General features: G+C 67.8%; 57 protein-coding genes (1 of these 57 only partly in view). 31 read left to right on the forward strand and 26 right to left on the reverse strand.

Annotated features, from left to right (window positions below):
- Positions 1 to 18: 18 nt before the first annotated feature.
- Together atzF and QMA07_RS14995 are read right to left on the reverse strand one after the other, a co-directional pair.
- A complete protein-coding gene (gene atzF / locus QMA07_RS14990; RefSeq protein WP_290163245.1) occupies positions 19 to 1,740 on the reverse strand; it encodes an allophanate hydrolase in 1,722 nt (573 codons plus the stop codon).
- A complete protein-coding gene (locus tag QMA07_RS14995) occupies positions 1,737 to 2,468 on the reverse strand; it encodes a GntR family transcriptional regulator (RefSeq protein ID WP_290163247.1) in 732 nt (243 codons plus the stop codon). The genes atzF and QMA07_RS14995 overlap by 4 nt, the downstream gene beginning before the upstream one ends.
- A gap of 127 nt (positions 2,469 to 2,595) precedes the next feature.
- Between QMA07_RS14995 and QMA07_RS15000 the strand changes: the two genes are divergently transcribed.
- The 4 genes from QMA07_RS15000 (at position 2,596) to QMA07_RS15015 (ending at position 4,438) form a co-directional block, all read left to right on the forward strand.
- Positions 2,596 to 2,796: a hypothetical protein gene (locus QMA07_RS15000; protein ID WP_290163249.1), complete on the forward strand. Its 201-nt coding sequence runs from the start codon at positions 2,596 to 2,598 to the stop codon at positions 2,794 to 2,796.
- A gap of 30 nt (positions 2,797 to 2,826) precedes the next feature.
- On the forward strand, positions 2,827 to 2,991 hold the full coding sequence (locus QMA07_RS15005) for a hypothetical protein (RefSeq protein WP_290163251.1): 165 nt from the start codon (positions 2,827 to 2,829) through the stop codon (positions 2,989 to 2,991).
- A gap of 5 nt (positions 2,992 to 2,996) precedes the next feature.
- Positions 2,997 to 3,809 carry a GIY-YIG nuclease family protein gene (locus tag QMA07_RS15010; RefSeq protein WP_290163253.1) on the forward strand — a complete coding sequence of 271 codons (813 nt, stop codon included), beginning with the start codon at positions 2,997 to 2,999 and terminating at the stop codon, positions 3,807 to 3,809.
- A gap of 176 nt (positions 3,810 to 3,985) precedes the next feature.
- The gene (locus tag QMA07_RS15015; protein WP_290163255.1) at positions 3,986 to 4,438 is read left to right on the forward strand and encodes a hypothetical protein; all 453 of its coding nucleotides are present in this window, start codon (positions 3,986 to 3,988) and stop codon (positions 4,436 to 4,438) included.
- Positions 4,439 to 4,457: 19 nt separating this feature from the next.
- On the opposite strand, the gene QMA07_RS15020 is transcribed toward QMA07_RS15015, so the two are convergent.
- A complete protein-coding gene (locus tag QMA07_RS15020) occupies positions 4,458 to 5,420 on the reverse strand; it encodes a G5 domain-containing protein (RefSeq protein ID WP_290163258.1) in 963 nt (320 codons plus the stop codon).
- Between the two features lie 160 nt (positions 5,421 to 5,580).
- The gene (locus QMA07_RS15025) at positions 5,581 to 6,534 is read right to left on the reverse strand and encodes a hypothetical protein (RefSeq protein ID WP_290163260.1); all 954 of its coding nucleotides are present in this window, start codon (positions 6,532 to 6,534) and stop codon (positions 5,581 to 5,583) included.
- 91 nt (positions 6,535 to 6,625) lie between these two features.
- Between QMA07_RS15025 and QMA07_RS15030 the strand changes: the two genes are divergently transcribed.
- The gene (locus QMA07_RS15030; protein WP_290163262.1) at positions 6,626 to 7,192 is read left to right on the forward strand and encodes a dihydrofolate reductase family protein; all 567 of its coding nucleotides are present in this window, start codon (positions 6,626 to 6,628) and stop codon (positions 7,190 to 7,192) included.
- A gap of 62 nt (positions 7,193 to 7,254) precedes the next feature.
- Here QMA07_RS15030 and QMA07_RS15035 read toward each other — a convergent pair whose 3' ends face one another.
- A complete protein-coding gene (locus QMA07_RS15035) occupies positions 7,255 to 8,391 on the reverse strand; it encodes an NAD(P)/FAD-dependent oxidoreductase (RefSeq protein WP_290163263.1) in 1,137 nt (378 codons plus the stop codon).
- A gap of 102 nt (positions 8,392 to 8,493) precedes the next feature.
- Between QMA07_RS15035 and QMA07_RS15040 the strand changes: the two genes are divergently transcribed.
- Both QMA07_RS15040 and QMA07_RS15045 read left to right on the forward strand, forming a co-directional pair.
- Positions 8,494 to 9,063, forward strand: coding sequence for a TetR/AcrR family transcriptional regulator (locus tag QMA07_RS15040; protein ID WP_290163265.1), 570 nt, complete (start codon positions 8,494 to 8,496; stop codon positions 9,061 to 9,063).
- 74 nt (positions 9,064 to 9,137) lie between these two features.
- Positions 9,138 to 9,548 (forward strand): DUF1428 family protein, encoded by a 411-nt coding sequence (locus tag QMA07_RS15045; protein WP_290163267.1) that lies wholly within the window; start codon positions 9,138 to 9,140, stop codon positions 9,546 to 9,548.
- 10 nt (positions 9,549 to 9,558) lie between these two features.
- Here QMA07_RS15045 and QMA07_RS15050 read toward each other — a convergent pair whose 3' ends face one another.
- The 7 genes from QMA07_RS15050 to QMA07_RS15080 form a co-directional block, all read right to left on the reverse strand.
- Positions 9,559 to 9,825, reverse strand: coding sequence for a hypothetical protein (locus tag QMA07_RS15050; RefSeq protein WP_290163268.1), 267 nt, complete (start codon positions 9,823 to 9,825; stop codon positions 9,559 to 9,561).
- 96 nt (positions 9,826 to 9,921) lie between these two features.
- Positions 9,922 to 10,815: a metallophosphoesterase gene (locus QMA07_RS15055; protein WP_290163270.1), complete on the reverse strand. Its 894-nt coding sequence runs from the start codon at positions 10,813 to 10,815 to the stop codon at positions 9,922 to 9,924.
- Positions 10,816 to 10,855: 40 nt separating this feature from the next.
- Entirely contained in the window at positions 10,856 to 11,890 is a 1,035-nt protein-coding gene (locus tag QMA07_RS15060; protein ID WP_290163272.1) for a LacI family DNA-binding transcriptional regulator, read from the reverse strand.
- A complete protein-coding gene (locus tag QMA07_RS15065; protein WP_356763284.1) occupies positions 11,887 to 13,680 on the reverse strand; it encodes an iron ABC transporter permease in 1,794 nt (597 codons plus the stop codon). The genes QMA07_RS15060 and QMA07_RS15065 overlap by 4 nt, the downstream gene beginning before the upstream one ends.
- A gap of 79 nt (positions 13,681 to 13,759) precedes the next feature.
- A complete protein-coding gene (locus tag QMA07_RS15070; protein ID WP_290163273.1) occupies positions 13,760 to 14,776 on the reverse strand; it encodes an ABC transporter ATP-binding protein in 1,017 nt (338 codons plus the stop codon).
- A 45-nt stretch (positions 14,777 to 14,821) separates the two neighbouring features.
- Positions 14,822 to 15,898, reverse strand: coding sequence for an extracellular solute-binding protein (locus tag QMA07_RS15075; RefSeq protein WP_290163275.1), 1,077 nt, complete (start codon positions 15,896 to 15,898; stop codon positions 14,822 to 14,824).
- A gap of 823 nt (positions 15,899 to 16,721) precedes the next feature.
- Complete coding sequence (locus QMA07_RS15080; RefSeq protein WP_290163280.1) at positions 16,722 to 18,218, reverse strand: SulP family inorganic anion transporter; 1,497 nt, start codon at positions 18,216 to 18,218, stop codon at positions 16,722 to 16,724.
- Between the two features lie 254 nt (positions 18,219 to 18,472).
- On the opposite strand from QMA07_RS15080, the gene QMA07_RS15085 reads away from it, so the two are divergent.
- From QMA07_RS15085 to panB, 4 genes are read left to right on the forward strand one after another with little or no spacing between them, the layout of a single operon-like run.
- Positions 18,473 to 19,249 (forward strand): Rossmann-like and DUF2520 domain-containing protein, encoded by a 777-nt coding sequence (locus tag QMA07_RS15085; protein WP_290163282.1) that lies wholly within the window; start codon positions 18,473 to 18,475, stop codon positions 19,247 to 19,249.
- A complete protein-coding gene (gene panC / locus QMA07_RS15090) occupies positions 19,246 to 20,193 on the forward strand; it encodes a pantoate--beta-alanine ligase (RefSeq protein WP_290163284.1) in 948 nt (315 codons plus the stop codon). Before QMA07_RS15085 ends, panC begins: the two co-directional genes overlap by 4 nt.
- Positions 20,193 to 20,579 (forward strand): aspartate 1-decarboxylase, encoded by a 387-nt coding sequence (gene panD, locus QMA07_RS15095; protein WP_290163286.1) that lies wholly within the window; start codon positions 20,193 to 20,195, stop codon positions 20,577 to 20,579. Before panC ends, panD begins: the two co-directional genes overlap by 1 nt.
- Complete coding sequence (gene panB / locus QMA07_RS15100; RefSeq protein WP_290163288.1) at positions 20,576 to 21,445, forward strand: 3-methyl-2-oxobutanoate hydroxymethyltransferase; 870 nt, start codon at positions 20,576 to 20,578, stop codon at positions 21,443 to 21,445. Before panD ends, panB begins: the two co-directional genes overlap by 4 nt.
- A gap of 168 nt (positions 21,446 to 21,613) precedes the next feature.
- On the opposite strand, the gene QMA07_RS15105 is transcribed toward panB, so the two are convergent.
- The 4 genes from QMA07_RS15105 to QMA07_RS15120 all read right to left on the reverse strand — a co-directional run bounded on the left by QMA07_RS15105 (position 21,614) and on the right by QMA07_RS15120 (position 23,531).
- Positions 21,614 to 21,817, reverse strand: coding sequence for a helix-turn-helix transcriptional regulator (locus tag QMA07_RS15105; protein ID WP_042540715.1), 204 nt, complete (start codon positions 21,815 to 21,817; stop codon positions 21,614 to 21,616).
- Entirely contained in the window at positions 21,817 to 22,305 is a 489-nt protein-coding gene (locus QMA07_RS15110) for a DUF2975 domain-containing protein (RefSeq protein ID WP_290163292.1), read from the reverse strand. Before QMA07_RS15110 ends, QMA07_RS15105 begins: the two co-directional genes overlap by 1 nt.
- Before the next feature lie 187 nt (positions 22,306 to 22,492).
- On the reverse strand, positions 22,493 to 23,251 hold the full coding sequence (locus tag QMA07_RS15115; RefSeq protein ID WP_290163294.1) for an SDR family oxidoreductase: 759 nt from the start codon (positions 23,249 to 23,251) through the stop codon (positions 22,493 to 22,495).
- Between the two features lies 1 nt (position 23,252).
- Positions 23,253 to 23,531 (reverse strand): helix-turn-helix transcriptional regulator, encoded by a 279-nt coding sequence (locus tag QMA07_RS15120; RefSeq protein ID WP_290163386.1) that lies wholly within the window; start codon positions 23,529 to 23,531, stop codon positions 23,253 to 23,255.
- Positions 23,532 to 23,609: 78 nt separating this feature from the next.
- Between QMA07_RS15120 and map the strand changes: the two genes are divergently transcribed.
- Positions 23,610 to 24,380 (forward strand): type I methionyl aminopeptidase, encoded by a 771-nt coding sequence (gene map / locus QMA07_RS15125; RefSeq protein ID WP_290163296.1) that lies wholly within the window; start codon positions 23,610 to 23,612, stop codon positions 24,378 to 24,380.
- A 3-nt stretch (positions 24,381 to 24,383) separates the two neighbouring features.
- On the opposite strand, the gene QMA07_RS15130 is transcribed toward map, so the two are convergent.
- Positions 24,384 to 25,928 (reverse strand): glycosyltransferase family A protein, encoded by a 1,545-nt coding sequence (locus tag QMA07_RS15130; RefSeq protein ID WP_290163298.1) that lies wholly within the window; start codon positions 25,926 to 25,928, stop codon positions 24,384 to 24,386.
- A gap of 189 nt (positions 25,929 to 26,117) precedes the next feature.
- Between QMA07_RS15130 and QMA07_RS15135 the strand changes: the two genes are divergently transcribed.
- From QMA07_RS15135 to QMA07_RS15145, 3 genes are all read left to right on the forward strand, one after another.
- Entirely contained in the window at positions 26,118 to 26,705 is a 588-nt protein-coding gene (locus QMA07_RS15135; RefSeq protein WP_290163301.1) for a PadR family transcriptional regulator, read from the forward strand.
- A 24-nt stretch (positions 26,706 to 26,729) separates the two neighbouring features.
- On the forward strand, positions 26,730 to 28,421 hold the full coding sequence (locus QMA07_RS15140; protein WP_290163303.1) for an AarF/ABC1/UbiB kinase family protein: 1,692 nt from the start codon (positions 26,730 to 26,732) through the stop codon (positions 28,419 to 28,421).
- A 72-nt stretch (positions 28,422 to 28,493) separates the two neighbouring features.
- The gene (locus QMA07_RS15145) at positions 28,494 to 30,512 is read left to right on the forward strand and encodes a BCCT family transporter (protein WP_290163305.1); all 2,019 of its coding nucleotides are present in this window, start codon (positions 28,494 to 28,496) and stop codon (positions 30,510 to 30,512) included.
- Positions 30,513 to 30,740: 228 nt separating this feature from the next.
- Here QMA07_RS15145 and QMA07_RS15150 read toward each other — a convergent pair whose 3' ends face one another.
- A complete protein-coding gene (locus tag QMA07_RS15150) occupies positions 30,741 to 32,384 on the reverse strand; it encodes an SDR family oxidoreductase (RefSeq protein WP_290163308.1) in 1,644 nt (547 codons plus the stop codon).
- Positions 32,385 to 32,486: 102 nt separating this feature from the next.
- Here QMA07_RS15150 and QMA07_RS15155 point away from each other — a divergent pair, with 102 nt between their 5' ends.
- From QMA07_RS15155 to QMA07_RS15165, 3 genes are all read left to right on the forward strand, one after another.
- On the forward strand, positions 32,487 to 32,735 hold the full coding sequence (locus tag QMA07_RS15155; RefSeq protein ID WP_290163310.1) for a hypothetical protein: 249 nt from the start codon (positions 32,487 to 32,489) through the stop codon (positions 32,733 to 32,735).
- 54 nt (positions 32,736 to 32,789) lie between these two features.
- Entirely contained in the window at positions 32,790 to 32,963 is a 174-nt protein-coding gene (locus QMA07_RS15160) for a CsbD family protein (RefSeq protein WP_290163312.1), read from the forward strand.
- Positions 32,964 to 33,065: 102 nt separating this feature from the next.
- Complete coding sequence (locus QMA07_RS15165; protein ID WP_290163316.1) at positions 33,066 to 34,643, forward strand: MFS transporter; 1,578 nt, start codon at positions 33,066 to 33,068, stop codon at positions 34,641 to 34,643.
- A 46-nt stretch (positions 34,644 to 34,689) separates the two neighbouring features.
- On the opposite strand, the gene QMA07_RS15170 is transcribed toward QMA07_RS15165, so the two are convergent.
- Together QMA07_RS15170 and QMA07_RS15175 are read right to left on the reverse strand one after the other, a co-directional pair.
- Positions 34,690 to 35,247 carry a MarR family transcriptional regulator gene (locus tag QMA07_RS15170; RefSeq protein WP_290163318.1) on the reverse strand — a complete coding sequence of 186 codons (558 nt, stop codon included), beginning with the start codon at positions 35,245 to 35,247 and terminating at the stop codon, positions 34,690 to 34,692.
- Positions 35,247 to 35,465, reverse strand: a complete 219-nt coding sequence (locus QMA07_RS15175; RefSeq protein WP_235558902.1) for a hypothetical protein — start codon at positions 35,463 to 35,465, stop codon at positions 35,247 to 35,249. The genes QMA07_RS15170 and QMA07_RS15175 overlap by 1 nt, the downstream gene beginning before the upstream one ends.
- 159 nt (positions 35,466 to 35,624) lie before the next feature.
- Here QMA07_RS15175 and QMA07_RS15180 point away from each other — a divergent pair, with 159 nt between their 5' ends.
- The 4 genes from QMA07_RS15180 to QMA07_RS15195 all read left to right on the forward strand — a co-directional run bounded on the left by QMA07_RS15180 (position 35,625) and on the right by QMA07_RS15195 (position 38,066).
- Entirely contained in the window at positions 35,625 to 36,074 is a 450-nt protein-coding gene (locus QMA07_RS15180; RefSeq protein WP_290163323.1) for a MarR family winged helix-turn-helix transcriptional regulator, read from the forward strand.
- 70 nt (positions 36,075 to 36,144) lie between these two features.
- Entirely contained in the window at positions 36,145 to 36,474 is a 330-nt protein-coding gene (locus QMA07_RS15185; protein WP_290163326.1) for a hypothetical protein, read from the forward strand.
- A gap of 3 nt (positions 36,475 to 36,477) precedes the next feature.
- The gene (locus QMA07_RS15190) at positions 36,478 to 36,768 is read left to right on the forward strand and encodes a hypothetical protein (protein WP_290163327.1); all 291 of its coding nucleotides are present in this window, start codon (positions 36,478 to 36,480) and stop codon (positions 36,766 to 36,768) included.
- A 74-nt stretch (positions 36,769 to 36,842) separates the two neighbouring features.
- Positions 36,843 to 38,066 carry an MFS transporter gene (locus tag QMA07_RS15195; protein ID WP_290163330.1) on the forward strand — a complete coding sequence of 408 codons (1,224 nt, stop codon included), beginning with the start codon at positions 36,843 to 36,845 and terminating at the stop codon, positions 38,064 to 38,066.
- Between the two features lie 140 nt (positions 38,067 to 38,206).
- On the opposite strand, the gene QMA07_RS15200 is transcribed toward QMA07_RS15195, so the two are convergent.
- Complete coding sequence (locus tag QMA07_RS15200; RefSeq protein WP_290163332.1) at positions 38,207 to 38,959, reverse strand: SDR family NAD(P)-dependent oxidoreductase; 753 nt, start codon at positions 38,957 to 38,959, stop codon at positions 38,207 to 38,209.
- Between the two features lie 70 nt (positions 38,960 to 39,029).
- A complete protein-coding gene (locus QMA07_RS15205; protein WP_290163333.1) occupies positions 39,030 to 40,103 on the reverse strand; it encodes a LacI family DNA-binding transcriptional regulator in 1,074 nt (357 codons plus the stop codon).
- A gap of 196 nt (positions 40,104 to 40,299) precedes the next feature.
- Here QMA07_RS15205 and QMA07_RS15210 point away from each other — a divergent pair, with 196 nt between their 5' ends.
- From QMA07_RS15210 to QMA07_RS15250, 9 genes are all read left to right on the forward strand, one after another.
- Positions 40,300 to 41,682, forward strand: a complete 1,383-nt coding sequence (locus tag QMA07_RS15210) for an extracellular solute-binding protein (RefSeq protein ID WP_290163335.1) — start codon at positions 40,300 to 40,302, stop codon at positions 41,680 to 41,682.
- The gene (locus QMA07_RS15215) at positions 41,682 to 42,620 is read left to right on the forward strand and encodes a sugar ABC transporter permease (protein ID WP_290163337.1); all 939 of its coding nucleotides are present in this window, start codon (positions 41,682 to 41,684) and stop codon (positions 42,618 to 42,620) included. Before QMA07_RS15210 ends, QMA07_RS15215 begins: the two co-directional genes overlap by 1 nt.
- A gap of 8 nt (positions 42,621 to 42,628) precedes the next feature.
- A complete protein-coding gene (locus tag QMA07_RS15220) occupies positions 42,629 to 43,462 on the forward strand; it encodes a carbohydrate ABC transporter permease (protein WP_290163339.1) in 834 nt (277 codons plus the stop codon).
- Positions 43,463 to 43,498: 36 nt separating this feature from the next.
- The gene (locus tag QMA07_RS15225; protein WP_290163341.1) at positions 43,499 to 45,037 is read left to right on the forward strand and encodes a glycoside hydrolase family 32 protein; all 1,539 of its coding nucleotides are present in this window, start codon (positions 43,499 to 43,501) and stop codon (positions 45,035 to 45,037) included.
- A 120-nt stretch (positions 45,038 to 45,157) separates the two neighbouring features.
- Positions 45,158 to 45,370: a heavy metal-associated domain-containing protein gene (locus QMA07_RS15230; protein WP_290163343.1), complete on the forward strand. Its 213-nt coding sequence runs from the start codon at positions 45,158 to 45,160 to the stop codon at positions 45,368 to 45,370.
- On the forward strand, positions 45,367 to 46,329 hold the full coding sequence (locus QMA07_RS15235) for a heavy-metal-associated domain-containing protein (protein ID WP_290163346.1): 963 nt from the start codon (positions 45,367 to 45,369) through the stop codon (positions 46,327 to 46,329). The genes QMA07_RS15230 and QMA07_RS15235 overlap by 4 nt, the downstream gene beginning before the upstream one ends.
- Before the next feature lie 69 nt (positions 46,330 to 46,398).
- Positions 46,399 to 48,666, forward strand: a complete 2,268-nt coding sequence (locus QMA07_RS15240; protein ID WP_290163348.1) for a heavy metal translocating P-type ATPase — start codon at positions 46,399 to 46,401, stop codon at positions 48,664 to 48,666.
- 65 nt (positions 48,667 to 48,731) lie between these two features.
- On the forward strand, positions 48,732 to 50,837 hold the full coding sequence (locus QMA07_RS15245; RefSeq protein ID WP_290163351.1) for a heavy metal translocating P-type ATPase: 2,106 nt from the start codon (positions 48,732 to 48,734) through the stop codon (positions 50,835 to 50,837).
- A gap of 150 nt (positions 50,838 to 50,987) precedes the next feature.
- Positions 50,988 to 51,287, forward strand: a complete 300-nt coding sequence (locus QMA07_RS15250; protein ID WP_290163353.1) for a hypothetical protein — start codon at positions 50,988 to 50,990, stop codon at positions 51,285 to 51,287.
- A 234-nt stretch (positions 51,288 to 51,521) separates the two neighbouring features.
- Here QMA07_RS15250 and QMA07_RS15255 read toward each other — a convergent pair whose 3' ends face one another.
- From QMA07_RS15255 to QMA07_RS15270, 4 genes are all read right to left on the reverse strand, one after another.
- Complete coding sequence (locus tag QMA07_RS15255; protein ID WP_290163355.1) at positions 51,522 to 52,388, reverse strand: sialidase family protein; 867 nt, start codon at positions 52,386 to 52,388, stop codon at positions 51,522 to 51,524.
- Between the two features lie 59 nt (positions 52,389 to 52,447).
- Positions 52,448 to 53,038: a DUF305 domain-containing protein gene (locus tag QMA07_RS15260; protein WP_056279253.1), complete on the reverse strand. Its 591-nt coding sequence runs from the start codon at positions 53,036 to 53,038 to the stop codon at positions 52,448 to 52,450.
- 82 nt (positions 53,039 to 53,120) lie between these two features.
- A complete protein-coding gene (locus QMA07_RS15265; RefSeq protein WP_275093821.1) occupies positions 53,121 to 53,582 on the reverse strand; it encodes a DUF6153 family protein in 462 nt (153 codons plus the stop codon).
- 49 nt (positions 53,583 to 53,631) lie between these two features.
- A protein-coding gene (locus tag QMA07_RS15270; protein WP_290163360.1) for a heavy metal translocating P-type ATPase crosses the window boundary here: on the reverse strand, positions 53,632 to 55,491 show its 3' portion. 261 nt of this gene lie beyond the right edge of the window; the window shows 1,860 of its 2,121 coding nt (coding positions 262–2,121); the start codon falls outside the window, past its right edge; it ends in the stop codon at positions 53,632 to 53,634.

The following is a 55,491-nucleotide window of genomic DNA, read 5'->3' on the forward strand; positions in this document are numbered from 1 at the left end:
AGGGACAGGGGCAGGGGGTCAGGCGTTGGCAGGGACGACGGATGCCGCGCGGTAGGCGCGCCAGCCGCCGAAGGCGGTGATGTCTCGTTCGGTGAGGTCGACGGATGCAGTGAAGCCGAGCACCGACGAGCCGTCGGAGAGCTCGATCTCGCCGAGCGCGAGAGGAGCGGCGATGCTGCGCAGCAGCGTCGACAGTGCGAGCGGCGACAGGCGCCACAGCTCTCCGGGAAGCTCGGCGCCCTCGGTGGTGCGGATGACCGCCGGTCGGTCGACCGCGCCCTCGACCAGCAGCATCCGGAACCTGTCCGAGGTGCGCACCTCGCCGACGAACCGGGCGCCGAGCGCCTGCAGCTGCGGGTTGAGCGGTTCGCCGCTGAGGTGCGCACCGAAGACGGCGACGTCGACGCCGGGGGTGCCGAGCGCGGCGTCCTGCTCCGACTCACCGAGAAGGCGGGCGGCGAGATCGAGCGCGACCTGGTCGTGGAACGTCGGCGTCACGATCGAGACCCCGAAGTGGCCCTCGCCTGCGACTTCACCCGTCGGCACGGCGACGGCGGCCATGTCCATGAGGTTCACGAAGTTCGTGAAGGTGCCGACGGTGCTGTTCACGCCGAGCGGATCGGCCACGACCTCGGCGACGGTCGGGTGGATCGGCGCGGTCGGGATGATCAGGGCATCCGTGCCGTCGAGGGCCTGCCGGGCGAGGAGCGTCGCGGCGGCGACGGCCTGCTGGGCGTCGATCACCGTCGTGCCGTCGATCTCTGCGGCGCCGGCGGCGATCGCGGCGACCGAGGGATCTGCCTCCTCCGGGTGTGCGGCGAGGAAGGCGCCGTACGACCAGGCCCGCTCGCTGACCAGGCCGCCGCCGTAGAGCAGCCGGGCGGTTGCCAGGAACGGAGAGATGTCGATCGTGCGGGTCTCGGCGCCCAGTGCCTCGAAGCGGGCGATCGTCTCGCCGAACGCCCTCAGGGCCGCCCGCGAGAGCGAGGCGAGGTCGGCGCGTCGGGGCACCGCGATCACCGGTCGCGGCGGGGCCGCCTGCGGGGCGTCGAGTGCCCACGGCCTGCTCTTCGGGTCGGTCGTCGACGGACCGGCGACGACCGACATCACCCGCGCGGCGAGGCCGGTGGTGCGGGTGAAGACCGAGACGGTGTCGTATGAGGGAGAGGCGGGGAGCACCCCGTCGAGAGGCAGCAGTCCGAGGGTGGGCTTCACGCCGAGGATGCCGTTGAAAGCGGCCGGAACCCGCCCCGAGCCCGCAGTGTCGGTGCCGAGCGAGAAGTCGACGAGGTCGTGCCCGACGGCAGCGCCGGATCCCGAACTCGATCCGCCGGACACCCGCTGGGGGTCGAGTGCGCTCGTGACGACGCCGTAGGGGCTGCGTGTTCCGACGAGTCCCGTGGCGAACTGATCCATGTTGGTCTTGCCGACGAGGATGGCGCCCGCGTCGAGCAGTCGTGTGACGACGGTCGCGGTCTTCGCCGGAACCCGGGCGAAGGCGGGGTGTGCGGCGGTGGTCGGGATGCCGGCCACGTCGATGTTGTCCTTGACGGCGAACGTCAGACCGGCGAGGGGGAGAGCTGCTCCCTTGGCGACGCGAGCGCGCACGCTCTCGGCATCCGCCTGGATCTCCGCGGCGTTGCGGCGGGTGATCCAGATGCTGGCGGGCGCGGCATCCAGTGCGGTCTCGAGGTCCGCGACGTCGGCGGAGACGGACTCGGAGGAGGAGAGGGAGATCATCGGTGCGGGTCCAATCCGTGGTTCATGTGGGAGATCTGCATGGCGCGGGCCGCGCGGGCCTCGACGATCGACTGCGACTGTCCGACGTGCGTACGCAGGAAGTCGCGGGCTTCGCGGAGGCGCCCGGTGAGCACGAGCTCGAGGATCTCGAGGTGCTCGGAGATGGTCGCGTCGACACGGTCCTGGGTGAGGTAGTCATGCATGCGGATCGGGCGGATGCGGCGGTTCACGCGCTCCAGCGCTCCGACCAGCTCGCGGTTGCCCGCGGCGCCCAGGAGTGCGAGGTGGAAGTGCTCGTCGGCGTCGACGAAACCAGGATCGGGGGTGATGCCGGCCTCGAGCCGGGAGATCCAGAGGTCCTGCTCGGCGGTGAGACGGGCCCGCTCATGCGTGATCGTCGGGTCGGCGATGGCGCGGTCGATGCCCTGCGACTCCAGCAGGATGCGCAGCTCGTAGAGGTCGGTGAACTCTTCGAGCGTGGGCATGTAGCGGTACAGCGCTCCGTCGCGCTTGACGAGGAGGCCGTCTGCTTCGAGCCGCGCCAGCGCGTCGCGCACCGGGGTGCGGGAGAGCTCGAAGCGCTCGGCGACGTTCTCCTCGGTGAAGCGGTGGAAGGGCGAGTACGCCGCGGTCAGCAGCTCGGCCCGCAGCTGCTCATAGACGCGGATGCGGGCGGGACGCCGGCGCTCGGAGCCCGGATCCTGCGATGTGGCCAATGATGTATCCATTGCTGGACATCGTTCGGTATCCATGTTTCGGCGGTGTATCTGGGCCGTACGCCCCGCGTTACGTTCTTCTCACATCCGAGGGAGTGGGTCCGCGGAGCGGCCGAGACGAAAGGCCCCCGCGGCCGACGTGTCGTGTCAGTCGACTTCGTCGTCTTCGCCCAACGACGTCTGGTCCGACGGACCGGTGGCGCTGCTCGACGAGATCAACGTCGACGAGTCGGATGCCGGCGCGATGCGCTTCTACGAACGGCACGGGTTCAGCAACGGTGACCCCGATACTGGTGAGAAGGCGTTCTGGTTCTACAGGTCGCTCGAGGCGGGGGACTAGCCCTGCACACCCGGTGGCTATTCTGACGCCATGGACCCTTTTCTCACTGTCATCCTCCTCTACGTCGGCGGTCTGCTCATCGGCCTGCTGATCCTGTGGCTCGTGATCTACACGGCTGTTCGATCTGCGCTGACGTCGCACCGCCAGGCGTTGGCAGAAGAGGCTCGACCGGCGCGGCCCTACGTCGGGCGCTGATCTCCGTGACCCTGACCCTGGATTCGATCCTCCGTAGCGCGGGGATCGATCCGACCGAGGCTATGGTGATTCGCCACGCCTATGTTCGCGAGCACGAAGACACTGGTCTCGTGGGGATCCACGCGGATTCGACCGACGCGGAGATCCTGTACTACACCGGCCGGCAGAGTGCGAAGCAGCGTGTGTTCCCAGTTGCGCCCCCAAAGGTGTGGGTTGTATTCGTGAGGGAAGGTGGCGATCGCGCGCGGCTCTGGTCGGTCGTAGAGAACCGGCGAGAGATCTCAAATGATGGAGCCGTCCGCACATTCGACCTCTCGGTGTCTGATCAGCTCGCTGACCTGAGGAACCGTCTTGTCATCGGGTGGCGCTCTCCTCGAACCTGGTGGATCAACGGCACCACCGCTGCCAAGTACCCGGTGATGGAGATCGCAGACGCCCAACCGGTTCCGTTCCCTGGATTCGACAGGCTCATTCTCGACTACCCGCAGCTACAAGCTGTCATGCGAGACCACCGGTACGCGTCGTGGCGGACGGCACTGGCATCGGTGATGGGCATCTACCTGATCACCGATACGCGCGATGGGCGCCAATACGTGGGCAAGGCTGACGGCGCAGAGAGCATTCGTCAGCGGTGGAACGTCTACGCGACGAACGGGCACGGCGGCAACGTCGAGCTTCGCACCCTTGACCCTTCGACCTTCCGGTACTCGCTCCTCCGAGTTTTCGATCCGGCTACGCCGGAGAGCAAGATCAACGAGGCGGAGGAGCACTACAAACGGGCGCTCGATTCTCGGACTTGGGGACTAAACAGAAACTGAACACCGCACCACCGTTGGTAGGCGAGTGTGGGCTCTACTTCAGAAGGTGAAACATGGATTGGGATGGAACGTGGCGAGAACCCCCTCAACTGCCGCGGTTGCGAGGCGACGAGGCCTTTCGCGGAATGAGTGGGAGCGTCCTGGATTTCTGGCGCTTCGCAATGTCGGATCTGCGAATGAACAACGCTCGGGGGTACTTCGCCGAGTACCTAGTGGGACGGGCCCTCGGCCTCGAAGTCGCTCGCGTGGAATGGGATGACTTCGATGTTCTATGGGGTGACGTCAAGATCGAGGTGAAGAGTTCTGCCTACTTGCAATCGTGGGCGCAGCGCCGCCCGTCAACGATCTCGTTCGGAGGGCTGCGCGGTCGACGGCTCGACATTGAAGCCGGGTATGTCGGCGAGCAGACGTGCAACGCCGACGTGTACGTGTTCGCATGGAACAGGCAGATTGATCCGGAGAAATACGATCCCCTCGATATCGGTGCGTGGGCTTTTCACGTTCTTCCACGTTCAGTGCTCGAAGAACTGGGCTACAAGTCCGTGGGCTTGGCGGCGCTGTCGCGCTATAGCAAGGAGATCGGATTCCATGATCTCCGTGAAGCGATCGCTGCCGCTGCAGCTCGATGATCCGAAGGACGGTTAGCGACTAGTCGCAGGCGACCCCGTCGCCGTCGCGGTCGAGGTCGTAAATGTCCGAGCCGACGACCTGCACTGGGCCCTGCACATATCCAGGTCCGTCTCCGCTGCCGCCTGCGCAGTCGACATCGCTGGAGATCGGCACGCACGCGCCGGTGTAGTTCGGGTCGCATCCGCCGCCGCCCTGCTGCACGAGCGGCACGGGTGCAGGCACGGGCGCTGGTGCCGGCACGGCAACCGGCGCGGGAGCCTTGCTTCCGATCGCCGTCACCTCGTTGACGGGCTGCACGGAGACCGCCTCGCCGACGACCTCGCGAGATACTTCCACACCATCGACCATGGTCACGCGGTACGTGATCACCTTCACGCCGTTCACGCCGGCGGCGACGAGCGCCGTCGTGCCTTGATCGAGCTGGGGGTCGTCGACGGTGGTCGCAGAGAACGGCACGGGCACCTCTTCGGTCGCCGTCTCGAACGTGGTCGGTGTGGGGGTCGGGCTGGGCGCCAGAGTCGCCGTCGCCACCGCCGCGAAATTCTGCGGTTCGGATGCCGTCGGGGTGCCTCCGCTGTTCGCACTCGCGATGCCGCCGCCCGTCACAAGCAGGGCAGCCATGCCCAGGGCGATCACGCCCGACATCCGCGACCGGAGACCCAGCGCGGGGAGAGGGCGAGCGACCATCACATAGAGGGCGATGCCGACCATCGCCGTGGCGACGAGGAGGATCGCGATCGGCGACAGTCTGGCGAGCACCCCGCCGACCACGAGCGCGCCGACGATGATCGCGGCGGTGCGCCACCCCGTCCGTCGCTTCGCCGCAACAGGTGTCGCGGGCGGGGCTGGTGTGGCCATCTGTGTCGTCGCGGCGGCAGCGGGCGACGGTGACGTGGCATCCGTCCAGCGATGGCCATCCCACCACCGCAGCTGATTCGGATTCTCCGGGTCTGGATGCCAGGAGGCAGGCGGCAGTGACATGAGAGTTCCCCTCGACAGTGAGGCGACGAATCGCCAGCGCCCCCAGAGCGCTGTGACCTGTATATCGGTTGCTGTCTTCGGGCGGCAACTCTCGAATCTGAAACGTGACAAAGCCTGCACGAGGAGCGGGCCGGGCGAGGGCGCCCGCCTCATTCACGCGCTACTTGCGCACCGCTCCGGGCCTGACGAGCACGCCCACGGTCGTGATCGTGCGCTCTACGGAGATTCCAAGGAGCACGGCGAGCGCGAAGAGCGCGAACTCTTCGATCGGCCTCGCAGCGGCATCGTGGATCAGTGGGGCGGACACTTGACCGCTGCCTGAGTAGGTGAAGACCTGAACGCCGTTGTCCCAATCCCATGTTGCGGGTGGCCCTGCCACGACCTGAGCAGCATCGGGGAGATTCAGCATCACGCGGGTGTCGATCACCGGGGCCTGGAGATATCCTTCGCCGACTCCGCCAGACACGTTCGACGGTCGAATGAACGGTGTCAGTACCGACCATCGAGCCCCTTGCTGTGAAACCCACGAGGTGGATCCGTCGTCCCAGACGAATCTCCGTGCCTCGCCGACTCCCAGATGAAAACGACACCCAGCGATTTCCGACCACTGTTCGCAGAACTTGTCGGGCTCGTCTGAGATTCCGCCCGTCCGGATCGTTCCAGGAGGGTCATCGACGGACTCACCAGAGATCCAGTTGGTAGCTGTGATGCGCCCCGACAGCGAAAAGTCGACGTCGACGTTGACGTCGTCGTCGCCGACATTTCGGATGAGCACCGCCTTGAAGGTGGGCTTCTCGGTGAGGGTCAGTGACAAGTGTGCGCCGAGCCCGGGAGAATTGAACATGATCGTTCCGGGGGAAGGCACCGTCGGAGGCCCGGAGAGCAGCCACCATGCAGCTGCGCAAATCACCAACGTCACCGCGCCCCACATGGCGGTGGGAAGCCAGAGAGGCTTTCGACCGGGAGTTGAGGCGGGCTTGCTGCCAATTGAGATCACAAGGCCATGATGCTGTACAGCACCACTGGCGAGGTCGTCTTTGTCAGGGTTTTTCCCATGGTCGCCGCGCATATCGAGGTCCTGAACGCATGCGCCGACCACACTCGCTGTGGCCACCTCGGCCGCGGATAGGTGTCGCCCGACGACGGCCCGACAGTACTCTGAGTCCCACCCGCACCACCCGCACGCATCGAAGGAGATCGGCGAGATGAGACCACTGCGCTACTCGATCAATGTCACGCTCGACGGCTGTGTGCATCACGAGGCGGGGGTCGCTCCCGATGAGGAGCTGATGGGCTTCTGGACTGCCGAGATGGAGCGGGCGGATGCCGTGATCTACGGCCGAACGACCTACGAGATGATGCAGTCGGCCTGGCGTCGCCCGGCATCCGGTCAGTGGCCCGACTGGATGAGCGAGTGGGAGATCCCGTTCGCCGAGGCCATCGACCGCGTGCCGAAGCACGTCGTGTCGAGCACGCTGAGCTCGGTCGGCTGGAACGCCGAGCTCATCCGAGGCGATCTGGCCCAGGCGGTGCAGCAGCTCAAGCAGCAGCCCGGCGAAGGGCTATCCGTTGGCGGGGTGACTCTTCCTCTCGCGCTCGCCGAGTTGGGACTCATCGACGAGTACACATTCGTCGTGCATCCGATCATCGCCGGGCACGGGCCGAGGCTGCTTGACGGACTGAGCGAGCTCACCCGGCTAGAGCTCGTCGACCGCCGTGAGTTCGGTTCGGGAGCGGTCGCGAACCGCTATGGTCCAGTGCCCGCCGCCTGACTGCGGCGATATCTGCCGGCACCGATCCATCCGGCGACCCCCAGCAGCGGTCCGGCGGCTAGCTAAGCCAGTGGGTTGCCGAGAGCCCGGATCGCCCGCACCGGACCGAGCGACTCCTCGATCGCGGGCACGGCCCACTCGTCGACCCGGGCCTGATAGCGGGCCACAGCGGAGTCGATGTCGGGGTGGGCAGTGAGGGCTTCGGCGAGTGCGCCGGCCGAGCGGATGGCGGTCGACCCGGCGCGTCCGCCGGTGGGAGGCATCGCGTGCACTGCATCACCGATCGCGGTGATGCGGCCGGGAGTCCACAGAAAGCGCGGCGCCTTCGGGTCGGCGGCGCGGAACGAGAAAGCGGCAGTGCGGTCGGGATCGGAGTCGCGGATCACTCCCGGCATCCACGGAGTCCAGCGGTCCACGAGGGCGGATGCCGTCGCGACGAGTTCGGCTGAGGATGCCGTCTGCACCGCACCGATGGCGTCGCGCCGGGCGATCAGACCCCACACGAGTGACGGCGGGCCGACGGCATCCGCGAGTTCGGGTGAGATGCCGCGCAGCCCGCGCGACGTCAGCGAGAGGAACATGCCGACGCCGTGGCGGTCAACGGCCAGGGCGGGACCCCGCAGCAGGTAGCGCGGGAACCGGGTGTGCCGGGTCAGCGGTGTCGACCCGGCGATGCCGACCAGGCCGGTGTCCGCGCTTGTCTCAGGGGCGATCGAGCGCAGAGTCGCCGAGCGGGCACCATCGGCCGCGACGACCAGGTCGGCCTCGATGCGCGAGCCGTCCGCGAGAGTGACACTCGCCCCGCTGTCGTGGGCTTCAGCCGAGGTCACGGTCGACGAGAACCGCAGGCGCTCGCCGAGGTCTTCGCTGAGGATCTGCCGCAGCGCGCGACGCTGGCACAGCATCCGGTCTTGTCCCGCCGGCTCTGGCGCCACGACGATCGGTCGCAGGCGCGAGTCGGCGATCGTGAACTGCGAGAACGTCTCAGGGCCGTCGGAGACCGAGCGGATGCGGTCGACCAGTCGCCCCGGAATGTGCCGCTCGATCACGGCGACCGCCTCGGGAGTGAGCGCGATGCGGTAGCCGCCGGTGTCGGCCGGGTTCGCATCGCGGTCGAGCACGATCACCTCGGCGTGGTCGCGCAGTGCCTGGGCGAGCACGAGTCCGCCGAGACCGGCCCCGCTCACCACGATGCGCATGAGTCCAGCTTGGCGGAAGCACGCCGCGAAGTCACCGGTCTCCGGTCGTCGAGCGATGCGCGGAGCCCCGAGGTGGAACGTGGCGACCAGTAGCCTGTCCTAGTGCCCCGTCCCCGAAGTGAAGCCGCGCGCCAGTCTGTGCTCGAGGCGATGCGCGAAGCCGTCATCGCCGGCACCTACGAAGCGGTGACCATCGAGGGACTCGCTGAGACAGCCGCAGTCTCCAAGCAGACGATCTATCGCTGGTGGCCGTCGAAGGCGGCGATCCTCGGCGAGGCACTGCTCGAGGGAGATTTGCCCGGAGCCGACCCCGCCGTCGCGATGAGCGACGACATCCGGGCTGACCTGCACGCCTGGTTCTCGGCGATGTCCGCCGGGCTCGCGAGGCCCGAGGGCGTCGCACTCGCCCGGGCTCTGATCGCGGTGACCGCCACCGACCACGAACTCGGGCTCGCACTAAACGAGCGGCTCGCGGCACCGATCCGCTCGTGGGTCGCCGAGCGGATCGCGCGCGGACAGTCGGCCGGCGAGATCCGGGCCGACGTGGATGCTGACGCCATCGCCGACCAGCTCATCGCCATGGCGTCATATGCGGCGCTCATCGGTCAGCCCTTGAGCGCAGAGCGCGTCGAGGAGACGGTGACGCGGCTGCTGCGAGGCATCGCTCGGTAGGCACGTCTGGCTGGGTGAGGCCGACGGTGGATACCCTTGCGACGGACACTCACCGCTGAGGACTGGAGCAGAGAATGGTCATCGCTGACATCACGGTCGTTCCGGTGCCGACGGAACGCAAGGCCGCATACCTGGACTTCTCGAAGCGGATGGCGGAGGTCTACCGCGACCACGGTGCGATCAGCGTCGTCGACTACTGGCAGTCGAGCGCGTCAGCTGACCCGAGTGACTTCCACGCAGACGGGACGTCATACGAATCGGGCGAGCTCAAGAGCATCGCCGACCTCGCGGGCGCGAGCCCCGGGGAGTCTGTCGTGGTCACGGTGACGACCTGGCCGTCGCTCGAGGTACGCGACCGCGGAACCGCTGCCGTCACGAGCGATCCTCGCGTCCTCGAGACGCTCGACGAAGAGCCGGTATTCGACGGAGGTCGCGTGGTCGGCGACAGCTTCGAGATCGCGATGAGGGTTCAGCAGGAAGAGTGACGGGCGCCGGTTACGGGGTGCAGTAGCCGAGCATCGCGTCGGTCGCTGCGTGCATCTCTGTCGTCGCCGCATCCAGGCCCGTCATGTCGCCGCCGATGGCCTTCTCGCCCTCGGCGGCGAATGCGTCGATGCTCGTCGTCCACGAGTCGCGGAGGGTGACGAACTCCTCGGGCCCGTCGACACCCCGGATGCTCTCGGCGACACTCTTGACCTCGTCGAGCGCTGCCTGCGCGGCCTCGGGAGTCGGCGAGCTCACGCTGGAGATCACACCCGTCACCTGCGCAGTTTGCCCGATCGGAGGCCAATCACCAGGAGCGCTCAAAACGTGCACTGATTGCGGGCGCTTCGTCTCGCTCGGCTTCGCCGGGCTCGCTCAACGAACGAGGGGTCGCTCACGCCAAGAGATCCCCCGCCCAGCGATCCGCCGCCCGGCCTCCTCCGCCGCGACCGGCTCCCCGACATCCGCCCCAACCTCGAGCCCGACAACTGAGTGCACGATGGTCCCGTCGTACACGTGCACGAGGTTGTACCCCTGCGCAGCATCCTGCCCACGCGTAGCTCCAACCGGCTGAGCCAGATCCTGCCCATACGCACTCGATGACGCCGCCGCCACCGGAATCCCCGCGAAGGTCCCGAACGACGGGTGATGCACGTGCCCCGACAGGATCCCCCGCACATCCGACCCTTTCAGCACCGCAGCCAGCGCCGCCTGCTCCCGCAGCTCCACCGTCACCGCAAGATCGAGCACCGTCGGCAGCGGGGGGTGATGGATCAGCAGCAGCGAACCCTCCGGCGCGGGCGTAGCCAGCTCCGCCGCCAACCAAGACAGCTGTTCTTCATCCACCCGCCCCCAGTGCTGCCCGGGAACCGTCGAATCCAACACGATCACCCGCATCCCGCCGAACCAGCGCACCTCGACCACAGCATCCGAAGCGCCGCCCGCAAGCCCCAACTCCGCCCGCATCGCCCCACGCTCGTCGTGGTTCCCCATGGCCCAGACCACGTCACACCCCAGCGCCTCAACCGCCGGCGCCACCACCTCCCGCAACCGCCGATACGACGACGCGTCTCCGCGATCAGCCAGATCCCCCGTGAACAACAGAGCATCAGGGCGAAGCCCCGAAGACACCAACCGACACAACACAGACGACAGGTTCGCATCGGCATCCGCCCCGCTGCCGTACAGCGGCGAACGTTCACCGGGAAGGTGCGTATCGGAGATGTGCACGAAGGTGTGCGATGGGCGAGAGTGCTCGGTGAGGATCATTTCTCTTCCAGTGAGACGACGAACAAGTACAAGACAGAAGTCAGACGGCCGCGGCAGTCGACCCGGGCACGAGGGTTCCGACGAACGGCTGCCGCACGGTCTCGGAAGAATCCGAGTCAGCATCAGAACTCAGCAACCGCTGCATCGTCTCCACAGCCGCGGCCGCGACGGCCTCGACCGGAATGCGCAGAGTCGTCAGCCCCAGCAGATCGGCCCCAGGCAGGATGCCATCGCACCCCGTCACGCTCACATCTCCGGGCACAGACAACCCCGCAGAACGCAGAGCGCGCATGACCGCGAGCTGCCGATAGTCCGACGCGCACATCACCGCCGTGGCCCCATCCCGCACGGCATCGAGCGCCTCATCCACTCCATCGGTCGGCGCAGCGCCCGCAGACACCAGAGTCACGGAGGCCCCGCCGGCAACGAGTGTCGACTCCATCGCCGACGCACGAAGATGCTCCGCAAAAGACACATCCGGAGCGCCAGAAAGCACGACCACCTGCCGATGCCCCAGCGACAGCACATGCGAGGCCAGCAACTCGCCATGAGAGGGGTCGTCGTAGTGCGCGGTATGAATCCCCTCGGCAGTCTCGACCCGCCCCGCGCGCACGATCGGCACCTGGTCGGCGAATGGCTCGAGCTGCGCGGCCGTGATTCCACCGGTCGCGACGATGAGTCCGGCGACGCGCATGCCGAGCAGCCGGTGCAGCGCGTTGACCTGCTCGGCGCCCTGCACGTCGGCGCCGATCGTCACGGTCACGAGGTCGAGCCCACGCCTGTGGGCCTCATCCTGCAGGCGCGAGAACAGCAGACCGTACGCCGGGTTGCTCGCGTCGCGCAGCATCAGCCCGACAGTGCCGGTGCGGCCGGCGGCGAGCTCGGCGGCCATCGTGTTGCGCACGTATCCGAGGCGCTCGGCCTCGGCGAGGATGCGCTCCTGGGTCTCGGGAGCGAAGCGCCCCTCGCCCTTCAACGCCCGGGTCGCCGTGGCGCGGGAGACTCCGGCGGCCGCGGCCACGTCGCTGACCGTGACACGCAGCCCCGGTGCACCAGCATCCGACAACGAGCTCATGCGCGCGTCTTCCGAACCTTGCGGGGCGCTCCGGCGCGCGAACCTCGTCCATACACGAGATACATGGTGACACCCATGATGATCATCAGCAGCACTGTGTAGACGAACGTGATCGGCATCGCATCGAGATTGTTTTCGCCGCGCGTGCTCTCTTGAATCGCCACACCCAGCGGCTTGAACAGCGGGTGATAGAGGAAGATCGCCGCGTCGTAGTCATCGAGCAGGCTGTTGAAGTTCAGCGCCGTGATCGCCGCAGCCGTCGGCAGCACCAGCGGCACCAGCACCTTGCGGAACGTCGTCAGCGACTTCGCTCCGAGGATGCGCGAGGCGTCTTCGAGTGAATCGGGCACCGACGCGAACCCGGCCTTGAGCAGGCGCAGCGTGAACGGGATCTTCACGCAGATGTAGGCGATGAGCAGCAGGATCGGCGTGCCGGTGAGCACGAATCCACCCACGATCGCCCGCGGTTCGTCGAACGCGGTCACCAGGGCGAGCGCGATGAGCACGATCGGCAGGATCCACGGGATGTGCAGCACGTACTCGATCGCGGTGGTCAGCAGGTTGCGGTGCTTCTGCAGCATCCGCGCCACGAACAGCAGACCGCCGACCACGACGAGCGACGCGACGGCGCTGTAGACGACGCTGACGATGAACGGACGGATCGCCTCGGCGCTCGAGAACACGGTGATGTAGTTGTCGAGCGTGAAGCTGTCGAGGGTGATGGAGCCGGCGAGGATGCTGCGCGCATCGACGAACGAGAAGATCACGATCAGCACGACCGGGATCAGGTAGATCACCCACAGCAGGTACGCGATGACGTGCACGACGACGTTCGCGAACGGGTTGCGGATCCTCTGCTTCTGGATCGGGGTCGCCACCTTCGCGACCGAGAAGTAGACGCCTGACTTCTCGAAGCGGTTCATGATCGCGAGCAGGATGATCGTCGCGATGCCGAGCACGATCGCCAGCAGCGCGGCGATGTCGCGCGTGATGGGGCTGCGCGAGAGGTCGATGATCAGCGGCGCGACCGTCTGGAAGTCGGGCCCGCCGAGCACGAGCGGAGCGGTGAGCGCCCCGAGTCCGATGAGGAACGTCAGCACGGTGACGGCGAACAGCATCGGCTTCATCACCGGCAGCACGATGCGGCGGAGGATCGTCCACGTCGATGCGCCCATGAGCTTCGCCGCCTCGATCGACGCGTAGTCGACCTTGCCGAGGGATGACGAGAGGAACAGCATGTGGTTCGTCGTGGTCGCGAACGTCATCACGAAGACGACCGCGAAGTATCCCGAGAACCAGTCGCGGTCCATGTCGGGCCACCAGTTGACCATCATGTTCGTGAAGAACCCGAACCGGCCGTAGATGAAGTTGTAACCGGCGGCCAGCACGATGCCGCCGTAGATCAGGGTCGTGGCATAGCCGAGCCAGAGGATCTTCGCCCCGCGCACCTGGAAGTACTTCGTCACCAGCACGATGAAGACACCGACGACGTTGACCGTGATCGACAGCGTGACGGCCAGCAGGAAGCTGTTTCCGAGCGTCTTCAGCGCACGCTCGCTGCCGAACAGCTTCTCGACGGCACGGATGCTGAACTGCCCGTCGGGGAAGAACGTGACCCCGAGCAGGGCGGCGTTGGGAAGCACGAGGAACGCGGCGGCGAACCAGATCACGATGATGCCCGTGATCCAGGCGAGGGGTGAGCGGAGCATCGCCTTCACGCTGCCGGGGCGCCCTCTCTTGTTGAGCCGCGGTCCCGCCGTCTGACCCTCGACGACAGCTTCGGTCGTCAAGGAGCCGGCTTCTCCGGTCACGGCCGCTGAGGGCGGGACCGCGGGGTGTGAGGGGTTCTGGGGGGTCTGATCCGACATGTCACGCCGCCGGATACTGCAGGATCCAGCGCGGGTCCACGTCGACGCGCACCGCGTCGCCGGGGTTCCACTGGCGCGCGCTCGCCGCGGCGGGCACGCTGACGCGCAGCGCAGCATCCTCTGCCGTCACCGTGTAGACGCTGTGGCTGCCGTGGTACGTGCGATCGACGATCGTGCCAGCGAGCGACGCGGATGCCGTCGAGCTGTCGCCCGCCTCGGCGAGATGCAGCTTCTCGGGTCGCACGTAGCTCTCGGCCGTGGCGTCGAGTCCGCCGCCGAGGCTCGTGATCTGCGCCGGGCTGAGACGGTTGTTCTCGCCGATGAAGCGGCACACGAACGGCGTCGCGCTGCGGTCGTAGATCTCCTCGGGCGTGCCCACCTGCTGCAGCGTTCCGGCGTCGAGCACGGCGATGCGGTCGCTGAGCGTGAGCGCCTCTTCTTGGTCGTGCGTGACGTAGACCGTGGTCACGCCGACCTCGTGCTGCAGGTCTTTCAGCTGTTCACGCAGCTGCACGCGCAGCTTCGCGTCGAGGTTCGACAGCGGCTCGTCGAGCAGCAGGATGCTGGGGGTCAGCGCGAGCGCGCGGGCGATGGCCACACGCTGCTGCTGCCCGCCCGAGAGCTCCGACACGTTCTTCTCGAGCTGCGACGGCGCGAGGCCCGTGCGGTCGGCGATCTCGTCGACGCGGCGGCGCTGCTCGGCCTTCGATGCCTTCTGGATCGACAGCCCGAACGCGATGTTCTCGCGCACGTTCATGCTGGGGAAGAGAGCGTAGTTCTGGAACACCATCCCCACGCCGCGCTTCTCACTCGGCACGCGAGTGACGTCGCGGCCGTTGATGTGGATGCGACCGCCCGTCGGCTCGACGAACCCGGCGAGTGTGCGGAGGGCGGTGGTCTTGCCGCATCCAGACGGACCCAGGAGGGTGAAGAACTCACCCTCCTGGATCTCCAGATCGAGGTGCGAGACCGCGCGGTGATCGCCGAACGCGACCTCGACATCTTCGAAACGGATCATGGTGTCTTTCCGGTCAGTGCTGGATGAGGGGGTGTGGAGGCTCGATCAGCCGATGTACTCCAGCGTGACCTTCTCGACCCAGGCACCGAGGTTCTCGCTCACGAAGCCGAAGTCGATGTCCTGACGGTCGAGGGTGCCCATGAGCTCGACGACCTCGGGGTTGGCCTGCTCGACCGCACCCTCGTTGACGGGCATCGAGTTGAACTCGGCCGCGAACTCGCCCTGCACCTCGGCGCTGCCGAACCAGTCGATGAACTCCTGGGCCTTCTCCTCATTGCCGGTGCCGTTGATCTGCGCGATCTGCTCGGTGACATACGGCACGCCGTAGTCGGGCACGATCATGCCGGTCTTCGTGCCGTACTCCTCGTCGCGCGCCGCGATGCCGCTCGAGGGCAGCACGCCGTAGTCGATCTCGCCACGCGTGATGCGGGCGTAGAGGTCGGTGCCCTCGACCGCGGGCGATCCGTTGGCGTAGTACGACTTCACCAGGTCCCAGCCCTCGTCGCTGACGCCGAGGTCGCCGTCTTCGTCGAGGTGACGCGACAGGATGCTGGCGAGCACGAGCTGCGGGGTGGCCTGGCCGAGCGCCGGGTTGACCTCGTAGCGGCCCGCGTACTCCTCGTCGGTCCAGAGGTCCTCCTCATCGGAAGGGGCGTCGGTGATGGTGTTCTCGTCGTAGACAGTGACGATGGCCTGCTCGACGAGCGGCCAGAACGCTCCGTCAGCGGGGTCGCCCGCATCGGCCGGAACCTCGCCGCTCCACTCGGGCTCGTAGGCGGTGATCGCCTCTTCGGCCTTGAGCTGCTCGAAGAACATGTTGTTCAGACCGAACACCACGTCGCCGACCGGGTTGTTCTTCTCGGCGATGATGCGGTTGGTGAGGTCGGCGCCGCCGAGGCCCACGATCTCGATGTCGATGCCGGCATCCGCTGCCTTCTCGGTGATCCACTCGCCACGGCCGTCGCTGTTCGAGTTGGTGTAGACGATGAGGGTCGCATCCGACCCGCCGTCGCTCGAGCCGCCGTCGGTCTCGGTGCTGCCGCCTGCGCAGCCGGTCAGGGTCACGGCCGCCACCGCAGCGATTCCCAGGAGAGACCAGCGCTTCTTTCGGATGTCGACCATGGTCGCCTTTCTCGTCATCGAGGTGTGTCTGATCTGACTTTACCCCGGAGTTGTGGTTTCTGTACAACGATCGGTCTGATTCTTAGCCGCGTTCGCGCGACCGCACTCAAGATAGGCGGCGGAAGTGAACGCCGGGGGAGCGCGGGGTGAACGGTCGGGCGGTCGTGGGGTTCCTGGCTCCGCCCTGGCCCCGCGGGGCTCCGTCCCTCGTCTCCGTCCCGGGCTCCGCCCCCGTCTCCGTCCCCCGTCTCCGCCCTTCGTCTCCGTCCCCGTCTCCGCCCCCGTCTCCGCCGAGACCCTCATTCCGTCACGAGACCCATGTCCTGCAGGTGGGTCTCGCGACGGGCGGTTGGTTTCGCTGGAACGCCGCCCTCTTGCCTGGGGGTGAGTAGCCGAGACCTCCATCCCGTCTCGAGACCTACGTCCTGCACGTCGGTCTCGTCGCAGGGGGTGGGTCTGGTGCGCGGGGTGATGCGGCATTCGGGGAGACCCACATTCCGTCTCGAGACCCACGTCGTGACGGTGGGTCTCGTGACGGGACATGGGCCCCACGCCCGGGCGGCGGCCGCTTCGCGATGAGGCCCGTCATCTGTGACGAGACCCATGTCCTGCAGGTGGGTTTCGCCGCCGAAGCAGCGTCTCGCCGAAGGGCGGCAGTTTCGCCGCCGAAGCAGCGTCTCGCCGAAGGACGGCAGTCTCACCGACCGGAGCAGCGTCCCACCGAAGGACGGCAGCCTCACCGACCGAAGCAGCGCCTCACCGAAGGACGGCGGCCTCACCGACCGAAGGACGGCAGCCTCACCGACCGGTCGGGCAGACTCCCCTACTCGAAACCGCCGGTCAGCCGCCCCCGCATCCGCTGGCTGCTGTCGTTCATCCCGATGATCTCGACCGTCTTTCCGAGCGCGGTGTACTTCGTCTCGATCGCATCGAGGGCTGCGACCGTCGAGGCGTCCCAGATGTGCGATCCGGTGAGGTCGATGACGACGCGATCGGGATCCTCCGGGTAGGAGAACAGAGTGGTCAGGTCGTTGCTCGAGGCGAAGAAGAGCTCGCCGGTCACGGTGTATGTGACGACATCACCGGCGACAGTCCTCGACACCGAGACGAAGTGCGCCACCCGTCGCACGAACAGCACCGACGCGACGAGCACGCCGCCCACGACGCCGACCGCGAGGTTGTGTGTCAGCAGCACCAAGGCGACGGTCGCCACCATCACGAACGTCTCGCTCTTCGGCATCCGCTTCAGGGTCGACGGCTTGACGCTGTGCCAGTCGAAGGCGCCGATCGCGACCATGATCATCACCGCGACGAGGGCGGCCATGGGGATCGTGCTGACGAAGTCGCCGAACACGACGACCAGCAGGAACAGGAAGATGCCGGCGCAGAACGTCGAGATGCGGGTGCGGGCGCCCGAGGCCTTGACGCCGATCATCGTCTGACCGATCACGGCGCATCCGCCCATGCCGCCGAAGATCCCCGAGAGCATGTTCGCCACGCCCTGCGCCCACGACTCGCGCGTCTTGTTCGAGTGCGTGTCGGTGATCTCGTCGACGAGCTTCGCGGTGAGCAGCGACTCCATGAGCCCGACGAGCGCGACGCCGAGCGCGAACGGTGCGATGATCGTGAACGTCTCCCACGTCAGCGGCACGTTCGGGACGAACAGCTCGGGCAGGCTCTTGGGCAGTTCGCCCTGGTCGCCGACCGTCGGCACCGTGACCGCGAACGCCATCACCACAGCGGTCACGATGATCACCGACACGAGCGGCGCCGGCACGATCGTGGTGATCTTCGGCATCGCGATCATCACGACGATTCCCAGCGCGACCAGCGGATAGACCATCCACGGCGCACCTATCAGCTGCGGGAACTGCGAGCTGAACACGAAGATCGCCAGCGCGTTCACGAACCCGACCATGACACTGCGGGGGATGAACCGCATCAGCTTCGCGACGCCCAGCACCCCGAGGAGCACCTGGAAGATGCCGGCGAGGATGACGGTCGCGATGAAGTAGTCCATCCCGTACGTCGGCGCGACCGGCGCGATCACGAGCGCGACGGCTCCGGTGGCCGCGGTGACCATCGCCGGACGCCCGCCGAGGAACGCGATCGACACCGCCATGATGAACGACGAGAACAGGCCGACCTTCGGGTCGACGCCCGCGATCACCGAGAACGCGATCGCCTCGGGGATCAGCGCGAGACCCACGACCAGCCCCGCGAGCACCTCGCGCGTCAGCATCCGCGGACTCTTCAGTGCCTGAAGCACCGTGGGATTCGCCCGATAGCGGGCGCGATCGTCGATCGCAGTTGCAGACATGGGGATGCTCCAGAGAAGGTGCCCGGGACGAGGCAGAACAGTTAAGGGTACGGCGGATGCTGAAGCGCAGCGTCTGACCGGCTCTCCGCCGGGAGGCTCCGGAGCGATATGTTCACTCGTTACGGCCACTACTTCTCAGATTGGTAACCGGCAGGCGACATATGGTGGATCGTCTGCTCCCAGATTTTGCGCGCACCCCGTCTCGGGCGGATACTCATCCCATCCGCGCCGCACGTCTCGGCCGGGGAATCGACATGCACAGCACCCCTGCTCTCACACCTGACACGACCATCGCCATCGTCGGCGCCGGCCGTCTCGGTGGCGTACTCGCGCGGGCTCTTCGCGCAGCGGGCTTCGTGGTCCTGGGGCCTCTCGGCCGGGACGACCGGATGCCGGATGCCGATATCGCCCTGCTCTGCGTTCCGGACTCGGCCGTCGCAGCGGTGGCTTTCGCCGCGCGACCGCATGCGCGCCTCGTCGCCCATGTCTCGGGTGCGACTCCGCTCACCGACGTCGACTTCAGCCTGCACCCGCTGCAGACCTTCACCGGCAACGAGACGCCCGAGGTGTTCCGTGGCATCGGCGTCGCGGTCGATGGCCGTACGCCAGAAGCGCTCGAGGTGGCCGAGCAGCTCGCGCACGCGCTCGGTGCGAACCCCTTCCGCGTCGACGACGCCCACCGCGCGGAGTATCACGCGGCCGCCTCCTTCGCCTCGAACTTCGTGCTGACCGTGCTCGACGCGGCCGAGCACCTCGCGAAGGACGCCGGAGTCGACCGCGCTCACCTCGCGCCGCTCGTGCGCCAGACGGTCGACAACTGGGTGTCGCGCGGCGCAGCATCCGCTCTCACCGGGCCGATCGTTCGCGGTGACGAGGCCACCGTGGCGCGTCAGCGCGCAGCATCCGCCGACTACCGAGACCTCTTCGACGCACTCGCCACCGCCACCCGCGCGGTCGCCGGGCGCGCGCCGCATGCGACCACCCACACGACCGCCGACCACGCGGCCGCCACCGAGGAGCCCCGGGCATGAGAATCCTGCGCACGATCGCCGACGTACGAGACGCGGTCCGCGATGCCCGGGCAGCGGGCCGGTCGGTCGGGCTCGTGCCGACGATGGGTGCGTTCCACGACGGACACCTCTCTCTCATGCGGGCGGCGCGGGAACAGAACGACCTCGTCGTCGTCTCGCTGTTCGTCAATCCGACCCAGTTCGCCGCGAACGAAGACCTCAGCACCTATCCGCGCGATGAGGCCCGCGACGCAGCGCTCTCCGAGGCCGAGGGTGTCGACGTCCTGTTCGCACCGGATGCGGCCGAGATCTACCCCGATGGCTTCGCCACGAACATCCACGTCGCGGGCATCACCGAAGTGCTCGACGGCGCGAGCCGCGGACCCCACCACTTCGACGGTGTCGCCACTGTCGTCACCAAGCTGTTTGGCATCGTGCGGCCCGACGTGGCCTACTTCGGTCAGAAGGATGCGCAGCAGGTGCTGGTCGTCCGCCGTGTCGTGCGCGACCTGAACCTCGACGTGCGGATCGTCGCCTGCCCCATCGTGCGCGAACCCGACGGACTCGCCATGAGCTCGCGCAACGTCTACCTCGATGCGGATGCTCGAGCCCAGGCGGCCGCGCTCAACCGCGCCCTCGACGCCGCCGACGTGGTGCACCGAGCGGGGGAGCGCCACGGCGACAGCATCCTCTCGGCTGCCCACGCTGTGCTCTCGGCGGCCGGGATAGACGCCGAGTACCTGGAACTCCGGGATGCCGAAACCCTGCAGCCCGTGACCCGAGTCGACCGAGACGCGCTGCTGCTCGTCGCCGCCCGCGTGGGCGCCGCGCGGCTCATCGACAACCACCTGCTGACTGCCACCCCGACCACCGAGTCCACCTCGGCCACCGAGTCCAGCACGACCACCGAGTCCAGCACGACTACCGAGTCCAGCACGACCACCGACGGAAAGGGCGACGCCTGATGCGACGCACCATGCTGAAGTCGAAGATCCATCGCGCGACGGTCACCGGCAGCGACCTGCACTACGTCGGCTCGATCACCGTCGACCCCGACCTGCTCGAGGCCGCCGACATCCTGCCGCACGAGCAGGTGCACGTCGTCGATGTCGACAACGGCGCGCGCTTCGAGACCTACACGCTGGTCGGCGAGCGCGGGTCCGGCGTCATCCAGGTCAACGGCGCCGCCGCCCGCCTCGTGCACACCGGTGACACCATCATCGTCATCTCGTACGCCGACTACTCGGCCGAAGACCTCGTCGACTACGAACCCGTCGTCGTGCACGTCGATCGGTCGAACGCGATCGTCCGCGTCGACGACGTCGTCGGTGAACTGGTGGTGACCTCATGAGCGCCCACGCCGCGCCGACGAAGCGCCTGACCCTGCGCGATCTCGACGTCAAGAAGCATGCAGGTGAGCCCATCGTGATGGTCACCGCCTACGACTTCCCCAGCGCGCAGATCGTCGAAGAGGCCGGCGTCGACATGGTGCTCGTGGGCGACTCGGCCGCGATGACGGTGCTCGGCTACGACAGCACCGTTCCGGTCACGACCGACGAGATGCTGATGCTCACGAAGGCCGTGCGGCGGGGAGTGACGACGTCGCTGATCGTGGGCGATCTGCCCTTCGGGTCGTATGAGGCCTCGGACGAGATCGCCATCGCCACCGCGCAGCGCTTCGTGAAAGAGGCGGGCGTCGACCTGGTCAAGATCGAACGCGGCGGCGCCACCGTCGAACGAGCTCGCGCGCTGGTGAATGCCGGCATCCCCGTGGTCGGACACGTCGGGCTCACGCCGCAGACCGCGACGTCACTCGGTGGATACCGCGCCCAGGGGCGCACTGCCGACGCGGCGCTCGCCGTGATCGACGACGCCCTCGCGCTGCAGGATGCCGGAGTCTCGGTGCTGGTCATCGAAGCCGTGCCGTCGGAGGTCACCGCGGCACTCGCGCCCATGCTGCGCATCCCGCTGATCGGCATCGGAGCCGGAGCGGATGCCGACGGCCAGGTGCTCGTCTTCCACGACCTGCTCGGCATCTACGCCGGCGGGGTCGCCAAGTTCGTCAAGCGCTATGCCGACGTGCGGGGCGTCTCGGTCGCCGGGGTCGCGGCGTATGCGAGCGAGGTGCGCGGCGGCGTGTACCCAGGGCCCGAGCACGGATACGGGATGGCTGAGGGCGAGGCCGCGCGGCTGCACGAGCTGCTCGCGGCGCGGTAGCTTCCGGCTTCCGGCTTCCGGCATCCGGCATCCGGCATCTGGCATCCGGCATCCTGTGCGCCAGCGAAGGCGATGTGCGCTTGCGAAGACGGGATTTTGCGACCTCGGACTTCGCAAGCGCACACGGACTTCGGAAGCGCACGCGACGCGCGGGTGACTTCCCGTGCCTCAGGCCTCCCAGCGGAGGATGTCGCCCGGCTGGCACTCCAAGACCTCGCACAGTGCGTCGAGGGTCGAGAAGCGCACGGCCTTCGCGCGCCCGTTCTTCAACACTGCGAGGTTGGTGGGGGTGATGCCGATGCGCTCGGCCAGCTCGCCGACGCCCATCTTGCGCCGAGCCATCATCACGTCGATGTCGACCACGACGGGCATCAGATCACCTCGTTGTCGAGCTCCGAGCGCAGCGACTGTGCTTCAGTGTCGCGCTCGATCGCCTGCCGCAGCAGTGCCTTCATGACGACGACGAGCAGGGCGATGCCACCGAGCACGACGCCCGCGCCGCCGATGAGCGCCACAAGTCCCGGTGCGGCCGAGCCCGGTGCGAGTAGGGCCGCGAGGATCCACGTGAGCGCTGCGGCCACGAGTATCGCGCCGATGATCACGTCGATGGGGCGGAACGATGAGGTCGAGAAGATCGATCCGCAGCGCACCCTCGTCAGCAGCATCCATACGCAGATGCCGAAGACCTGCAGGGTTCCGACGCCGAGAACCACGATCGACACGAGCGCGATCCGGCCCCACAGCTCGTCGGCGCCGAGGTCGAGCCACAGCAGCGGCACGATGAGCGCCTGTACCGCCACGGATCCGATCAGCGCCAATACGATCACGACCTTCAACACGACGATCGTCGACTTCGCCATGACTCCACCTCTCATCGAACAACAACAGAAATCTATCGTTAATCGTTCGATGTGTGAAGTCGAGGATGCGGGGGCGCGCCCCTTGGGGAGGAGAACTGCCCTTCGGGAGGAGGGATTCGCGCGAAGTCTCCTCCCCAGGGGCAGTTCCCCTCCCGAAGGCTGAGGGCCGGAGGGGAGACGGCCCGGCCTACCGGAAGTACGACGCCCCGTTGAGGTCGAGCACCGTGCCCGAGGCCCACACCGCCGAGGGTGAGGTGAGGTAGACGACGGCATCTGCCACCTCTTCGGGTGTGCCCACGCGGCCGAACGGGCTCTGCTCGCGGATGCTGTCGCCCTGTTCGCTCTCGAGCTTGGCCGCCTGTCGCTCGGTCGCCACCATGCCGGGCGCGACGGAGGTCACCGAGATGCCGTGAGGGGCGAGCGCCAATGCCATCGACTGGCCGAATGCCTGCAGCCCCGCCTTCGTCGCGGCGTATGCCGGGTGGTCGGCCTCGCCACGGAACGCTCCGCGCGACCCGACGTTGACGATCGCCCCACCGGATCCGCGCTCGATCATGTGCTGCGCCACGAGCATCGTCACGTTCGACGCCCCGAGCAGATTCACCGACACCATCGCGGACCACGTGGCCTGCCACTCGGCGTACGACGTCGAATCGACGCGATGCTCGTTGGCGGCATTCGGCGCCACCGCAGCGTTGTTGACCAGGATGTCGAGCGACCCCAGGGCGGCGAAGGCCTCGTCGACCACACGCTGCGCCTCGATCGGATCCCCGAGGTCGCCGCCGACGACCGCATGGCCGGAGCCCTCGAGCGTCGCGAGGGTCTTCTCTGCGGCATCCCGATCCCGGCCGTAGTGCACGACGACGCGATCTCCGCGCCTGGCGAAGGCCTGCGCGACCGCACGACCGATGCCGCGCGAGCTGCCCGTGATCAGCGCATGCGCCATCTCAGGACGCGACCTGTGCGCGGCCGATCGTGCGCACCGGGGGCTCGATCTCTGCCCAGACCGAATCGAGCGAGAGGTGCAGCACGCCGGCGATCGCGGCGATGGTCGAGAAGGCGGGGGTCGCGACGCGTCCGGACTCGATCTTGCGCAGGGTCTCGGGCGAGACTCCCGCATCGAGGGCGACGCTGAGCATCGACCGCTCGCCACGGGCCCGCCGCAGCAGGGCGCCGAGACGCTCTCCGCGTTCGATCTCGGCGGGGGTCAGCGGCATCCGAACCATCATGCGCCCATTCTAATCCCGGGATAGTATTACCGGGATAGTTATCGGAACAGCCTGGATGCGGATGCGGAGACACCCATGATCGAGATCCTCGACGACGACCAGCTCGCCCGGGCGAGGGGTGCCGGCGCGCTCGTCGGCGGCATCCTGCAATCGCTGAAGCAGCGCGCGGCGGTCGGCGTGAACCTGCTCGATCTCGACCGCTGGACGAAGCAGATGATCGAGGATGCCGGCGCCGTGTCCTGCTACGTCGACTACGCCCCATCGTTCGGCCGCGGGCCCTTCGGTCACTACGTCTGCACGGCGGTCAACGACGCCGTGCTGCACGGGATGCCGCACGACTACGCCCTCGCGGACGGCGACCTGCTCACGCTCGACCTCGCGGTCACGCTGCGCGGCATCTCGGCCGATGCCGCCATCAGCTTCGTGGTCGGCGAGAGCGCAGCATCCGACGATCTCGCGATGATCGACGCGACCGAGCGCGCGCTCACCGCGGCCATCGCCGTGGCCCGCCCCGGAGCACGCATCGGCGACCTCTCGCATGCGATCGGCGCGGTGCTCGGCGATGCGGGCTACCCGGTCAACCTCGAGTTCGGCGGCCACGGCATCGGATCGACGATGCACCAGGACCCACACGTCGCGAACGACGGGCGCCCGGGCCGCGGCTACAGGCTGCGCCCTGGTCTGCTGCTCGCGCTCGAGCCGTGGGTCATGGCCGACACCGACCGACTGATCACCGACGCCGACGGCTGGACCCTGCGCAGCGCCACCGGCTGCCGCACGGCCCACACCGAGCACACGATCGCGATCACCGAGACCGGGGGCGAGATCCTCACGCTGCCGCGCTGAGCGTCACTTCTTCGGCGACCCGCTCTTCGGCGACCCGCTCCGCACGCGGCGCACCGCACGACCGGCCAGGTCCTTGAGCCGCCCGCCGGGCCATTGCCGACGCAGCTCGACAGAACCGCCGCGCCCCACGACCGGCGTGCACGTGCGCCCCGCGAGCAGCGGTGAGCGTCCGGCGGCGGCGAGCGTCTCAGCATCCGCGGTGAGGGGCACGTCGAACGTCCAGCCTGCGCGGCGCACCGCCACGAACAGCGTCGCGCCGCGCGTCTCATCGTCGGGCCCGAACACCTTCAGAGGGTCTATGGCGACGGGGATCGCGCCGAGATCCCGCGGCTGCAGACGCGCCACGCGACGCTCGACCCCGACCGCCTTGTCTCGCCACAGCAGGTCGACATGATCGTTCTGCAGCTCGCGCCCCGCTTCGACGACGCCCGTCGGCAGGCCGTCCATCGCGATGGGCAGCGATGTCATCACGCCCGTGCCGGGTTCGAACACGAGAGCGTCCTGCCCGTCATGCGTGATCGAGACATCCACGGTCAGATACAGCCCGCCGCCCCGCGACCACCGTGCCGAGGTCACGATCGCGCGACATGTCAGCCCGGCCTCGAACCGGGCGAACGTCAGCAGGTCGGCGCGTCGGTCGGCGCGCAGCAGCGCTGCCCGGATGCGGTTCGGAAACGACAGCCCCCCGTCGACACCGGGGCCGAAGCGGCGTCGCGCGAGCGGGATCACGACATCGAGCAGACGCGCGCGATACTCCTCGGGATACCGGGCGTACTTCTTGCCCGACACCCGCTTCAGGATCTTGCCGCGGAACCAGTGCCGCAGCAGCCTGTCGCGCAGGCGCCCGGGTTCGGTGTATCGCTCGACCAGGTCGAGAACGGCCTCGAGGTGCGGGAAGTACGTCTCGGGTTCGATCCGCGACGAACTCGCACTGCCGGCGTGCTTGACCCACGCGTAGCACGGCTGGCTCGCGAGGATCGAGACCGTGGAGGCCTCGAAGTACGCCTGCATCACGAACAGGTGATCCTCGAGCCGCACCTTGCCGTCGGGGAAGCGGATGCGCTTCTCGCGCAGGAACGAGGTTCGGAACATCTTGTGCGGCGTCAGCATCTCGAGCAGCGGATCCTCGCCGAGACGGGCGCGCGGGATGTCGCGGCGGAAGATCCTGCTCGGCAGCATGCGTCCGATGCCCACCTCCTTGCCGACCACGACGTCGGAGGCGTGCTGGTCTGCATAGTCGCACAGGGCTTCGAGGGCGCCGTCATAGAGCCAGTCGTCCTGATCGACGAACTGGATGTACGTGCCGCGTGCATCGTCGATGCCGTGGTTGCGCGGAGTCCCCGGCCATCCGGAATGGGGAAGGTACGCGACGCGCACGTAGTCGCGATCGCGGGCGATCTCGACCAGTCGGGCCGCCGTCTCCTCACCGGAGCCGTCGTCGCACAGCAGCACCTCGAACCGATCGTGGTCGAGTGTCTGCCGGTCGAGGGAGGCGATGAGCTCGTCGAACGCCGCTCCCGGTCGGAACACGGGGACGACCACGCTCACCCGGACGGAAGTGGACGTGGAGGAAACGGCAGGAGAATTCGACATCAACGGCAGTCAAACATCGTCGTCTGTGGAGCGCAGGGGGCTTGCTTTCAGGAATGCGCCGTGCCATCGATGCCGGATTCCCACCCAGCACTCAGCCTTAACGATATATCGTTGACTATCGCTCACCACTTCCGGGAGGTCATCATGAACAACGCATTCCCCTCGAACCCGTTCGGCGGATCCGGCTTCGGCTCGGGCCCCGGCGGACCCGCATCCGCGATCTTCGATGCCATGGAGCAGCTCCGCAAGACCTTCGAGCAGCGCCCCAGCGGCGGCTCGCGCATGGCGAAGGGCGACGTCCGCACCGCGGTGCTGTCGCTGCTCGCCGAGAAGCCGATGCACGGCTACCAGATCATCAACGAGATCGCCGATCGCAGCGGCGGAACGTGGAAGCCCAGCGCAGGCTCGGTCTACCCCACGCTGCAGCTGCTCGCCGACGAGGGCCTCATCGAGGCCGACGAGCAGAACGGTCGCAAGACCTACTCGCTCACCGAAGCCGGCCGCGCCGTCGCCGCCGAGCACACCGAGACGCGAGCCCCGTGGGAGTCGCAGTCGACGGGCGAGGGCTCGCACGACAACCCCCGCTACAGCGCACTGCCCAAGGCCGGTGTCGACCTCGCCGCGGCAGCCGCGGCCGTCGGTCGCAGCGGCAGCACCGAGCAGGTGCAGCAGGCGGTCGAGATCCTCGACGAGGCCCGCCGTAGGCTGTACTCGATCCTCGCTCAGGACTGATCGCACACGACCCAGGGACGACACATGACGGATGCTGCGGCGCAGGGCGCCCATCGTGCCCGGTACCGCCGCATCCTGTCGTTCGCGGCGCGCGAGTTCCTCAAGGTCTGGTGGTTCGAGCTCGTCCTGCCGCGCTTCGGCATGAGCTCGATCGCGGAGCGCACCCGCGCCCCGCGCATGCAGCGCTTCGCCAAGCGGTTCCATGTGCTCGCGGTCGAGCTCGGCGGCCTCATGATCAAGGTCGGGCAGTTCATGTCGTCGCGCCTCGACGTGCTGCCCCCTGAGATCACGAAGGAGCTCGAGGGGCTGCAGGACGAGGTGCCGGCCGTGCCGTTCTCCGGCATCCGCGCCGCCGCCGAGGCCGAACTCGGCATGCCGCTCGAGCAGGCGTACGCCTGGTTCGACGAGAATCCGGTGGCCGCCGCATCCCTCGGACAGGCGCATCGCGCCCGCCTGTCTGCGCAGGATGCGGCCGACACCGGCCTCGGCGATGTGGTCGTCAAGGTGCAGCGCCCCGGCATCGACGAGATCGTCGCGGTCGACCTCGCGGCACTGCGCCGTGTGGCACGGTGGGCGATGCGCGTCAGGCTCGTCAGCGACCGCGTCGACGCGCCCGGCCTCGTCGAGGAGTTCGCCCAGACCAGCCTCGAAGAGATCGACTACCTGCACGAGGCCGCGAGTGCCGAGCGCTTCCGTGAGAACTTCTCCGGAGATCCGCGCGTCAGCGCCCCCGAGATCGTCTGGGAGCGCTCGACGCGTCGCGTGCTCACCCTGTCTGACGTCACGGCGATCAAGATCAACGACACGGATGCTCTGCGCGCGGCGGGCATCGATCCGGCCGACGTCGCGGACGTGTTCGCCGAGGTCATGTTCGACCAGGTGTTCACGCACAGCTTCGTGCACGCCGACCCGCACCCCGGCAACATCTTCGTGACGCCGGAGCCTGCATCCGAGACCGGCCGTGGCTTCCGTCTCACCTTCATCGACTTCGGCATGATGGCCGAGGTGCCGGATAACCTCCGCGACGGCCTGCGCACGCTGCTGATCGCGGTCGCCGGTCGTGACAGCCGCGGGCTGGTCACGGCGGCCCAGGAGATCGGCGTGCTGCTGCCGTCGGCCGACACCGCCGAGCTCGAACGGGCGCTGCGGGCGCTGTTCGCGCGCTTCGGAGGCATGGGCTTCGCGGAGCTGAGCAAGGTCGACCCCCGCGAGTTCACGGACTTCGCCGACGAGTTCGGCGACATGGTGCGCTCGCTGCCGCTGCAGCTGCCCGAGAACATGCTGCTGCTGATCCGCGCGGTGTCGCTGACCTCGGGCATGTGCTCGAGCCTCGACCCCGCGTTCAACGTCTGGGATGCGGCCGAGCCGTATGCCGCGCGGCTGCTGCGCGACGAGTCGGGCAACCTCATGCAGGACATGGCGGAGCAGGCCATGGAGACCGCCGCCGTCACCTATCGCCTGCCCAAGCGCATCGACGCGATCATCACCCGCGTCGACGACGGCAACGTCACGTTCGACACGTCGGCACTCGAACGCCGCCTCGACCGACTAGAGGGCATCGCCCGCCGTATCGGCTCGGGGGTGCTGTTCGCCGCGATGCTCGTCGGCGGCGCGCTGCTCGTGACGCCGCTGCCCCCGCTCGGCATCACCCTCATCTGCGTCTCGGCGTTGCCGCTGCTGCACTCGGTCTTCGGCGGGCGCCGCGGGCTGCGCTGACGTCGGCTCGCGGCGTTTCGGCTCCGTCGACTGCGTCGCCCCCAGAATGCCGGCATGGGAGAATTGGTTCCCATGGACACTCCGGACGACAACCCCACCTCACGGACCGACGCTCCGAAGACCAACACCGCAGCAGTCCGCCAGGCCGCGAAAGCCACGGAAGCCGCGCAGAAGATCGTCCGCGACATCGCCGCAGTGCCGCCGCGCGGCGTGCACCCGGCGCTCGTGCCCGGCGTCTCGGTCGAAGAGACCGGTCGCACGTACCGCACCGACCCGCTGGTCTTCGGCGTCGCGGTCGCGCTGACCATCGCCTTCATCGCCTGGGGAGTCTTCGCGGGCGACAACCTCTCGGGCACGACCGCGACCGTGCTCGCGTGGGTGGTCGAGTACTTCGGCTTCTTCTTCACGACGATCGCCACCGTCATCCTCGTCTTCATGCTGTTCATCGGCTTCAGCCGCTACGGACGCATCCCCCTCGGCCGTGACGACGAAGAGCCCGAGTTCTCGATGTTCTCGTGGATCTCGATGCTGTTCGCCGCCGGCATGGGCATCGGACTCGTCTTCTGGGGTGCCGCCGAGCCCCTCACCTTCTTCGAGAGCCCGCCGCCCGGCACCGTCGAGGCCGACACTCTCGAGGCCATGCACACCGCGCAGGCCCAGGTGCTCTACCACTGGGGTCCGCAGGCGTGGGCGTTCTACGCGCTCGTCGGTGGCGCGATCGCCTACGGCGCATTCCGCCGCGGCCGCACCCCGCTGATCTCGTCGATCTTCGCGCCGCTGCTGGGCGAGGGCCGCACGACCGGGCCCCTCGGCCGCACGATCGACATCTTCTCGATCATCGTGACCCTCTTCGGCACCGCGGCATCGCTGGGCCTCGGCGCGCTGCAGATCGGCCACGGCGTCGAGATCGTCAGCGGCATCGGCGAACTCGGCAACGGCGTGCTCATCGCGGCGATCGCCGTGCTCACCGCCTGCTTCATCGCATCCGCCGTCTCGGGCGTCTCGAAGGGCATCCGCGCACTGTCGAACATCAACGCGGTCGTCGCGCTGCTGCTCGCCTTCTTCGTCTTCTTCGTCGGCCCGACGCTGCTGATCCTCAACGTCATCCCGTCGGTCGCCGTGCAGTTCCTCGGCGACCTGCCCGAGATGGTCGCCCGCTCGGCCTCGCAGGGCGATGAGGCGCAGATGTTCCTCTCGAGCTGGACGATCTTCTACTGGGCATGGTGGATCTCGTGGTCGCCGTTCGTCGGCATGTTCATCGCCAAGATCTCGCGCGGCCGCACGCTGCGCCAGTTCGTGTCGGTCGTCATCGTCGTACCGGCCGTGATCTCGCTCGTGTGGTTCGCGATCTTCGGCACGACCGCTATCCAGCAGCAGATGGACGGCGCGAACCTCACCGTGGATCCGCCCGAGGAGGTGCTCTTCGGGGTGCTCGGCAACCTGCCCTTCCCGCTGATCACGAGCATCGTCCTGATTCTGCTCATCTCGATCTTCTTCATCACCGGAGCCGACTCGGCCTCGCTCGTGATGGGCACGCTCTCGCAGCAGGGTCGCCCCGAGCCCTCGCGCTGGGTCGCCGTGGTGTGGGGTGTGCTGGTCGGAGTCATCGCCGCGGTGCTGCTCGTCACCGGCGAAGAGGGCAGTGGTCTCAAGTCGCTGCAGAACGTCACGATCATCGCCGCTCTGCCGTTCGCGGTGATCATGGCGTTCATGATGGTCGCGTTCATGAAGGACCTGCGGCGGGATCCGATGATCCTGCGTGAGCGCTATGCCCGCATGGCCGTGCGCCACAGCGTCATGGCCGGTCTCGAGGAGTACGGCGACGACTTCGCTCTTGTGCCCGTCGAATACGACCACTCCGAAGACGACCTCGCCTGGATCGACGAGGCCGACGTCGACGACAGCCTCGCCGAGGTCTACGCGACGGCGACCGAGGCCATCGACATCATCCCGTCGGCAGAAGGAACCGCTGCGGAACCGGGTGCCGGTGCCGGTGCGGATGCCGGTGCGGATGCCGGTTCGGGTGCAGGCGCGGACGCCGGGTCGGGCACCGGATCGGACCCTTCCGGCCTCGCCGAGCGCCCTTCCTGACTTCACGCCGAATCGACCCCGCACGCCCGTCGACCCAGCGCATGGCCGGGACGGCATCCGAACCGCCCGCTCGCGGTGCGGAATTGACCTCGGATCACGTGCCGACCGGGTGCGGGGTCAAAAGCGCACCGGAACAGGCTGTTTCGGATGCGAAAGTGACCCCGCACGCGGCCCAGGATGCGAAAGTGACCCCGCACGCGGGTCGCGAGAGGGCAGCGGGCAGGGAACTCAGCTGACGACGGATGCCGCGCCCGAAGCGGATGCCGAACCCGCCGCGCCCGACGCGGATGCTGCACCATCCGCGTCCGCCTCGACGGGCACCGCCGCAGCCGCAGTGATCTTCGCCGCCATGCCCGCGAAGATGAAGCCGTGGAACGGCAGCACGCCGAGCCAGTACAACCGGCCGGCGAGTCCTCGGGGGAAGAACACGGCGCGCTGCTCATAGCGCGATCCGTCACCGTCGGGGAGTGCGCGCAGCTCGAGCCACGCCTCGCCCGGCACCTTCATCTCGGCGCGCAGGCGCAGCAGTCCGCCGCTCGCGGGTGACGAGTCGGTCGCTCGCCCTGGTTCCTCGACGGCCTCGACGCGCCAGAAGTCGATCGCGTCTCCGACCCGTGCCTCGGCCTTGCTGCGGCGTCCGCGACGGAGGCCGACTCCGCCGACCAGACGGTCCATCCAGCCGCGCACAGCCCAGAGGAACTTCGACGAGTACCAGCCGTTCGACCCGCCGATGCCGATGATCACTCGCCACAGGCCGTCGACCGGTGCGGCGGTGCGCAGCTTGCGCGTGTCGGTGAACACGGTGCGACCGGCCCAGTCCGGGTCGCTCGGCAGGGGATCGCTCGGAGCGCCCGAGACTTCGGCATCCTGCCAGCTCGTCTCGATCGTGTCGGCGGCGTCGCGACCCAGCGCGAGCGAGACGGCCGTGCGATACGGGGTGAGCCCGCCGTCGGGGCGGGGGATGAGGTCGTCGATCGCGTGGTCCTTCACGATGCACTCGTTCTGCAGCGACGCGACGAGCGGGCGTGCGATCGACCGCGGAACCGGAGTCACGAGGTTCACCCAGTGCGAGGCGAGGCCCGGGGTCAGCACGGGCAGTGCGGCGATCGCGCGCTGGCGGAGTCCTGCTTCGAGCGCATAGCCGTTCATCATCTGCCCGTAGCGCAGCACGTCGGGCCCGCCGATGTCCACCGCCCGATTCGCTTCGTCGTCCACGCGCGCCGCGCCCAGAAGATAGTGCAGCACGTCGCGCACGGCGATCGGCTGGATGCGGTTGCGCACCCACTTCGGCGCCGGCATGTACGGCAGCACATCGGTGAGGTGACGGATCATCTCGAACGACGCAGAACCCGAGCCGATCACGACGCCCGCCTGCAGCACCAGTGTCGGCACACCCGATTCGAGGAAGATCTCCCCGACCCGCACGCGGGAGCGCAGATGCGGCGACAGCTTCACGTCGTCGGGGTGCAGGCCGCCGAGATAGACGATGCGTCGCACGCCGGCCTTCGCCGCGGCATCCGCCACCGTGGTGGCCGCTCGCTCATCGCTCTCTTCGAATCCCTTGCCTGCGGTCATCGAGTGGATCAGGTAGTAGACGACGTCGACGTCCTTCATCGCCTCGGCGACGGCATCGGCGTCGTCGGCCGACCCCTCGACGATCTCGCACTCGGCACCCCAGGGGAAGGATGCCGCTCGCGCAGCGTCACGTGCCAGTGCGCGCACCCGGTATCCGGCGTTCAGCAGTCGCGGTGTCAGCCGCCCGCCGATGTATCCGGTGGCGCCGAGAACCAGTGCGCGGGGTGCCGATCCGTCGTTGCGGGAGAGGGCGCGCAGGGCCTCTTCGTGCCCGGTGGGTTGCGTGAGCTCGGTCATGACTTGAGCGTATGCGCGATTCCTGAACTTTTCACTAGGCTGGTGAATCACTAGTTCATCTAGTAATCTTTTGACCGAGGAAGGAAACGGAAGGGGAAACGGATGTCGACAGCAACGCAGCACACCACGCGTCGCGATCTCCGCGCGAGCCGGGCCGCCCGCATCGACGCCGTCGATCTCGCTCCGCTCGCGGCCCGCGAGGCCATCGGCCGCTCGACCGGAATGCGACGCGTCCCGCGCGCATCTTCGAGTCCGCCCCTCTGGAAGTCCGCCGGAATCGCCGGCCTCATCGCCGTCATCGCAGCAGCGACCCTGCCGCTCACGGCCTCCGCACTCGACATCCCGCTGTGAGACACCGCAGGACCCCGACCACAAGACCACCGCTGATAAGAGAGAGGAGCCCCCATGGGACTCGATGACAAGATCAAGAACGCCGCACAGGACCTCACCGGCAAGGCGAAGGAAGCCGTCGGCAAGGTGACCGACAACGAGAAGCTCGAGGCGGAGGGCCGCGCCGACCAGGCGAAGGCCAACGTCAAGAAGGCTGGCGAGAACGTCAAGGACGCTTTCAACAGCTGACACCAGCGACACAGTGCGGGGAGGCGGCGCAAGCCGCCTCCCCGCCGTTGTGCGTTCCGTCCTCTGGGACGCGGATGCCGCACGAGTAAGGAAGATGGCACGATGTCCGATCCCCTGAAGAGCACCACCCCGAGCCTGTGGCAGCGACTGATCCGTCGCCTGCGACCCGGCGCGGACGAACCACGACGCCTCACCGTCGACGACGTCACCGTGGTCGACCGCCCGATGCTGCGCCGCGCCGTCGCCGGCACGGTGGTCGGCAACCTCATGGAGTGGTACGACATCGGCATCTACGGCTATCTCGCCGTGATCATCGGCCGCGCGTTCCTGCCGGATGCATCAGCCGGTGCGCAGTCGCTCTTCTCGCTCGGCGTGTTCGCCGTGACCTTCATCGCCCGTCCGCTCGGTGGCATCGTGCTCGGCCAGCTCGGCGATCGGCTCGGTCGCCAGCGCGTGCTGGCCTTCACGCTGATCATGATGGCGGCGGCCACGTTCCTCATCGGCGTGCTCCCCGACTTCTCGGTGATCGGCGTCTGGGCGCCGATCCTGCTCATCGTGCTCAAGCTCGCGCAGGGCTTCTCGACCGGTGGCGAGTATGCCGGGGCCACGACCTTCATCACCGAGTACGCACCGGACAAGAGTCGCGGCTTCTATGCCTCGCTGCTCGACCTCGGGTCATACATGGGCTTCGCGATCGGCGCCGCGTTCGTGTCGATCCTGCAGTTGACGCTGTCGGCTGAGGTCATGCAGGGCTTCGCCTGGCGCATCCCGTTCCTCGTCGCGCTGCCGCTCGGTCTCATCGCGATCTACTTCCGTCTCAAGATCGAAGACACACCCGCCTTCCAGGAGGCGAAGGAATCGGCCGAGCGCGCAGCCGACGACGCGCAGAAGGCCGCGGATGCCCCGAAGGGCGTGCTCGCCCTGATCCGCGCGTACTGGCGTGAGCTGCTGACCGCCTTCGTGCTGGTGGCCGCGGCCAACACCGTCGGCTACGCCCTCACGTCGTACATGCCGACCTACCTCACCGGCACGCTGGGCTATGACGAGGTGCACGGCACTCTGCTCACCCTGCCCGTGCTCGTGGCGATGGCCCTCAGCATCCCCCTCACGGGCAGGCTGTCCGACCGCATCGGTCGCAAGAAGGTGCTGTTCATCGGCTCGATCTCGGCGATCGTGCTCGCGGTGCCGTCGTTCCTCTTCATGATGCACGGCGAGATCTGGTCGACCCTGCTCGGGCTCGTGCTGCTCGCCTTCCCGGTGACCTTCTACGTCGCGAACCTCGCATCGTCGCTGCCCGCGCTCTTCCCCACGTCGTCGCGGTACGGCGGCATGGGCATCTCTTACAACCTCGCCGTCGCGCTCTTCGCCGGCACGGCGCCGGTCGTCATGGAGGCGCTCGTGCAGCTCACCGGCTCGGCGCTGGCACCGGCCTTCTACGTGATCGGCACGTCGATCGCCGGCTTCATCGCCGTGGTCGTGCTCAAAGAGTCGGCCCGCAGGCCGCTGCCCGGCGCGATGCCGAGCGTGCAGACGATCGAGGAGGCCGTCGAACTGGTCGAGACGCAGGAGGAGAACCCCGACCTCGACCTCGACGAGCTGTTCCCCGAGCGGGTGGTCGTGGCAGCGGATGCCGACGGCGAGGCCGACACTTCGTCGAAGAGCGACGCCGGCAGAGCCTGATCGGAGCGTCGGGTGGCCGGCCGATCCGTCGGCCGGCTCTCGGCGATCACTCGCCGGAGGACTCGGATTCCTTGTGCGAGCGGATGACGTCGCGCAGTTCCTGGTCGAGATCAGACGCCTCTTCGATGGCCGACGTCATGCCGGCGAGGAAGCGGGTGACGACCGCGCGCTCCTTGTCGCTCATCTCGTCGACGAGCGCCAGCATCCGCCTGTGCATCGCACCGAGGGTCTCGCGGACCTCGTCGTCGCTGCTGACCGTCGGCACCACGATTCCGGCGCGTCGATCGGTCGGATGCGGCTCCCGCTTCGCGTGCCCGCCCTTCTCGAGGCGGTCGATGAGGGTCGTCGTCGATGCGGTGGAGATGTCGAGCATGCGGGCGATGTCGATCGCGCGCACGATGCGTCCGGCCCGCTGCTCGCGCAGCAGGAAGCGCAGGGCGACGAGGTCGGTCTCGTTCATCTTCATCGAGATGCGTGTGCGTTCCCGCATCGCGGTCTCGGCCGATCGGTAGCGACGCAGCAGGTTCAGGACGTCGACGGTGCTCGCGCTGTCGGCCTCGGGGTACCAGTAGCCGGAACGGCCGAACTCCTCAGAGCGCTCCATCACGCCACCTCGCCATCATCGCTCAGGCTTTCTTCACTTCCACGGGGTTCCGCCTCGCGTGCGAGCATCTCGGCCGCGCCGGACTCGACCTCGGCCGGCACGATCCGCAGGATCCCGCCGGTGATGGCGTCATGTTCGGCTGTCACGATCTGGTCGATCCGCCACGCGGGCACGGAGGGAAAGTCCGCGCGCAGGCGATCGATCATGTCGGCGTACATGATGTACCCGGCATCCTCGAGTGCGAATCGCTCGACCATGAGGCCCCTTTCCCAGAATCCCATCATCTCACCTCATCAGAGTGGCTGGTCGCATTGGATTTCGCTAGTCAACCTGGTTACCTGTTTGTCGAGTACCATGGAGGAGTCAGGGGGTGACGCATGAGCAGCAGTACCGAGATGGCGACGCGGGCGAGTGAACTCGTCGCGCGTGTCGATGAACTTCGCAGGGCCGAGGCCCAGTTCGGACGACGCCTTGCCGCCGTGCGCGCGCCGAACGACACCGACCGCGAGGCGATGAGGTACATCCTCGACGCCTCTGACGACGCCCCCGCTACGCCGGGCGGTCTCGCCGCTCACCTGAACGTCAGCACCGCGGCGGTCACCAGTCTGCTTCGTCGGCTCCAGGAGCGCGGTCAGATCGTGGTCGGGCCGCATCCTGCCGATGCGCGGTCCAAGGTGCTGCGACCGTCGCTGCGCGATCTCAACGCGCAGGCAGATGAGCTGACACAGCGCATCGAGTCGCTCGCCAGCGAGTTCACCCCCGACCAGACCGACGCGATCACTCGGTTCCTGCGACGCCTGGCCGAGGAGATCGGCGACCTCCCCTAGCTCGGACTGTGATTTAGCTAGGTAACCTAGTAATCTATTTCTCAACGGAGTTTTCGTTGAGGGAGAGATCATGGGACGTCTGACGTACGGCAACACAGCAACGCCGATCGAGCTCGACGATCGGCTGATGACCCACCTGCGGCTCGTGATCGTGACGAAGCTGCGACGCAATGAGTCGTTCCCGCTCACGCTCGCCATGGGAGACGGCGTCGCCGAGACCATCTGGGTGCACGCGTCGATTCCCCTGCGCTTCTCCATGTCTCAGGAGGTGGATGTCGATCGCGCGCTGGTGGTGGCGATGATGAACGCCGCGAGCTCCGCGGGAGGCCTCGACCTCACGCGCGACGAGTTCGCCCGGGTGGTCGGCGGCTCCCGCACCCTGCACGCGATGAGTGCGTGAGCCATGTCTGCACGCATCAGGAACGCCGCCAAGGCCGTGACCAATGCGCGGATGCGCTCGGCATCCCGGCCCCGAGGGCTGTGGGTCGAGGTCGATCCCGGCTTCCACGTCGGGAACGACCGCAGGCAGTTCCTCGGGTCGATCACCGGGACGCCCCGCGAGGGCTTCCGGGCGTTCGGGGCGCAGTCCGATTTCATCGGTCAGTTCGATCGCCTCGACGACGCGAAAGCCGCGGTCGCTGCGGCGTCGGTGGTCACCGAGGATGCCGCCCAGGTCGAACCGCTGCTGGGCTGAGTGCGCAGAGGTGCCGACCGCGGGGTCGGAAGGGTGATTTTCGGGGACGCGCTCAGGCGTGTAGCGTCGTTGCCATGACTTCGATCGAATCGATTCGACGCCCCGCCGCCGACCGGGCGACCCGTCGTGCACGGATCGCAGTCTCCGCGCTGTTTCTCACGAACGGCGCCCTGTTCGCCAACATCCTGCCGCGGTATCCCGAGATCAAGGCCGCTCTCGAGCTAGACAACGCCGGCTACGGTCTCGCGATCGCCGCCTTCCCTGCCGGAGCCATCGCCGCCGGGCTGTTCGCCGCCGTGCTGATCCGCCGATTCGGTTCGGCGCGGATCGCCGTGATCGGCACGATCGCCACCGGCCTCGGGTTGCTCGCCGCAGCCCTCGCACCCTCGGGCATCCTGTTCGCCGTCGCCCTGCTGCTCGGCGGGGCATTCGATGCGATCACCGACGTCGCGCAGAATGCACACGGACTGCGTGTGCAGCGGCGCTACGGCCGCTCGATCATCAACTCGTTCCACGCCATCTGGTCGATAGGCGCGGTGCTCGGTGGAGGCATGGCTGCGGCGGCGATCGCCCTGCAGCTGCCCCTCGGCGTTCATCTCGGCATCTCGACCGCGGTGTTCGCGGCGGTGGCCTTCACGGCGCTCTGGTTCTGCCTGCCCGGGCGCGATGAGGAGGCGGATGCCGAGGCGACGGCCGACCCCGTCGAGCTGCAGACCGTGGTGCGTCGTGGCGTGAGCCCGCGGACCGTGATGATCCTCATCGCCCTCACGCTGATCGCCATGGCCGGGGCGATCGCCGAGGATGCCGGCAACTCGTGGGCGACCCTCTACCTCAGCGAATCGCTCGGCGCCGCCGCCGCGGTCGCGCCCCTCGGGTTCATCGCCCTGGTCGGGGCGCAGTTCATCGGACGGATGCTGGGAGACGGCATGACCGACCGTTTCGGCCAGCGCGCCGTGGCCCGTGTCGGAGGCCTGATCGCCGCGGGCGGAATGACCCTCGCGCTCATCTTCCCGAGCGTGCCGGGAACGATCGCCGGATTCGCCGCCGTCGGCTTCGGCATCGCGACGCTCATCCCGGCGGCCATGCACGCGGCGGATGAGCTGCCGGGCCTGCGAGCGGGTGCCGGCCTCACGATCGTGTCGTGGCTGCTGCGCCTCGGCTTCCTGCTCTCGCCGCCGTTCGTGGGCTTCATCGCCGACACCGAGAGCCTGCGGGCCGGGTTGATCGTGGCGCCGGCGGCGGCCGTGGTCGCGGTGCTGCTCGCCGGCGTGCTCGAGAAGCGTCGCCCGCGGGGGTAAGTGGCGAGGGCGAGCTCGCACAGCGCGACGGCCACCACTTCGGGGGCCGACACGCCACTTGCCGAACCGTACGCGGTTAGGGGGCCGACAACTGGTGTGTCGGCCCCCTAACCGGTGGTGTCCGCAGCCCGGGCGGAACCTCAGAGGGCGGTGTAGCCGCCGTCGACGAGGTGGTAGCTGCCGGTGATGAAGCTGGCGGCGTCGCTGGCGAGGAAGGCGATGAGGTTCGCGACCTCATCGGCCTGGCCGAGACGGCCGATCGGGTGCTTGCTGACGAGGAACTCCTTCGCAGCGGCATCCATGCTGGCGAGCAGCGGGGTGTCGATGAAGCCGGGGCCGACCGAGTTCACGCGCACGCCCTGGGCGGAGTACTCGAGGGCCGCCGACTTGGTCATGCCGACGACCGCGTGCTTGGCGGCGACGTAGGCGGGGGAGCCGGCGAAGCCGACGCTGCCGAGGATCGAGGCGATGTTGACGACCGAGCCGCCCCCGTTCGCGAGGATCGAGGGGATCTGCGCCTTCATGTTGCGGAAGACGGCGTTGAGGTTGATCGAGATTACCTTGTCCCACGCGGCGTCGTCGTATTCGGCGGTGGGGGCGGATGCTCCGCCGATGCCCGCGTTGTTCACGCCGATGCGCAGCGGGGCGAGCGTGTTCGCGAGCTCGACGGAGCTGGCGATCCAGTCGGTGTCGGTCGCGTCTCCGACGGATGCCTCGGCGGTGCCGCCGGCGGCGCGGATCTCTTCGACGACCGCGTTCGCGTGCTCCGCGTTCAGATCGTTGACGACCACGGCTGCGCCGTTGCGGGCGAGCAGCAGTGCGGTCGAGCGGCCGATTCCGCTGCCTGCTCCCGTCACGATCGCCGAGCGGTTCGAGACGTCGTACTGAGCCACGAGTGACTCCTCTTCCGGACGGGCGCGGTGCCGGGAGATCTTCTCGGACGGTCCGTCCTCGGCTTCCAGCCTACGCCTCCGGGGAGGAGATGGATTCGCCTGAATGAATCTCGGCCGGTCGATCCAGGGCCCGGATCGAAGCGCGCTCGATGACAGGCATCGGGATCAGCACGGCGTCGAGCGGGCGCTCTCCGAGCAGCATCTCGACCGCCGTGCGCCCCATGACGTCGTAGGGGAGTCGCGCGGTCGTGAGCCCCGGTCGCTGGAAGCCGGCGAGCTCCTCGTCATCGAAGGACGCCACCGAGATGTCGTCCGGCACCCGCAGTCCGCGCTCCGCGATCGCCTGATACGTGCCGAAGGCCACACCGTCGTTGCCGGCCAGGATCGCCGTGATGTCGGGGTGCGCGTCGAGCATCTGCAGCGTGCGCGTGTATCCGATGTCGGGGTTCCACTCGGGCACGTCCATGATGAACGGCGCGACGCCGGCCTCGGCGAAGGCGGCGCGGATGCCGTCGAATCTCGGCCCGATGGTCACCGAATGCAGGGGCGACGAGACCGCATGCGGGTTGTTGCCGATCACGCCGACGCGGCGATGGCCGGCATCCGTGAGCAGACGCGCCATCGCATGGCCCGCGGTTCGCTCGTCGGGGAGCACGGAGGGATGCCCCGTCGTCGACGTGCCGTTGACGATCACGACCGGCACGTCGGCGGGAGTCTCGGGCACTTCGATCACGCGGGCGCCGAGGAGGCCGATCAGGATGCCGTCGACCCGGCGGTCGATCATCGCCTGGATCTCATCCGAGATGGTCGCGTCGTCGCCCTCCGTCTCGGCGATCAGGACGGTGTGGCCGTGCTCCTTCGCCGCGGACAGCAGACCGCGGATCATCTCGGAGGCGTAGCGGGTCACGGTGATCTGATCAGAGATGAAGCCGAGGGTCTTCGTCCTTCCCAGGCGCAGGCTCTGGGCAGCGGGATTGGGCCGGTAGCCGAGTTCTTCGGCGGCGGCGCGGACCCGACGTGCGGCATCGGCGGAGAGCCGCGAACCCGGCCGGTCGTTGAGGATCATGCTCACGGCGGTCTTCGACATGCCCGAGAGCGCGGCGACGTCGGCGAGCGTGGGCCTGCGATCGACGTTCTTCGGCACCGGGATCCTCCTGTCGTGGCGTCTCCAGCTTAGGCAGTGCCGGCGCTGCCCCGGAACCATGCGGGTTGAATTGATTTAGCAAAATCGTTGCAGCCGCACATCGACGATGCTAACCTCGGCGATGCTGAATCAATTTAGCTTCGACGCAGGGACTCTCATCCCTCCCGGCGAAGTCATTCACTCAGGAGAGAACATCGTGGTTGATCTCACTCGCAGGGCTCTGTTCGGCGCGATCGGGCTGGGTATCGTCGGCACCGTCGTCTCGTGGCCGAGGCTCACCGGCTCAGACATCCCCGGGCGCGGCACGGACACGCTGACCGTCGCCCTCTTCGGCACCGCGCAGGACGCGGTGGCGCGTCAGGCGCTGGTCGACGGCTTCCAACGCAAGCACCCCGGCATCTCGGTGCGCATCGTCGCGATCCAGGGGCAGGACTGGAGCGAGTACTTCGCCAAGATCCTCACGATGATCGCGGCCGGTACGCCACCCGATGTCGTCACGGTCGCGACAGAGGGGGCGCAGCTCTTCGCATCGCGCCTCGCGCACCCGCTCGACGCCTATGTGCGTCGCGACGCGACGGAGATGCAGGAGTACTTCGACGACGTGAACCCGACCCTCATCGAGGCGTTCATGTATCAGGGCAGCCTGTTCCAGATGCCCGACAACTTCAATGCGGCGAACGTCTTCTACAGCACGAAGGCGATGGAGCGCGCGGGGCTGGAGCGCCCTGCCGACAACTGGACGCTCGAGGACTTCCTCGGCACCGCCCGCGCGATGAAGAAGAGCGCGTCGGGACAGTTCCTGCCGTACTTCTGGAACAACAGGCTGTGGGGCGGTGTCGTGCCCTGGCTGTACGTCAACAACACGAGCTTCCTCCGTGAGGAGAAGGCGACCGGCGGCGACTGGTTCTGGGACCGCTTCTACCCCGACCAGCCGGCCCGCAGCGGAGGCTATGTGTGGAAGCAGCCCGACGCACTCAACGAGCACGCCGTCGAGAGCTTCTCGGTGCTCGAGCGCATGGTCTCGGAGGGTCTTGCCGCGAACCCCGCACAGGGCGGCGGGAACGAGCTGGTCTCCCTGTTCTCCACGGGCTCGGTCGGGATGACACCCGCAGGAGGCTTCTGGGTCCGCGGCCTCGAGGAGGCGGGCGTCGCGAACGACGCCTACGACGTGACCTACTTCCCCCGGATGGCGGGGCAGCGGCACCAGTTCGGAGCGGGAGGCTACGCGATCATGGAGACCTCGCCCCGCAAGGACGAGGCATGGGAATGGCTCAAGTACTGCGTCTCGGTCGAGGGCATGACGATCGCGCACCCGCGACCGGACTCCTCCCTGCCGCGTCGCTCGCTCAACGCGAAGCTCTACGGCGCGGGGGTGGGGCCTGCGCACTGGGAGGTCTTCTACGACACGCTCGACAAGTTCCCCGACACCGGTCCGATGCCGGCGCCTCCTCAGCAGGCCGCCGTCGAATCCGCTCTGCTCAAGAACGTGGTGTCGACCATCACGAACGGCCCATCCGGCGTCCGCCGAGGGCTCGAGACCATGCAGCGAGATCTCGAGCTCGCGCTGGGGGGAAACTGATGTCCGAGAACACCACCCGCACTCTCACCGTGCCGCCCGGATCCCGGCGCGAGACCGGCACGGTCGCCCGGTCGGGGCGATCCATCATCTGGGTGTTCCTGGCTCCCACCCTGATCGGTCTCGGCCTGTTCAACTTCATCCCGATCATCGGGTCGTTCGTCCTGGCCTTCTTCCGCTGGGACATCATCTCCGATCCGGTCTTCGTGGGATTCGACAACTTCGTCGACCTGGCCGCCAACCCGACCGTGAGCGTGTCGTTCCTGAACACCATCGGATTCGTCGTCGTCGCCGTGATCCTGCAGCTGGCGGTCGCGCTGGTGCTCGCGGTGCTCGTGCAGTCGAGGATGCCGAGCTGGCTGCGCACCTTCTTCCGTTCGGCGCTGTTCTTCCCGCTGATCCTGTCGGCGGCATCCGTCTCGCTGATCATGGCGTACCTGTTCAATCAGGAGTTCGGCCTCGTGAATCAGACCCTCAACCTGATCGGCATCGCGGATGTCGGATGGCTCACGACCGGACTCGGCGCGAAGGTCGTGGTGCTCCTGGTCTACGTGTGGCAGAACTTCGGTTTCACGTTCCTGCTCTTCATCGGCGGGCTCGCCGCCATCCCGAGCGAGGTCTACGAGGCGTCCTCGCTCGACGGTGCGGCGGGGTGGACCCAGTTCCGCATGATCACGCTTCCCCTGGTGAGTCCGACGCTGCTCGTGGCATCGGTCATGGCGATCATCAACGCCCTGCAGATCTTCGACCAGCCATGGGTGCTGACCCGCGGCGGCCCCGGTGACGAGACCCGCACCGCCGTGATGGTGATCTACGAGTCCGCGTTCCGACAGCTCGACTTCGGTGGCGCGTCGGCCATCGGCATCGTGCTCACCCTTCTCATCATGCTCGTCACGGCCATCCAGTTCCGGCTGAGCCGCCGATTCGTCTTCTACGGGTGAGGCCCATCATGACAACGACAGTGGTTACGAAGCGCTCCTGGCTCTACACCCTCGGCACGGGAGGCAAGTTCGCCCTGCTCGGGCTCGCTGCCCTGCTGACCCTCGGGCCGGTCGTCTGGACCCTGATCACGGCCATGTCGCCGACCGACAGCGTGACCCAAGAGGTCAGCGTGGGGTTCGGCGCCTTCGCCGACGTCTTCGCCAAGATCCCGATCTGGCTCTACGCGTGGAACAGCGCACTGGTGGTGCTGCTGGTCGCCGCCGGCCAGATGCTCTCCGCCGCGATGGCCGGCTATGTCTTCGCGAAATACGAGTTCCGCCACAAGAAGCTGATGTTCGCGCTGATCCTCGCGACGATGATGGTTCCGCTGCAGGTGACGATCGTCCCGGTGTTCATGCTGGTGAGAGGCATGGGGCTCGCCGACACACTGCTCGCGCTCATCGTGCCTGCGCTTCCCACCGCGTTCGGCACCTTCCTGATGCGGCAGTACTTCATGGGCATCCCGACCGAGCTCGGCGAGGCCGCCGAGCTCGACGGGGCCGGACCCTGGCGCACGTTCTTCGGCGTCTATCTGCCGCTGGCCACCCCCGGGCTCGCGATCGTCGGCATCCTCGCCTTCAACTACCACTGGAACGAGTTCTTCCGACCGCTCATCATGACCATCAGCGACCAGAACTTCACGCTGCCGCTCGGCCTGGTCACCCTGCAGGGCAACCTCGGCACGGGCAGCGTCTCGACGGTGCTCGCCGGTGTGATCCTCTCGATGATCCCCGCACTCCTGGTGTTCTTCTTCGGGCAGAAGCCTCTGCGCGAAGGACTCACGGCGGGCGTCGGCAAGTGACGCCCGCCCCCATCAAGTAGAAAGACGACTGCCCCGGTGACCCCCACTGACCTCTCCCCGGTCCGCACCACTCGCCCGCGACTGCACTTCGCTCCGCGCAACAACTGGATGAACGATCCCAACGGACTCGTCTTCCATGACGGCCTCTACCACCTGTACTTCCAGTGCAACCCGCGCGGAGTCTCGCACGCGGACGTGAGCTGGGGGCACGCCACGAGCACAGATCTCGCGCGATGGACCGAGCACGACCCGGCGATCCTCTGGGACGACACGGCGCAGATCTACTCCGGCTCCGTGGTGGTCGATCACGGCAACACCTCAGGATTCGGCACGGCCGAGGCTCCAGCGCTGGTGGCGCTCTACACGGCGGCTGCCGTCGGGCACCAGGCGCAGGCTCTCGCCTACAGCACCGACGGCGGATACGTCTGGACGAAGCATCGGGGCAACCCCGTGCTCGACCGGGGCACGAGCGACTTCCGCGATCCGAAGGTGTTCCGCTACGACGACGGGACCGACGGGTACTGGGTCATGGTCGCGGTCGAGGCCGAGGACCGCCAGGTGCTGTTCCACCGCTCCGACGACCTCACGACGTGGACCTATCTGTCGTCCTACGGCCCCGCCGGCCCCGTCGGCGGGGTCTGGGAGTGTCCCGACATGTTCCGGCTCGCCGTCGACGGCGATGACGATGACGTGCAGTGGGTGCTGCTCATCAGTCTCAACCCGGGAGGGATCGCGGGCGGCTCGGGAACCCACTACGTGGTCGGTGACTTCGACGGCACGACCTTCCGGCCGACCACGCCGCTCCCGACTCCCGATCCCGAGCTGCTGGTCGACCGCAGCCAGTCGCGCGGCGAGCTCGAATCGTACGACTGGATCGACTTCGGCCCGGACTGCTACGCCGGCGTCACGTTCGACGGCCTTGCCGAGAACGAGCGCACGCTGATCGCCTGGATGGACAACTGGCGGTATGCCGGCAGCATCCCCCACGACGAATCCTCCGAGTACCGCAGTGCGATGACTCTGCCGCGCAGGCTCTCGCTCACCCGCGACAGCAACGGCGTGGCGCGTCTGCGGCAGGCGCCGGCGATCGAGGTCGGACCCGATGAGGTCACCGAGCTCGGCTCGCTGGCGGGTCGTGTCGCCGTGGCCATGGAGCGGGGAGATGCCGGGGGTGTGGATGCTGCGTCGGCGGATGCGGTGCGGATCCGTGTCACGGCGACGTTCGGAGACGCCGACAGCGTCGTACTGCGCATCGGGGACGGCGAGACCGGGGAGGTCGTCGTCCGGCAGAGCCGGGGGAGCGGGCGCATCGACGTCGTCCGACCCGATGTGGTTCCCCCCGCGGGGGTCGGCGCATCGATGTCGATGCCCGTCGCGCGTGCGGGCGAGATCGACTGGGAGATCTGGATCGACACGCTGAACGACCGAGTGTCGTCGCTCGAGCTGTTCGCGGAGGGCGGCGACCGGGTGCTCACCGCGTTGATCCCCGCCTCCTCGCAGGGCATCTGTTCGCTGGAGGTCGCGGGGGGAGCGGTGCGTGAGGCGCGCGTCGCCGTCGCTGAGATGCCGAGCTGATGTAGCGCACATCCAGCAGCGGTCACGGGAGAGTCATCTACCCACCGCGGAATACCCCGAGAGGGTATACGCTTGTTCTTAATACCCCCTAGGGGTACTAAGACGAGGGATGGAGACACGATGACGAAGAACGAGTTCCAGGTGACGGGCATGACCTGCGGCCACTGCGAGATGTCGGTGCGCGAAGAGGTCTCCGAGATCCCCGGTGTCGAAGACATCCAGGTGAGCGCGCAGACCGGAAAGCTCGTCGTCACCGGCTCGGCGTCGGTCGACGACGCGCAGATCCTGGCCGCCGTCGCCGAGGCAGGCTATTCGGCGGTGCGGACGGCATGAACGCCGGCGCACGGCTCGGCCTCTTCGGCACGGGCCTCGTGGTGGCGTTCGGCGCGGCCTTCGGGCTCGCCGGCGTCATCGTTCCCGCGGGCGCGGTGAGCGATTGGACGAAGGGGGCGGAAGTGAACGAGCACGCTGGTCACGTCGAGAGTGCTGCCGGCGCGGATGACGCGGCGGGTGCCGCTGCAGACGACCTGACGGGGCTGTCGCTCGGCCTCGACGGATTCGCGATGTCGGCGGTGTCGGCCCCGGCATCCCCGGGCGAACCCGGCGAGCTGGCATTCCGGATCGAAGACGTCGCCGGCACTCCCGTCACCGACTACACGACCGCGCACGAGAAAGAGCTGCACCTGATCGTGGTGCGCTCGGACGGGAGCCAGTTCCGCCACGTGCACCCGGCGCTCGACGAGGCCACGGGAACGTGGTCGCTGCCGTGGGAGTGGACGGAAGCCGGCACCTACCGCGTCTTCGCGGACTTCACGCCCGCAGGTGCCGATGCCGCATCGCTCACTCTGACTCGCACGGTTCAGGTGGCGGGAGCGTTCGCACCCGTCGCGCCGGAGCCGACCCGTGTCGCGCAGGTCGGCGGCTACACGGTCTCGGTCGACGGGGATCTCGAGGCGGGCGCGGTCGGTGATCTCACTTTCACCGTGACACGCGACGGCAGACCGGTCACCTCCTTGGAGCCGTATCTGGGGGCCTTCGGCCACCTCGTCGCACTGCGCGACGGCGACCTCGCCTACCTGCACGTGCACGCCGCGGGCGACGAGCCCGCAGCGGAAGAGACGTCGGGACCCGAGATCGCGTTCGCCGCAGAGGCGCCGACCGCGGGGCGGTATCTGCTGTACCTCGACTTCCAGGTCGACGGCACGGTGCACACGGCCGAGTTCGTGCTCGATGCCGCTCATGCACGGGGCGTGATCGGCACCGAGGGCGATCCGCACGACGACGGACACTGACCGTCGAGCCTCGCCCCTGCCGCAGCTGATCGCTGCGGCCCACAGCTGCAAGCCAGAGAAGGAACGAACATGAGCACGTCAGCACCTGCGAACGCGGGGACCGGAGTCGAGCTGGAGATCGGCGGCATGACCTGCGCCTCCTGCGCGATGCGGATCGAGAAGAAGCTGAACAAGCTCGAGGGTGTCGTGGCGACCGTCAACTACGCGACCGAGAAGGCCAAGGTCACGGTGCCGGAGGGTTACGACCCGGCCGCGCTGATCGCCGAGGTCGAGAAGACCGGGTACTCGGCGTCGATCCCCGCCCCGAAGGGCTCGAAGATCGATGCCGGGTCAGCCGGGGACGCCGACTCGGACCCTGAGCTGCGGTCGCTGCGCAACCGGCTGATCGGCGCGGTCGTGCTGACGGTGCCGGTGATCGCGATGGCCATGATCCCGGCGCTGCAGTTCACGTACTGGCAGTGGGCCTCGCTCGCGCTCGCTGCCCCGGTGATCCTCTGGGCTGCGTGGCCGTTCCACCGGGCCGCGTGGATGAACCTCAGGCACGGCAGCGCGACGATGGACACGCTCATCTCCCTGGGCACATCGGCGGCGTTCCTCTGGTCGCTGTACGCGCTGTTCTTCGGCACGGCCGGCACGCCCGGCATGACGCACCCGTTCGAGTTCTCGCTCGCCCCGTCAGACGGGGCCGCGAACATCTATCTCGAGGTCGGCGCCGGCGTGACGATGTTCATCCTCGCCGGGCGGTACTTCGAGAAGCGGTCGAAGAAGCAGGCGGGCGCGGCCCTGCGCGCGCTGCTCGAGCTCGGTGCGAAGGAGGTCGCCGTGCTGCGCGGAGGGGTCGAGACGAAGATACCCGTCGAGGATCTGCAGGTCGGCGACGAGTTCGTCGTGCGGCCGGGCGAGAAGATCGCGACCGACGGCGTGGTGGTCTCGGGCACCTCGGCCGTCGACGCGTCGATGCTCACGGGTGAAGCGGTGCCGGTCGAGGTCGCCGAGGGTGACACCGTCACCGGCGCCACGACCAACGTCGGCGGGCGGCTGGTGGTTCGTGCGACCCGGATCGGCTCCGACACCCAGCTGGCGCAGATGGCCCAGCTCGTCGAGGACGCTCAGACCGGGAAGGCCGAGGTGCAGCGTCTCGCCGACAGGATCTCGGGCGTCTTCGTGCCGATCGTGATCGTGATCGCCGTCGTCGCCCTCGGTGGCTGGCTCGGCGCGGGGTTCCCCGTGAGCGCGGCATTCACCGCGGCGGTCGCCGTGCTCGTGATCGCGTGCCCGTGCGCGCTGGGTCTGGCGACGCCGACCGCGCTGCTGGTCGGCACCGGGCGCGGTGCGCAGATGGGAGTGCTCATCAAGGGGCCGGAGGTGCTGGAGTCCACCCGCAGGATCGACACCGTCGTGCTCGACAAGACCGGCACGGTCACCAGCGGCAGGATGACGCTCGTCGACGTGGTCGTCGAGCCCGGCACCGACCGCGCGGAGCTCCTGCGACTGGCCGGTGCTCTGGAGGATGCTTCGGAGCACCCGATCGCCCAGGCGATCGCCAAGGGCGCGACGCAGGAGGTCGGGACTCTGCCGACGCCCGAGGACTTCGCGAACGTCGAGGGCAAGGGAGTGCAGGGGATCGTCGACGGGCACGCCGTGCTCGTCGGCCGGATCTCGCTCCTCGCCGAGTGGTCGCAGGCTCTGAGTCCCGAGCTCGCCTCGACGAAGGCCCTGGCCGAGGGCGAAGGAAAGACCGTCGTCGCCGTGGGCTGGGACGGGCAGGCGCGCGGCATCCTGGTCGTGGCCGACACGGTGAAGCCCAGCAGCGCCGAAGCGATCGCCGAGCTGAAGGCGATCGGGTTGACGCCCATCCTGCTCACCGGAGACAACGATGCGGTCGCCAGGCGGATCGCGGCCGAGGTCGGTATCTCCGAGGTCATCGCCGAGGTCCTCCCCAAGGACAAGGTCGACGTCATCACGCGGCTGCAGCGCGAGGGCAAGATCGTCGCGATGATCGGCGACGGTGTCAACGACGCCCCCGCGCTCGCTCAGGCCGACCTCGGCATCGCGATGGGCACCGGGGCGGACGTCGCGATCGACGCATCCGACATCACCCTGGTGCGCGGAGACCTGCGCAGCGCGGTCGATGCGATCCGCCTCTCGCGCAGGACGCTGGGAACCATCAAGACCAATCTTTTCTGGGCCTTCGCCTACAACGTCGCGGCGATCCCGGTCGCCGCGCTCGGGATGCTCAACCCCATGCTCGCCGGTGCGGCGATGGCACTGTCGAGCGTCTTCGTCGTCGGGAACAGCCTGCGCCTGCGCGGGTTCCGGAGTGTCATCCCGCGGTGACGGGGGCCATCTCGCGCACCACGGAGAGACACTGAGATCCATATCGGAATGGGAGGACAGCACCCATGATGACCGCACACGACGCCCCGGATGCGGGACACGGCCACGAAAGTCACGCCGGGCACGAAGGTCACGCCGGCCACGCGGACCACGCCGGGCACGCGGACCACGGGGGCCACGAAGGTCACGCCGGGCACGCGGAACACGTCGGCCAGTTCCGGCGCCTGTTCTGGATCAACATGCTGCTCGCCGTTCCGGTCGTGGCGTTCTCGCCGATGTTCGCGATGATCTTCGGCTACGAGGTCGCCGACGGGGCGAGGTTCATCTCTCCTGTGCTCGGCACGGTCATGTACGTATGGGGCGGATGGCCGTTCCTCACGGGTGCGCTCAGCGAGCTCAAGGCCCGCACGCCGGGGATGATGCTGCTGATCGCCCTCGCGATCACCGTCGCGTTCTTCGCCTCGTGGGGCGCGACCCTCGGCATCCTCGATCACGAGCTCGAGTTCTGGTGGGAGCTCGCGCTGCTCATCGTCATCATGCTGCTCGGGCACTGGATCGAGATGCGATCCCTCGCGCAGACGACCTCTGCACTCGACTCGCTCGCCGCGCTGCTGCCCGACGAAGCCGAACGGGTCGACGGCGACGAGATCGTCCGGGTCTCGCCCGCCGATCTCGTCGTCGGCGATGTCGTCGTCGTGCGCCCCGGAGCGAGCGTTCCGGCCGACGGTCGCATCATCGACGGGACCGCGGCGATGGATGAGTCGATGGTGACGGGCGAGTCCCGCCCCGTCACGCGGACGACAGGCGACACCGTGACCGCGGGAACGGTCGCGACCGACTCGGGCCTGCGCGTCGAGATCACCGCCACCGGCGACGACACCGCCCTCGCCGGCATCCGACGGCTGGTGGTCGACGCGCAGAGTTCGTCGTCCCGAGCGCAGCGCATCGCCGACAGGGCTGCCGCGCTGCTGTTCTGGTTCGCCCTGGTCTCGGCGGCGCTCACCGCGCTGGTGTGGACTCTCGTGGGGGATCCGGATGCCGCCGTCGTGCGCAGCATCACGGTGCTGGTCATCGCCTGCCCGCATGCGCTCGGCCTCGCTATTCCGCTGGTGGTGTCGATCGCGACGGAGCGCGCTGCCCGGGGCGGAGTGCTCGTCAAGGACCGCCTGGCGCTCGAGAGCATGCGCACCGTCGACGCCGTGCTGTTCGACAAGACGGGCACGCTGACCAAGGGTGCACCGACTGTCACCGCCGTCGAACCGGTCGGCGACATCGATGCCGATCGCCTGCTCGCGCTCGCCGCATCCGCAGAGGCCGACAGCGAGCATCCGCTGGCTCGCGCCATCGTGCGCGCGGCCGACGACAGAGGCCTGACGCTCTTGAAGGCTTCGGGCTTCATGTCATCTCCGGCCGTGGGAGTGACCGCCACGGTCGACGGCAGCGAGATCCGGGTGGGCGGGCCGAAGCTCCTCGACGAGGTGGCCGGCCGAGAGATCGCCGCCGCAGACGCATGGCGGGGCGAGGGCGCCATCATCCTGCACGTGACCGTCGACGGACAGGTCGTGGGTGGGCTGAAGCTCGCCGACGAGGTGCGCCCGGAGTCTCGCGAGGCAGTCGACGCCCTCCACCGCCTCGGTGTCGAAGTGGTCATGATCACCGGCGACGCCCAGGCGGTGGCCGAATCCGTGGCGGCCGAGCTCGGCATCGACAGGGTGTTCGCCGGGGTGCGCCCCGAAGACAAGTCCGCGAAGGTCACGGAGCTGCAGGCCGAGGGCAAGAAGGTCGCGATGGTCGGCGACGGCGTCAATGACGCCCCCGCACTCGCGCAGGCTGACGTCGGCATCGCGATCGGCGCCGGCACCGACGTGGCGATCGCCTCGGCCGGTGTGATCCTCGCGAGCTCCGACCCCCGATCGGTGATCTCCGTCATCGAGCTCTCCCGTGCCGCCTACCGCAAGATGAGGCAGAACCTCTGGTGGGCGGCCGGATACAACCTGATCTCGGTGCCGCTCGCCGCCGGCATACTGGCGCCCGTCGGATTCGTCCTGCCCATGTCGGTCGGGGCGGTTCTGATGTCGCTGTCGACGATCGTCGTCGCTCTGAACGCGCAGCTGCTGCGGCGCATCGATCTGTCTCCCGAGGCGAGCGTGCGGAGCGTCCTGGGGCGGTGAGACGCCGGTCGCAGAGAGGTCGTGAGATCTGTGCGTCAGCGGAGGCGGGGTGCGAGAATCGGATGCAATCCGAGATCGGTTCGGCGTCGAAAAGCTCTCGGACATCGAGCCCGTCAAAGGTGCGGACGCTCGCCTGGTCGAGAGGAAACCATGGGACTCGCGCAGACGCTGACACGGATCGAACTCGAGACGCGCCCGATCCATCCCGAGACGCGACGCGCTCTCGCCATCCGCTGGTCGGAGCTGCCCGAGCACGCGAAGACGCCGAACCAGCTGCTCGGTCGCTGTGCGGTCGGATGCGAGGGAACACACGGCGTCTTCCCCAAGTGCAACCTCACGTGCTCGCCCTGTTACCACTCGGCTGACGCCAACAAGGTGCGGATCGACGGCGACCATACGGTCGACAACGTCGCGCGTCAGATGTCGTACCTGCGTCAGATCCGTTCATAGTCACCACGATCCCTCATATGTCCGACATCGCAGGCTTCCCCTCGCCGCTCGCAAGAAAATGATGAGCAACCTCACGGCTCGGTGCCCCCGCCGTAAACGATCGTTGTGGCAGGAGCGGCTGGTCGTCGCTCGAGGGCCCGCCGCTATGGTTTGTCGAAACCTCCTAACGGCAGGGGAGTTTCGGTGTGTCTCGGGGCAAGTGAGCGTCTGTTTCTGAAGATGTCGTCCTCTCGTTTACTTGGCTATTGCCGCCAGGCCGCTGTCATCGAAGACCAAGATGTCACCGTCGTTCGTGGTCGCGAGCGCTTGCGCGGAGCCATGAGTGACGCCGGCTGGAACCCACTCGGCGTTGGATCCTGTGCTGGCCCAGATCTGTCCGCCGCGACCGACACCGACAAGCCGTTTGCTGTCAGGTGACACGGCGAGTAGATAGAGCGCAGGCGCCTCGTTCAGAGGTGTAAAAGTGGTGCCCTCATCAGTGCTGATTTGCACCCCGTCTGGGGTGGCGGCGATCAGTTGCCCTTCACTGTCGATGACGAGGCTGAACGCCAGAATTTCTCCGACCGCCGACCAGGTCTCACCGAGGTCGTCAGTGCGGAGGAGCTCCGCAGAGTCCGAGGCGATCCCGTAGAGGGTGTCGTTCTTCCCGGCGGCAAGCACGTGGAAGTCTTTCTCGTCGGTGAATGAGACAGGCGTCCAAGATCTGGCGCTGTCGTCGCTCCGGATGATTCCGAGGTTGGGGGAGCCGAGTTCTGGGGCCGTGGTCGGTCCGGGATGCCCGGACGCGAGGAGAGCATCACCGACAGTGATGAGGCCCATTGCGTCGAAGTCGGTCGTCTCGATACGCGAGCCGACCTCCCCATCCGGTGTGGCCTTGTAGATCCCGTCATGGGCACCCAGGAGGTATCCGTCCTCGGAGGGGTTAGGCACGATCGCGTGGACGTGGCTGATGGACGTGGCGTGGTCGTGCCCGGTGGTGGGCTCGGCGGGTGCCGTGCAGCCGGCCAGCACGATGCTGGCCGCCATCGTTGTGGAGAGCGTGAGCGCCGCTCGGTGTCGCTGTCGAAAAGTGGGCAACGTGAGCTTCTTGAGGGTTCGCATGATGGTGTGCGCAACAGATCACGAGATGGGGTGCGGGAGCCCCGCACCCCACCCAGGGATCACAGAGTTGCGAGGATCTCCTTCATGGTGGCGATCTCGTCGGTTTGCGTGTCGATGATCGTCTCAGCGAGTGCGATGGCGTCGCTGTTTTGACCGTTGTCGACTTCTTCTTGTGCCATGTCGACAGCGCCCTCGTGGTGCTGGATCATCTGCTCGAGGAACAGACGCCCTGCATCGGGACCGGTGGCATCTTCGAGGGCCTGCATGTCTTCTTCGGACATCATGCCGTCGCCATGGTCCATGCCACCCATGTTGCCCATGTCCGCGTCCCAGTCTTCGAGCCACTGATCCATCTTCTGGATCTCGGGCTCCTGAGCGGCCTTGATCTCTTCCGCGAGGGCGACGACGCGCTCATCGACACCGTCCTTGCTGAGCAGGAGATCGGACATCTCGATGGCCTGCTCGTGGTGCTCCTTCATCATGCGGGCGAACATGACGTCGTCGGTGTTCGCGTCGGCGGATGCGGAGGAGCCGCTGCCGTGGTCCATGCCGTCCATGCCGTTATCGGAGCCGGTCGTGACGACGCAGCCCGTGAGGGCGAGCAGGGCAGTGAGGGTGAGTGCGGCGATGGCCGCGGGTCGAATCTTCATGAGTGTTCTCCAAGGGTCGGTGATGAGGCCCGGCTATTGCCGGTGCCAGGGGTGCGTGCCCGCAGAGCGGGCTAGCGCGCCATCACGTGCGACTGATGCAGAGAACCGTGAGAGAAGGCGGTGGCGGAAGGGCGTGGGCACGGGCGGGCCAGCGTATGGTCGCGGCCGTAAGTATTGCGATCAGTGTCGCGTGCCGCCAGCCGAGCCCGATCCGCCCAAGCAGGATCGTGCCGACCAGGAGCGCGAGGACGCACGCCATCCACGTCATCGGGTCCCCGCCCCCACACGTCGCGCATCCCGCATCCGCTGTCGGTGAGTCCGGCACGGCGGCGGCTTCGGACGTGTCGTGGTGATGGGCAGATACATCGGCCTGCGTGCTGACAGCGACGGTGTCGTGGTGGCCGGCAGTTGTCGCGTGCGAGTTGAAGGAGTGCATCGCCAGCAGACCGGCGATGACCCCCACGGCGACCGCGAGAACGGCCAAGACGGTATGGGTGAGCGTGCGCGGTCCGCGCACCCGTTGTGCGACGTTGATCAGCGACATACCCACCTCCGTCTCCTCAGCCTACGTCCGTCACCCTGACCGTTTCTTGCTACTTACCCGCTACTGCGTCCGGGCGGAGATCCAGCCGGCGCAGCAGCTGCGCGTTGAGCGCGACGACGATGGTCGACAGGGACATCAGCACGGCCCCCACGGACATCGGGAGCACGAACCCGATGGGGGCGAGCACGCCGGCCGCGAGGGGGACGGAGAGCAGGTTGTAGCCGGCGGCCCACCAGAGGTTCTGCTTCATCTTCCGGTAGCTGGCCCGTGACAGTTCGATCACCGACAGGACAGACCGGGGGTCGTCGCTGGCGAGGATGACCCCGGCCGAGGCGATCGCGACGTCCGTTCCCGCGCCGATCGCGATACCGACGTCCGCTTGCGCGAGCGCGGGGGCGTCGTTCACACCGTCTCCGACCATCGCGACCTTGCGGCCCTCGCCCTGCAGTTCTTTCACCTTCGAGGCCTTGTCCTCCGGTCGCACTCCGGCGAAGTACCGGTCGATACCCAGCTCGCCCGCCACGGAGGCGGCCACCGCGTCGGCATCACCGGTGATCATGACGACTTGCACGCCCCGCTCGTGGAGGGCCTCGACGGCGTGACGCGACTCTGAGCGGATCTCATCCGCCAATCGCAGTGCGCCCGCGACCTGACCGTCGACGAGGACGTGGAGGATGATCGCACCCTCATTGCGCCACTCATCGGCAACCGCCAGCTCCTGGGCGTTCTCCTGCTCGAGCATGTACGGCCCACCGACCTGCACGATGTGCCCATCGACACGCGCACGGACCCCGACCGCCGGCGAGGACTCGAATTCGGACGAGGCAGGGACCGTGAGGTTCTTCTCTTTCGCCGCGTTGACGATCGCGCGAGCGAGCGGGTGCTCGGAGTCCGCTTCCGCGGCCGCAGCCCACGCCAGCAACTGGTCGGAATCGGTGCCGGACACGGGGTCGATCGCGGTAACGGCGGGGGTGCCCTTAGTGAGGGTGCCGGTCTTGTCGAACAAGACCGTGTCGACGGTACGCATGCTCTCCAACGCGAGACGATCCTTGATCAGCACACCCCCACGAGCCGCCCGCTCCGTCGCGATCGACACAACCAGTGGGATCGCCAAGCCGAGAGCGTGCGGGCAGGCGATCACGAGCACGGTGATCGTGCGGATCACCGCGGCGTCGGGCATGCCGACAACCGTCCACACGATCGCGGTGATCGCGGCAGCGCCGAGCGCGAACCAGAACAACCACCCCGCCGCCTTATCCGCGAGCCGTTGCGCCCGCGACGACGAACTCTGCGCCTCGGTCACCAGCTTCTGAATCCCCGCCAGAGCAGTGTCCTCACCGATCGCAGTGATCTCCACCCGCACACCAGAATCGGTCGCGACCGTGCCGGCGATCACCTGATCGCCGTCGCTACGGCGCACCGGCCGGGACTCGCCAGTGATCATCGACTCGTCCATGCTCGCCGAGCCCTGCACGATCCGCCCGTCCGCGGGGACCCGCCCGCCGGGGCGCACCACCACGACATCCCCCACCAGCAAGTCAGCAGGCGCGACAGTGGTTGTCGTGTCGCCCTTTACCTTCTCCGCCTCATCGGGCAGCAGAGCGGCAAGGGAATCCAGTGCCGAGGTGGTCTGCGCGAGAGAGCGCATCTCGATCCAGTGACCAAGCAGCATGATCACGATCAGCAGGGCCAGCTCCCACCAGAAATCCAACTCGTGGTGCAACAGGCCCAGACTCGCACCCCATGACGCGAGGAACGCCACCGTGATCGCGAGGGCGATCAGCAGCATCATCCCGGGCTTACGGGCGCGAAGCTCACTCACCGCGCCGGTGAGGAACGGGGCACCGCCCCACACATACATGACGGTTCCGAGAACCGGGGAGATCCACCCGACCCAGGCGGTGTCTGG

This window comes from Microbacterium sp. APC 3901, assembly GCF_030407765.1.
Taxonomy (GTDB): domain Bacteria; phylum Actinomycetota; class Actinomycetes; order Actinomycetales; family Microbacteriaceae; genus Microbacterium.

What these genes read in the sequence shown, in the direction of transcription:
- QMA07_RS15165 (WP_290163316.1), top strand. Translation starts at nt 33,066, where the DNA reads ATGTCCGATCCCCTGAAGAGCACCACCCCGAGCCTGTGGCAGCGACTG.
- QMA07_RS15195 (WP_290163330.1), top strand. Translation starts at nt 36,843, where the DNA reads ATGACTTCGATCGAATCGATTCGACGCCCCGCCGCCGACCGGGCGACC.
- atzF (WP_290163245.1), bottom strand. Translation starts at nt 1,740, where the DNA reads ATGATCTCCCTCTCCTCCTCCGAGTCCGTCTCCGCCGACGTCGCGGAC.
- QMA07_RS15150 (WP_290163308.1), bottom strand. Translation starts at nt 32,384, where the DNA reads ATGACCGAGCTCACGCAACCCACCGGGCACGAAGAGGCCCTGCGCGCC.
- QMA07_RS15070 (WP_290163273.1), bottom strand. Translation starts at nt 14,776, where the DNA reads ATGATCCGTTTCGAAGATGTCGAGGTCGCGTTCGGCGATCACCGCGCG.
- QMA07_RS14995 (WP_290163247.1), bottom strand. Translation starts at nt 2,468, where the DNA reads ATGGATACATCATTGGCCACATCGCAGGATCCGGGCTCCGAGCGCCGG.
- QMA07_RS15230 (WP_290163343.1), top strand. Translation starts at nt 45,158, where the DNA reads ATGACGAAGAACGAGTTCCAGGTGACGGGCATGACCTGCGGCCACTGC.
- QMA07_RS15015 (WP_290163255.1), top strand. Translation starts at nt 3,986, where the DNA reads ATGAACAACGCTCGGGGGTACTTCGCCGAGTACCTAGTGGGACGGGCC.
- QMA07_RS15145 (WP_290163305.1), top strand. Translation starts at nt 28,494, where the DNA reads ATGGACACTCCGGACGACAACCCCACCTCACGGACCGACGCTCCGAAG.
- QMA07_RS15240 (WP_290163348.1), top strand. Translation starts at nt 46,399, where the DNA reads ATGAGCACGTCAGCACCTGCGAACGCGGGGACCGGAGTCGAGCTGGAG.
- QMA07_RS15140 (WP_290163303.1), top strand. Translation starts at nt 26,730, where the DNA reads ATGACGGATGCTGCGGCGCAGGGCGCCCATCGTGCCCGGTACCGCCGC.
- QMA07_RS15030 (WP_290163262.1), top strand. Translation starts at nt 6,626, where the DNA reads ATGAGACCACTGCGCTACTCGATCAATGTCACGCTCGACGGCTGTGTG.
- QMA07_RS15180 (WP_290163323.1), top strand. Translation starts at nt 35,625, where the DNA reads ATGAGCAGCAGTACCGAGATGGCGACGCGGGCGAGTGAACTCGTCGCG.
- QMA07_RS15190 (WP_290163327.1), top strand. Translation starts at nt 36,478, where the DNA reads ATGTCTGCACGCATCAGGAACGCCGCCAAGGCCGTGACCAATGCGCGG.
- QMA07_RS15080 (WP_290163280.1), bottom strand. Translation starts at nt 18,218, where the DNA reads ATGTCTGCAACTGCGATCGACGATCGCGCCCGCTATCGGGCGAATCCC.
- QMA07_RS15045 (WP_290163267.1), top strand. Translation starts at nt 9,138, where the DNA reads ATGGTCATCGCTGACATCACGGTCGTTCCGGTGCCGACGGAACGCAAG.
- QMA07_RS15220 (WP_290163339.1), top strand. Translation starts at nt 42,629, where the DNA reads ATGACAACGACAGTGGTTACGAAGCGCTCCTGGCTCTACACCCTCGGC.
- QMA07_RS15110 (WP_290163292.1), bottom strand. Translation starts at nt 22,305, where the DNA reads ATGGCGAAGTCGACGATCGTCGTGTTGAAGGTCGTGATCGTATTGGCG.
- QMA07_RS15245 (WP_290163351.1), top strand. Translation starts at nt 48,732, where the DNA reads ATGATGACCGCACACGACGCCCCGGATGCGGGACACGGCCACGAAAGT.
- QMA07_RS15155 (WP_290163310.1), top strand. Translation starts at nt 32,487, where the DNA reads ATGTCGACAGCAACGCAGCACACCACGCGTCGCGATCTCCGCGCGAGC.
- QMA07_RS15005 (WP_290163251.1), top strand. Translation starts at nt 2,827, where the DNA reads ATGGACCCTTTTCTCACTGTCATCCTCCTCTACGTCGGCGGTCTGCTC.
- QMA07_RS15160 (WP_290163312.1), top strand. Translation starts at nt 32,790, where the DNA reads ATGGGACTCGATGACAAGATCAAGAACGCCGCACAGGACCTCACCGGC.
- QMA07_RS15020 (WP_290163258.1), bottom strand. Translation starts at nt 5,420, where the DNA reads ATGTCACTGCCGCCTGCCTCCTGGCATCCAGACCCGGAGAATCCGAAT.
- QMA07_RS15175 (WP_235558902.1), bottom strand. Translation starts at nt 35,465, where the DNA reads ATGTACGCCGACATGATCGATCGCCTGCGCGCGGACTTTCCCTCCGTG.
- QMA07_RS15255 (WP_290163355.1), bottom strand. Translation starts at nt 52,388, where the DNA reads ATGCGAACCCTCAAGAAGCTCACGTTGCCCACTTTTCGACAGCGACAC.
- QMA07_RS15185 (WP_290163326.1), top strand. Translation starts at nt 36,145, where the DNA reads ATGGGACGTCTGACGTACGGCAACACAGCAACGCCGATCGAGCTCGAC.
- QMA07_RS15215 (WP_290163337.1), top strand. Translation starts at nt 41,682, where the DNA reads ATGTCCGAGAACACCACCCGCACTCTCACCGTGCCGCCCGGATCCCGG.
- QMA07_RS15260 (WP_056279253.1), bottom strand. Translation starts at nt 53,038, where the DNA reads ATGAAGATTCGACCCGCGGCCATCGCCGCACTCACCCTCACTGCCCTG.
- panD (WP_290163286.1), top strand. Translation starts at nt 20,193, where the DNA reads ATGCGACGCACCATGCTGAAGTCGAAGATCCATCGCGCGACGGTCACC.
- QMA07_RS15035 (WP_290163263.1), bottom strand. Translation starts at nt 8,391, where the DNA reads ATGCGCATCGTGGTGAGCGGGGCCGGTCTCGGCGGACTCGTGCTCGCC.
- QMA07_RS15235 (WP_290163346.1), top strand. Translation starts at nt 45,367, where the DNA reads ATGAACGCCGGCGCACGGCTCGGCCTCTTCGGCACGGGCCTCGTGGTG.
- QMA07_RS15055 (WP_290163270.1), bottom strand. Translation starts at nt 10,815, where the DNA reads ATGATCCTCACCGAGCACTCTCGCCCATCGCACACCTTCGTGCACATC.
- panC (WP_290163284.1), top strand. Translation starts at nt 19,246, where the DNA reads ATGAGAATCCTGCGCACGATCGCCGACGTACGAGACGCGGTCCGCGAT.
- QMA07_RS15085 (WP_290163282.1), top strand. Translation starts at nt 18,473, where the DNA reads ATGCACAGCACCCCTGCTCTCACACCTGACACGACCATCGCCATCGTC.
- QMA07_RS15115 (WP_290163294.1), bottom strand. Translation starts at nt 23,251, where the DNA reads ATGGCGCATGCGCTGATCACGGGCAGCTCGCGCGGCATCGGTCGTGCG.
- QMA07_RS15265 (WP_275093821.1), bottom strand. Translation starts at nt 53,582, where the DNA reads ATGTCGCTGATCAACGTCGCACAACGGGTGCGCGGACCGCGCACGCTC.
- QMA07_RS15105 (WP_042540715.1), bottom strand. Translation starts at nt 21,817, where the DNA reads ATGCCCGTCGTGGTCGACATCGACGTGATGATGGCTCGGCGCAAGATG.
- panB (WP_290163288.1), top strand. Translation starts at nt 20,576, where the DNA reads ATGAGCGCCCACGCCGCGCCGACGAAGCGCCTGACCCTGCGCGATCTC.
- QMA07_RS15120 (WP_290163386.1), bottom strand. Translation starts at nt 23,531, where the DNA reads ATGGTTCGGATGCCGCTGACCCCCGCCGAGATCGAACGCGGAGAGCGT.
- QMA07_RS15060 (WP_290163272.1), bottom strand. Translation starts at nt 11,890, where the DNA reads ATGAGCTCGTTGTCGGATGCTGGTGCACCGGGGCTGCGTGTCACGGTC.
- QMA07_RS15135 (WP_290163301.1), top strand. Translation starts at nt 26,118, where the DNA reads ATGAACAACGCATTCCCCTCGAACCCGTTCGGCGGATCCGGCTTCGGC.
- map (WP_290163296.1), top strand. Translation starts at nt 23,610, where the DNA reads ATGATCGAGATCCTCGACGACGACCAGCTCGCCCGGGCGAGGGGTGCC.
- QMA07_RS15250 (WP_290163353.1), top strand. Translation starts at nt 50,988, where the DNA reads ATGGGACTCGCGCAGACGCTGACACGGATCGAACTCGAGACGCGCCCG.
- QMA07_RS15075 (WP_290163275.1), bottom strand. Translation starts at nt 15,898, where the DNA reads ATGGTCGACATCCGAAAGAAGCGCTGGTCTCTCCTGGGAATCGCTGCG.
- QMA07_RS15170 (WP_290163318.1), bottom strand. Translation starts at nt 35,247, where the DNA reads ATGGAGCGCTCTGAGGAGTTCGGCCGTTCCGGCTACTGGTACCCCGAG.